The sequence below is a fragment of the Corynebacterium sp. 22-2729 genome, assembly GCF_053479475.1.
In genome coordinates this window covers 1-57,054 of the sequence record NZ_JBRBCA010000009.1, presented here as the reverse complement: position 1 = coordinate 57,054, position 57,054 = coordinate 1, and the positions used below count along the sequence as shown (strand labels likewise).

Here is a 57,054-nt window from a genome sequence, read left to right as displayed (position 1 = left end):
TGATTCGCTTTTGGCCGCTCACACCGCCACCGGTGTCAGCCAATAATCAAACCCACTAACCAAACCCAATAATCAAGCACAGTCACATCAACATGCTCCGGGAGGGCATTTCTAACTCCCGTTTCGGGCCGTCGTAAGGCAGAATAGGGAGAATGAACTCCCAGAACCCCCACGACAGGCCCTTTCTTGGCGAGGACGGCCGTGACTTCGCAGACTTTATCGCGGGTTCACAGCGGATGGATACCGAGAACATTCCGATCCCTGGCGACGATAAAGATGAAGCACGCTTAGGCTCCGGCTCTTTTGCAGACGAACCAGAAGCCGCAAAGCGCCCTACAATCAGTCCCGAATCTCCGGAGGCGGAAGTGATTGAGGCCAAGCGCGCGGAGACGGCTCCCACCGTTGAGGAAAAAGGCGAGGCATTCGTACAGGAACGCAGTTCCGCCCGCGCTACCACGGGCAATGAAAAGCCACTCGCGGAGGATAATGAGCCAGACGGAGAGACCGAGACCGACGAGCGCCCCGGCGTGCAGTCACATGCGGCCAAGGTGAAGAAGAAGTCCGAGAAGAAGAACAAGAAATCTTCCATCGACGAGGATCTCAACCCTGAGCTGCGCGACCGCGCCGAGGTAATCGGCACCACGGGTCGTTGGTTTGCGGGCTGGTGCCTGCGCTTCATCATTATTGCCGCAGCGCTTTACCTAGGTTTCCAAGTTTTCGGCAAGCTGTGGGCGGGCATTCTTCCGGTGTGCCTGTCGGTTATTGTCTGTACGGTTCTCTGGCCGGTCGTGCGTGTATTGCGCAAGGCCAAAGTTCCCAACAGCCTGGCTGTATTAATAGCCATTCTGGGCTTCTTCGCCCTAATCATCGGGACTTTTGCCGCCATCGCCCCGAGCGCGGTGGATCAGGGCAAAACGATCGTCAACCAAGCTAGCGACGGTATCGGCCGTATCCAGGACTGGCTCCAGGGACCGCCTGTGAACCTGCAGGAAAGCCAGTTCAACGACGGCGTTCAGCAGATTACCGACTGGCTGCAAAACAAGTCCGGCGACATCGCCACCAGCCTTGCGGCCTTCGGCACTGAAACCGCTTCCCTACTGGTGACCATGTTCGTCATGCTGGTTCTGACGTTCTTCTTCCTGAAGGATGGCGAGAACTTCCTGCCGATGTTGCGCCGCGTGACGGGTCGCCGTGTCGGCTGGCACCTCACCGAGGTTCTGACCCGTTGCTGGAACACTCTGGGTGGCTTCATCCGCACGCAGGCCATCGTGTCTGCCATCGACGCGATCTTTATTGGCCTGGGTCTGGTGCTCCTCAACGTGCCACTAGCCGGTCCGCTTGCGATCCTGACCTTCTTCGGTGGCTTCATCCCGATGGTGGGTGCATTCGTCGCCGGCGCCCTATCGGTCCTCATCGCACTGGTGGCCGTAGACTTCAATACCGCTGTGATGGCGCTGCTACTCGTTATCGCTGTGCAGCAGCTGGAAGGCAACATCCTGCAGCCAGTGCTGCAGTCCCGTGCGATGAACGTCCACCCTGTCATCATTCTGCTGTCCGTTACCCTGGGCTCCACTCTGTTTGGCATCATTGGTGCATTCCTGGCAGTACCCACTGCCGCCATGATTGCGGTCATTCTGCGCTACATGGGTGATCTAACAGACCTCGCCACAGGCGAAAAGACCTCTAGGGATATCGAGTTCGCCACCACCGCAGGTTCACTCACTGGAGAACAGTCGGAACGTGCAGCTCAGCGCTGGCAGGAGCTGCGTAAGGCAATGATGCTCACCAATTCCAAGAAGTCCGAAGCAAATCAGCTAAATGAGCCTCGTAACAGCGAAACTGCCCAAAACGGTCAGTCCGTTCAGGCTCCCCGTGCTACCCAAACCGCCACCCCGGACATGAGCTCCGCAGCGGCTGATGGTGGCGTTTCCACGGAAACGCCAGTCGCTGAACACGAAGGGGCGTCATCCTTTAACGACGCAAAGTCGCAGATCCGCGGGAAGGTGCAGTCAATCCTGAACTCCCTCCGTGGCAATAACAAGTAGAGCAAACCAAAGAAGTAGCATTACCCCGTGACCGAAAGCAGCCGAACTACAAGCAGTAACCGCACGAGCGCCACGCAGCGCAGCGAAAGTCGCTCTGCACAGCGCCTCGGCCGTAGTCGTGGCCACGCTGAAGTAGCGCACGAGGATTCTCCCTCGCATTGGTTCCCCGTTTGGGCTCCGGTGCTTGTGATGCTGGCGGTGATTTTCACTGGACTGGTACTAGCCAAGGGTGACACCACAATCCCCACCAGTTTCTTCGTTCTCTTCGTGATCGCAATGATCGTCTCCACGATCTTCGTCGAACCGCGCGGCCTATTCCTTACTGTGGCCTCATTCCCGCTGTATTACTTGTTTGGATCACTCGTCATCGGCTGGTTTAGCTCTGGGGCGGCGACCATAGCCAGCAGGAAAACAAAGGTCATCACCTCGATTTACCCCGCCATCGAGCACTTTCTGTGGTTGCTGATCCCATTCCTCATTGCGGTGGGAATCGCAGTGTTCCGCTGGTGGAGCTACCGCGAATCCCTCACTCGCAAGGCCGCAAGGCTAGAGATGCAGCGTCGCCGCCGCAGCGAATCTGACCGCAGCAACATCGAAGCCTACGGTCGCGCGAAGGAACGTAGCCGGGCGCGTAGGGAGTCTCTTTATGATGATGACGCCACCTCGCGTTCCGAACCTGTCAAGAGTTCAGACAGGGTCGCATATTCCCGCCGTGAGGCATCTCCCCGTCAAGCTACCCGCGTGACGCGCAGCTCAGCTGAACTGCGAGATAACGCACAGCGCCGCCGGGTTCCCCTCCCGGAGCGACGACTGTCCCCCAAGCGCTACCTAGACGACGAGCGCGACTAAGAACTACTTCTGCGTACGCGGCGGGCGCAGCTCGCGAGGCAGGGAGAAGATCAGATCCTCCGTCGCGGTGGTGACCTCCTCGACCTCACCGAAGCCCTTGTCCGCCAGAAGATCCAATACCCCTCGAACCAGAATCTCCGGCACCGAAGCGCCTGAGGTTACGCCGACGTTCGTAACGCCCTCGAGCCATGCCGGATCAACTTGCTCCGCGTAATCCACCAGGTGCGCATTCTCCGCGCCGTGCTGCAGAGCGACCTCCACCAGTCGCTTGGAGTTCGAAGAGTTCTGGGAGCCAACCACGATCATGAGCTCCACCTTCGGCGCAATCGCCTTCACTGCTACCTGGCGGTTCTGTGTGGCGTAGCAGATGTCATCGGACGGAGGATCCTGGATATCCGGAAATTTTTCGCGGAGCAGTTTCACTGTGGACATGGTCTCGTCCACGCTGAGCGTCGTTTGAGACAGCCAAACCAACTTGGTGCCCTCCGGGAACTCCAGCGCGTTGACATCATCCTCGCCGTCGACGAGGTGTACAACATCTGGGGCTTCACCCGCTGTACCTTCGACCTCCTCGTGCCCATGGTGGCCGATGAGGATGATCTGGTAACCCTGCTTTGCAAACCGCGTGACCTCGTGGTGGACCTTGGTGACAAGCGGACACGTGGCGTCAAAAGTCTTGAGCTCGAGCTGACGGGCTTCCTTGTGCACAGCAGGCGACACGCCGTGAGCAGAGAAAACCACGTTGGAGCCGCGAGGAATCTCCGTGGTCTCATCCACAAAAATCACACCGCGTTCCTCGAAAGTCTTCACGACATGCTTGTTGTGCACGATTTCTTTGCGCACGTACAGGGGCGCACCATGCTTTTCCAAAGCCTTTTCCACCGACTCGACTGCTCGGTCAACTCCTGCGCAATAGCCACGCGGAGCAGCGAGGAAAACCTTCTTAGTATCGGTACTTGGCTCTGTAGTTGGGGTAGTCATGTGCCCCATCGTAATGGAAGAGCAAAGCCGGTTAAACCACGTGACGGGGTCTGACCATTCACCATCAATGTGGCGTAGGCGCCCAGGGTGTCCGCACCGTCTTTTAGAATGCTTAACCATGAGCGTTCCAAATTCTGCGGAGTCCCCTTGGGCTGTCGGGCAGTTGAACGACCAAGTAAAGAACTGGATTCAGAAACTTGGGTTCATCTGGGTCGAAGGTCAAGTCACCCAGGTGAACATGAAGAGCACGTGGCGTTTTTCGTATATCACTCTGCGCGATGTGAACGTCGAAGCCTCCGTGTCTTTGACCGTCGAGACCAGCGCGCTGAAAAACTTGGCTACTCCGGTCAAGGACGGTGACCGGATCATTGTCCACGGCAAGCCCTCGTTTTATTCGAAACGTGGCAGTTTTTCCCTCTGGGTGACGGATATTCGTCAGGTGGGAATTGGCCAGCTATTGGCTCAAATAGAACAGTTGAAGAAGGCAATGTTCGCCGAGGGTCTCTTCGACCCCCGGCTGAAGGCTCCGCTCCCCTTCTTGCCCACAACTGTCGGGCTCATCACTGGGCGTGGTTCGGCAGCGGAACGGGACGTGATGGAGGTTGCTAAGCGACGATGGCCCGCCGTGCGCTTTCGGGTTATCAACACGGCAGTGCAAGGCCCCAAGACGGTTCCGCAAGTAGTTGATGCCCTCCAGGAGCTAGAACGCGATCAGGCTGTGGACGTGATCATCGTCGCCCGCGGTGGAGGTTCTGTAGAGGATCTTCTGCCTTTTTCCGAGGAGCCTTTGGTGCGTGCAGTGTCCCGAATGCGCACGCCGGTAGTCTCCGCAATCGGCCACGAACCGGACAACCCGTTGTTGGACTATGTTGCCGATGTCCGTGCGGCCACTCCCACTGACGCAGCGAAGACGGTAGTACCGGACGTCGTGCAGGAACTGCGGATTATCGGCGAAGCACGTGAACGTGGTGCGGGCGCGTTGCGTAACTGGGTGGCTCACGAGAGGCGTGGGTTAGCGCAGATCCGCACCAGACCAGTCATGGCGGATCCAAGTCTGCCGGTCACCCGGCAAAGAGAGATCATCGCAGAAGCACTGCAGCGAAAGGACCGCGCACTCGGGGTGCACGTCCGTTCCTTGCGGAGCTCCATCGAGTCGTTGAAGGCTCAGGTTAATGCACTGGGACCATCGCAGACTCTTGCCCGTGGCTATTCAATCGTGCAAGTTATTCCACGGGATAAGTCGGGCGCGCAGGTCGTGACCACGGTGGATCAGGTTGCTCCAGGCTCACAACTGCGGATCCGGGTTCCCGATGGATCCATCACGGCCGCAGCGATGGGCGTGCAAGCCGCACCGGGTGGCGTCATAAAAAAGACTCGCGACCGCAGCAACAGTAACAACAGCGACCACAACAACCGCGCAGATACCAACGCAGATACGAACGCAGAAGGGGCTTAAGACAATGGCAGACAACAACGGCATCGGAAACACCGAACAACAAAAGTTTCGCCCGCTCGATCAACTCAGCTACGAGGAAGCGCGGGACGAGCTGGTGGAAGTGGTGAAGATCCTCGAGCTAGGGCAGATGAGCCTGGACGAATCGCTGAACTACTGGGAGCGCGGCGAGGAGCTGGCAGCGTACTGCGAGGATTATCTCAACGGCGCATCACAGCGCATCGAAAAGGCACTGCAACAGCGCGAAGCTCGAAGCGCAGGAGCATCTGGCACCGAGCAGGTGGCGCCGAACGGCGAGGAATAGCGGAAGAGGACTACTTAGCCTTCGAAGGTTGCGCCGCTTCGCCGACATCGATCGGGTCGGTCGCGGCAATCTTTTCTGCGGCGGTGCGCGTCTGTTCAGCAGAAGCCATAGCCTCGATCACCAAACGCACATCCCCCAGGTCGGCAACCCACAATGGGCGCGCATCCTCACCGGTGAAGACATGCCACTCAACGTCTCCAGTGGTTTCGGTATTGGTCTCTTCCCTCACCGAATCATCAGGCTGGCTTGCCGCCTTGAAGTCGGCACCGGTCTGCGTCAGAGAGATGTAGTTCTCTCCGTTGACGACCCATCCAACCAAGCTCGACGGTTCGCCGTTGACCATCACACGACGAGCGGAATTGGGCACCCACCCTTCCGGCATTTCCGGGTTGCGGATGGGGAAGTCAAACGTACGAGCATCCATCTTCAGCACCGCATCTGCATCGACCTCCTGCACCGGACCCGACCGATCCGCCTCACCCGGATCAAAGGAGCACAGGCCCGTGAACCCGACCGTCAAGAACATGGCGACCAACAACACCACCAGGGACAGCACGATGTCCTTGGCGGATTGAAATGCGCGGGGTTTTTGAATCTGCACGTCCGCCATTATCGCACTGCTTCTGCTCGACTAGGCAAATTAACCCTGGGTAGGGCTGGCCGATACTGCTAAAGGCATCGCCCGAGGGAAATAGGGCACAATGGAAGTGGAATAGAACCTATTACCTATCAGCAATAGAAAAGAGCTGGAAGATCATGTCGACTGAAGCGCACACCCCTGCTGTCTCCCCCAATCCAGATGCTCCAGATCGCAATCTGGCAATGGAGCTTGTCCGCGTGACCGAGGCTGCTGCTCTGGCCTCCGGCAAGTGGGTCGGACGTGGGCAAAAGGAATCCGGTGACGGCGCCGCTGTGGACGCCATGCGTCAGATGATCAACTCCGTAGAGATGGACGGTGTGGTGGTCATTGGCGAGGGCGAGAAGGACGAAGCCCCGATGCTGTTCAACGGCGAGCATGTCGGCACCGGTAATGGCCCGGCGGTGGATATCGCCGTCGACCCGGTGGACGGAACCACCCTGATGGCAGAGGGACGCCCGAACGCCATCTCCGTCATCGCCGCAGCCGAGCGTGGCTCCATGTACGACCCTTCTGCGGTGTTCTACATGAAGAAGATCGCTGTCGGCCCGGAGGCCGTCGGCAAGGTCCACATTGACGCTCCAGTCGCCGACAACATCAAGGCCGTGGCAAAGGCCAAGGGAACCGTTCCGGGTGACATCACCGTTGTCGTCTTGGATCGCCCGCGCCACGAGGATCTCATTCGCGAAATCCGCGAGGCCGGCGCAAAGGTTCGACTCATCGGCGATGGCGATGTCGCAGGCGCCGTGGCTACCGCGCAGGATAATACGACGAATTCCGTGGACATCATGATGGGCATCGGCGGCACTCCGGAGGGCGTTATCGCCGCAGCAGCGATGAAGTGCATGGGTGGCGAGATCCAGGGCAAGCTGTGGCCGAAGGACGAAGCCGAGCGCCAGAAGGCTCTGGACGCTGGCCACGACCTGGATCGTGTGCTGACCACCAACGACTTGGTGAACTCCGAGCACTGCTACTTCGTGGCTACCGGTGTGACCAACGGCGACATGGTGCGTGGCGTTTCCTACCACCAGAACTCCGCTACCACCCGTTCCCTGGTTATGCGTTCTCGTTCCGGCACAATCCGCTTCATCGAGTCGCAGCACCAGCTGGCGAAACTGCAGTCCTACTCCGTGCTGGATTACACCCGTAACTAGCCCTTTTATTGACGCCCGCACGCCTCAACCGCCCGACATCCTTTTAGGTAAGTTGGGCTGTGTCCGTGCGGGACACGAAGACTAATCCGCTTCTTTACGTTCCTGCTGCTTGAACGTCGACGAGTTCACAGCGGGAAGCGTCATAAAGCAATCGAGATAAAGGTGATGAAAGAATGACCGAGCAAGAATTCCGCATTGAGCACGACACGATGGGCGAGGTTAAGGTTCCCGCCAAGGCTCTGTGGCGTGCACAGACGCAGCGTGCAGTGGAGAACTTCCCGATCTCCGACCGTCCGCTGGAATCCGCACAGATCCGCGCCATGGGTCTGCTGAAGGCTGCTTGTGCGCAGGTAAACAAGGATCGCGGTCTGCTGACCGATGAGCAGGCGGATGCCATCATCTCCGCTGCCAAGGAGATCGCTGAGGGCAAGCACGACGCTGAGTTCCCGATCGATGTTTTCCAGACCGGCTCTGGCACGTCTTCCAACATGAACACCAACGAGGTCATCGCCTCCATCGCCAAGAACAACGGCGTGGAGATCCACCCGAATGACCACGTGAACATGGGTCAGTCTTCCAACGACACCTTCCCAACCGCCACCCACGTTGCCGCTACCCAGGCTGCAGTAACTGACCTGATTCCGGGCCTTAAGGTTCTGCAGGAATCCCTGGCTAAGAAGGCCAAGGAGTGGGAAAAGGTTGTGAAGTCCGGCCGTACCCACCTGATGGATGCCGTTCCGGTTACCCTGGGCCAGGAGTTCTCCGGCTACGCACGCCAGATCGAGGCAGGCATCGAGCGCGTTGAGGCCACCCTGCCCCGCCTGGGTGAGCTGCCAATCGGCGGTACCGCAGTCGGCACCGGCCTGAACACCCCGGCTGACTTCGGCGCGAACGTTACTGCCGAGCTGGTGAAGCTGACCGGCGTAAAGGAGCTGCGTGAGGCAGAGAACCACTTTGAGGCACAGGCTAACCGCGATGGCCTCGTGGAGTTCTCCGGCGCTATGCGCACCATCGCCGTTTCCCTGAACAAGATCGCCAACGACATCCGCTGGATGGGCTCCGGCCCGCTGACTGGCCTGGGCGAAATCCACCTGCCCGATCTGCAGCCGGGCTCCTCCATCATGCCGGGCAAGGTCAACCCTGTTCTGTGTGAGACCGCTACCCAGGTTGCGGCACAGGTTATCGGTAACGACGCTGCTGTGGCCTTCGGCGGCTCCCAGGGTGCGTTCGAGCTGAATGTCTTCATTCCGATGATGGCTCGTAACGTGCTGGAGTCTGCGAAGCTGCTGGCCAACACCGCCCGCGTATTCGCGGAGAAGCTGGTCGACGGTATCGAGCCAAATGAGGAGCGCATGCGCACTCTGGCTGAGTCGTCCCCGTCCATCGTTACCCCGCTGAACTCCGCCATTGGCTACGAGGCTGCGGCTAAGGTTGCAAAGACCGCGCTGAAGGAAGGCAAGACCATCCGCCAGACAGTGATCGACTTGGGCTTCGTCGATGGCGAAAAGCTGACTGAAGAGGAGCTGGACAAGCGTCTCGATGTCCTGGCCATGGCCAACACCGACCGCGACAAGTAGGCCAATTTAGGCTGGCGCGACTGACTAACCCCGCCTGATGGGCGAGTCAGTTTAGTAGATCACCCGCTGATTTCCCTCCGGAGGCTAACTGCCGTCTACGGAGGGATGCCGGCGGGTTTTTCTCTGCCCTGGGCCCGGCCTCTCGGCGAGGATGAAATGTCGCTAGATCGGGAATCTGCGACAGCTTCACCGCAGGTACCCTCCACACAAAACGCTCTGAACTGGCCTTTTACACTAATGCACACGGACCCCTTTAACAGATTCCCGATTTAACGACATCCCCCATACCCCTTCCCCACACCCAACGTGAACCACCCCACACCACCGCAATATGGATGCACAATCACACACATTTTGCACTGGCTATAACTTTGCACTCGGTGTACTTTTGGGCAAGTGATGAATTCAAATAGCTCAGCCCCCGCAAACATGGGGTTGCGCGAGCGCAAGCGCCTGGAGACCAGGCTGCGGATTGAGGACAAAGCTACCCAGCTCTTCCTCGACCGCTCCTTTGATGGAGTCACCCTGGAGGAAATCTGCATCGCTGCTGACATCAGCCGCCGCACTTTCTTCAACTACTTTTCTTCAAAGGAGCACGTTGCGGTCGGCAAGCAACCTCCCCTCCTCACTGAAGAAGACTTCGCAGAAATAGTGAACTTCTCCCCCAACCAGGGCAGCCTCCCCCAGCACCTCTACGAGATGCTAACCCAGAAGCGCCTGGAAGAGGCTCGGAAGTCGGACAATGCCAACCTCGATCCGGAATTAGCGGAGTCGATAAGGTGGCGTCGATCCCAAATACTTGAGAGATTCCCCAACCTCGCACTCGCGAAGATCGCCTGCTACGAAAAGCTTCGCAGCGACCTCGCTGAAGCTGTATGCCGGAACCTCGACAAGCACCCGGGCAATCGCCTTTCAGACCTGGAAGCAATGGAGGAAGCACACCTCATCGTCACAGCTGCAACCACCGTTCAATGGGCCGCTGCCACTTCGGCAACGCGCAACGGAAGAACGCTAAGCAGCACAAAAGACTTCGACATTCCCCTGGCAGGACTGCAGAAAATCTTCTCCGCCATCGAACCCTCAACCGCCATCGCAGAAACAACTCAAAAGGAGAACCGCCTATGAGCGATACCCGAAGCCAAGCCGCAGCTGCCAAGGCACGGCTCGAAACCGCAGAAAAAGAGCGCCTCAAAAACAACAACAATGTGCCACTCGTATTCAGCTGCCTAATGCTCGGCATGCTGATGTCCTCGCTGGGGCAAATGATCTTCTCCACCGCTCTACCCACCCTCGTCGGTGAGCTTGGCGGCGCAAACAAAATGAGCTGGGTCATCACCATCTTCCTGCTCACCATGACCATCGGCATGCCGGTATACGGCAAGCTAGGCGACCAGATGGGCCGCAAACCGCTGTACCTAGTGGCTGTTTCCCTCTTCCTGGCCGGCTCCGTCATTGGAGCGCTAGCGCAGAGCATGGACATGATGATCGCCGCCCGCGGCGTACAGGGCCTCGGTGCGGGTGGCTTGATGATCGGGTCGCAGGCGATCATCGCCGACGTGGTTTCGGCCCGGGAGCGCGGCCGTTACATGGGAATCATGGGCGGCGTATTCGGCCTGAGCTCGGTGCTGGGACCACTCCTGGGTGGCTTCTTCACCGATGGCCCAGGCTGGCGTTGGGCTCTCTGGTTTAACGTTCCACTGGCGATCGCGACCCTGCTCATGGTGGGCTTCAATCTGAAGCTGCCAAAGCGCGGCAAGGGCGCAAATCTCGATGTGATCGGCACTGTTCTCATGGCCGGCGCTACGAGCTGCCTGATTCTGCTGCTCACGTGGGGCGGCCGCGATTATGCATGGTCCAGCCCAGTCATCATTGGCCTCGGCATCGCCTCCGTAGTGCTGGCCGCTCTCTTCGTGGTGACAGAACGCAAGGCAAGCGATCCGCTGATCCCCATGCAACTATTCACCGTCCGCAACTTCGTGGTCACCACCTTGGCGGGCACGATCACGGGCGTGGTCATGTTCGGCGTGCTGGCTTATATGCCGACGTACATTCAGATGGTTCACGGCATGACACCCACCAAGGCCGGTTTGATGATGATCCCCATGATGGCGGGCATGATCATCACTGCTACCGGTTCCGGTCAGTACGTGTCCCGGACTGGTCGCTACAAGTGGTTCCCCGTTGTAGGTTTGTGCGTTGCCGCCACTGCCGTGGGCCTTATGGGGCTTTTTGACGCCCACGATTCCCTCGTACACCTAGGCCTGGTGCTAGCGCTCATGGGCGTTGGCTTGGGTCTTACCATGCAGATCCTGGTGCTGATTGTCCAGAACTCGTTCCCAATCACGATGGTGGGTACGGCAACGGCCTCGAATAACTTCTTCCGCCAAATTGGCGGCACGGCTGGTTCTGCCATCATTGGTTCACTGTTTACCCACCGTGTAGCGGATTTGATGGGACAGCGCGTGCCTGGCGCGATAAAGGAGATGGGGCCGCAAGGGCTTCCGTTTGCGGAAAAGCTTCAGGGTGGCGGTAGCTCGCGGTTGACTCCGGAGATCGTCGATACACTGCCCGGACCACTGCACGAGGCGATCACTACGTCGTATAACGACGCCCTCGTTCCCGTGCTCGGAGCAATGGCTCCGGTGGCCGTGGTGGCTGCTTTGATTCTTGTATTGGTGCACCAGGACAATCTCAAGGAAACCATCGAGTAGCTCGGGATAAGTTAGTCCCGGCTACGGGGAAGGCCAAATCTCCTTCCCTGGTTAGGCGTCTTCGTTGTGCTCCAGGTTTTCCTGGTAGTACTCCCATGCCGGGCCGCCCTCCAGGATCTTCTCCATCACCATATTGTGGCGCCAGGTGCCTTGTTTAGGGCCGTAGTTCATGTGGGACATGCAGTGGAAGATTCCCACCTTTTCGAAGCCGCGGGAAAGGTGCAGGCGCACTGATCCTTCGTTCTCCGGAAAAATGCTGGAGTGCATTGCCCAGTGCCCCTGGTCAGCTGCGTCTTTGAGCAACCGATCCAATAGATTGCCGGCCACGCCCTTGCCCGCAGCGTCCTTGTGAACGTAGATGGAGTCTTCCAGCACTCCATCAAAGACGTCTCGGTGGCTGGCGGAAGTGGCGGTAATCCAGCCCAGAACCTTTTCCCCATCCTCGCCTAGGCCTGCGGCCGCGGCGGCTGCGGGATCCGTGTCAATGGCGACAAACGAAAGCTCCGGCAGACGGTGACGCATAAAGGTCTCCCAGTCTTCCGGCGCGTTTTCTTCAAACGTTGCCTCGCCTGTGTCCATCCCCGTCTGCAGAATGTTCTGAACCTGGGGGTAATCTTTCTCCTCCATGAGGCGGATAAAGACTGCTTGCTTGGCACTACCCTCAGCGCTCTTAGTGGCGCTGTTCTGTGAAGGGGTCCCTGCGGTATTCGCGGAAGTCATGGAAGAAATTCTGCCTCACGTTCCACTGGTTTCGCCACTCACAGCCAGCTAACAGCCGGCAGCTGTCAGCGAACTAGCCTTTCTCCAAGAGGTTTGTGACTAGTTCAGCAATCGCAGAGCGCTCGGAACGGGTGAGAGTAACGTGCGCAAACAGCGGATTATTCTTCAGCTTCTCGATAACCGCCTGGATGCCGTCGTGTCGGCCAACGCGCAGGTTATCGCGTTGTGCAACATCGTGAGTAAGCACCACTCGGGAATTGCGACCCAGACGCGAGAGGACAGTCAATAGCACGTTGCGTTCCAAGGACTGTGCTTCATCAACGATGACGAAGCTATCGTTCAAGCTTCGTCCGCGGATGTGCGTGAGCGGAAGAACCTCTAGCAGGCCGCGAGCGTCGATTTCCTCCAGCACGTTATCGCTTACTACGCCCTCCAGGGTGTCGTAGACCGCCTGCGCCCAGGGGTTCATCTTCTCGGTCTCACTGCCTGGCAGGTAACCGAGATCCTGGCCACCCACCGCGTACAGCGGCCGGAACACAACGATTCGCTTGTGCTCGCCGCGTTCCAAAACTGCTTCCAGGCCGGCACACAGCGCGAGAGCAGATTTGCCTGTACCCGCGGATCCGCCAAGGCTCACAATGCCAACCTCGTTATCGAGCAGTAGATCCAGAGCTACGCGCTGTTGAGCACTACGACCACGAATGCCAAAGGCTTCCAGGTCAGTGGGCACTTGGCGCACCATGCCATCGCCCAGCGAGCGTGCAAGCACCGATTGGCTACCAGCAGTAAGCTGCAGACCGCAGTGGATCGGCAGCTCGTCTACTTCGTCGCCCTCTACAGTGAGTGCACCGGAGATGTCGGCTTCTCCTACGTCATAAAGCTCGTCAATGATCCCGGATGGAACCTCAGCGCGAGCCATGCCGTTGTAACCAGTCAGCACAACGTCCTGAGCGTGATACTCGTCGGCGTCCAAGCCCACTGCGCCGGCTTTCACACGCAGCGGGACATCCTTCGTGACTAGCGTTACGTTGTGCCCTTCTGCCCGCAGGTTCAAAGCACACGCGAGAATGCGGTGATCGTTTTGCTCCCCGCGCAGACCGGTGGGGAGAACGGACTGATCAACGTGGTTCAGCTCTACTTGGATCGTGCCGCCTTCGTCGTTGATGATGCTGGGCATATCCAAGCGGCCATGTTCCTGGCGGAAATCTTCGAGCATGCGCAGGGCTTGGCGAGCAAACCATCCGAGCTCGGGGTGGTGGCGCTTACCCTCCAGCTCGCTGATGACGACGACGGGGAGGATGATGCGGTGCTCCGCAAACTTGATGAGTGCCCAAGGATCAGATAGCAGCACCGAGGTGTCGAGAACATAGGTGCGCAGGCCAAGCTCTGCGTCGGAGTGAGCGTTGAGAGCCTGATCGGCGTGAAAAGTCTGGTGAGCTTGATCGGTGGGCGTGGCGGAAGTCATGGAGATGGCGCTCCTTGCAGGGATCATGAGTTAATCAACCCGGACATTCCGCGTTGCAAAAGCTACGCTTTACATCCGGGAAACGGATGAGGTGGGTAGTTGTTACTTGCTTCGGACACCACCGACGCTATGCTCGCTGCATGGAAATTACATTGTTGTCAGATGAACTCTAGGTAAACACAAAAAAGCCCCAGGGTTTGAGGCATCTCGTGCCCCTCACCTGGGGTTATCAAGTTCTACTTGAAGGTTAGAACTTATGTGTTTAGCGCTTCTCGATGGTCTCCGCGAACTTGCCGGAAGCGTCCTTGGCCCACTTAATAGTGCCGTTCTGGAAGGACTGGGTCCAGCCGGAAGCCGCATCGCCCTGCTCCGGAGCGGTCGGCAGGCCGATTTCATTGTCCAGGCCACCACCGTTTGCCCAAGTCTCGCCGATCTTGCCGATCAGCGGGACTGCGCCGTTCTCCTCCGAGTTTGCGATCCATCCCTTCTCGAAGGTGGCCAGGGAGCCCTTCTCGCCATCCTTGAACTCAGTCAGCTTGCCGAAAGCGCCGGTCTCGCCGCCTTCGTTATCCCAAGCAGTCTTCACATCCTTGGGGAGTTCAACCTCTTCACCGTTAGCGGTCTTGACCTTCACGGTCTCCCCCTCAGCACCGGCACCCTCAGCATCCGAGCCCTCAGTGCCGGCTTCCTTGGAACCTTCAGCGTCTGCACCCTCGGATTCCTCAGAGCTGGACATCTTGTCCTTAGCTTCGTCAGCCTTGTCGCCAGCCTTTTCGGAAGCGGAGCCGGCAGCGTCGCCTGCCTTGTCGGTTGCGGAGTTAGCAGCGTCGGTAGCCTTGTCCTTATCCTCCTCGGAGCAGGCAGAGACACCGAAAACCAGGGATGCACCGGCGGCCAGCGCGACTGCGGATCGACGGAAACGCTTGTTAGAGTTCATTCTTTTACCTTTCTATTGGCTTAACTGACTTTTCATCTTTACTTTATGTAAAAGACCTACCGATCTATTTTTAATAGGAAGCTCCCCCTAACGCAGCTGTCGTTCAATAACTTAACCCAACTGCAACGAATTCTTTATTTTTGCGCTATGCTCCGGAGCGCCTCTTCTGCCCTTTATTCTTTCCTGTTTTACCACCTTTAGCAGCCTTTTTATTGACGCTGTCTCTCCCCCTAACAGCAGTCTGTCGAGAACTGCCCGCAGTGCGCCCTTTACATATCCCTACAAAGTCCTGAATGACGTCACTGTCGGATTCGGTCAGCCACATGAGAGCCACGCGAGTGCGGGGACACGTGGTGGCGTCAATTCCAAAAAGATCTCGGTGCACTACACCGCGCTGGTTGAGAGCACGCAACAGTGGGCGCGGCGCGACAGCAATGCCCACGTTGGCAGCCACCACTTGGAGAGCTTCACGAAGAGCAGCGACATCGTCCCAGCCTGTCGACGGAGTAATGTACATCAGCTTTTCATCAGTGAGCTCTTGGTAGTCGATAGCGTCCATGAGCTTGACGGGATGCTCCTTGGGCGCCGCAACACCTACCTGTTCCTCATACAAAGCCACCTCATGCATGTCCGCAGGGCGTTCATAGCCAGCGGCGGGCAAACGCACCAAAGCCACATCTGCCTGGTGAGAGCGTATATAAGCCAATGGATCATCGGTTCCCGCGCTAGCGATCTTCCACCCCGGTACGCGCTCGTCGAATCGGCCAAACCATTTATCGGGCTGCACTCCAGTACTGAAAACAACCTTTAGGTGACGCGCCTGACGCTTTGGTTGAGAGACGCGACGGGTGGACTGCTGCTTCTGTGAAGCGGGAACATCTGGCATGGGACTAATAATAGGGGCTTCATTAGAATGATGGTCATGACTGATGCGAACCCGAGTTACAGATCCGGCCCGCCCATGAAGCCCGCCACTGCCGCCAAGAAGTTGGGCATTTATCTTCCTGCAACCCCGCAGGAGTTCCAAGATTCCGCACTTACACATGAGCAGTTCGTTGAGCTGCAAGAGAATCCTCCCGCCTGGCTGCAGGCGTTGCGTCGCGAGGGACCGCACCCGCGTCCAGAGGTGGCACGCAAGCTGGGGATCAGCATCACGCCCTTGAAGAACAATGAGATGGACAAGCCTCTGACCACCGCCGATATCAAGGCACTGCTTGAGAATCAGCCGGATTGGCTGCGAGAAGCAAGACATAAGTTGGCTAGTGAGCGCGAGGACAACGAGGCTGAATGAGATAAAGAAAAAGGCGAGGATGAGCCCGATAGTTCGGACCCTTCCTCGCCCTTTCTTTTTGCCTTGCGGCAAAAAGTTGGTTCCGATGGTGACGAGCCACCGAAAAGCCAGTTCCGGTAAACGGTTGCCAGGTGACGAAGCTGACTGCCGTGAAGTAGCCGGATAAACAACCGCAGCACTTCATAAGAAGCCACGACTAGAGCACATGAGTATGCGGGGAGAAGAGAGAAACCCGCAACGCATGTTCAACGCTCCAGCGATGTGAACCTTCCTTAGTACTGCAACATATTCCACAACTGCAGTGCGCCTCAGGTGACTAGCCTGCGACACATCCATGAGGTTAGCCAACCCTCACTTCGGTTGTCAATATTTAAACAACAAAAATATTGATTAAATAGTTGACCTGCTCTTATGTGGCACGAAATCAACTCACCCTCCCCCTTGGGGGGGAAAGATTCCCACATGCGAGGATTTCGTCGGTGTACCTTCGCCCGACATCGAGGGGTTTTCTTGTACTTCTCGAACAAGAAGATGCTATTCTCATAAGCAACGCAGAGATGCACGTCACAATGCGGGCTTGCTATCGAGCTGCAACACAATAACTCTCTATAGCCGACGCTGATGTTTAAGAATCTGGCCGAACGCATGACGAGTGCACAAGAGACATACAGAGACGTACAGAGTCTCAACGTCTCAACCGGTTCAGTATTCAAGCAACCAACGTCTTGGTTTTGAAAGGAACCCATGAAGAACTTCCTGCCACGCAACATTTTCGAAGAAGAGCACAACATGTTCCGCGAGGCCTGCGCGGACTTCGTGGAGGCCGAGATCGCCCCGAACGTCGACCGCTGGCACGAGCAGGGCTACTGCGACCGTGAGATGTACCAGAAGGCCGGCCAGCAGGGCCTGCTGGGCATGATGGCTCCGGAGGAGTTCGGCGGCGGTGGAATGGAGAACGACTACCGCTTCAACGCTGTACTGACCGAGGAGCTGGCCAAGGCTGACTCCGGCTCCGTCATCGTGGGCATCCAGACCATCAACGACCTGGTCATCCCCTACCTGCAGCGCTTTGGTAACGACGAGCAGAAGGAGCGCTTCCTGAAGCCGCTCTGTGCTGGTGAGAAGATCGCTGCTCTGGCTATGACCGAGCCGGGCGCAGGTGCTGACCTGGCTGGCATCCGTACCTTCGCAAAGAAGGACGAGAACGGCGACTACATCGTCAACGGCGCCAAGACCTTCATCTCCAACGGTGTCCAGGCTGACTTCACCCTGCTGGTCGTTGTGACCAACCCGGAGAAGGGTCGCGCCGGCGTTTCCATGCTGATCGTCGAGGACGGCATGGAGGGCTACACCAAGACCGGTCCGCTGAAGAAGGTCGGCCTGAAGTCCCAGGACACCGCTGAGCTGTCCTTCGAGGACACCCGCGTTCCGAAGGAGAACCTGCTGGGCGAAGAGGGCGCTGCATTCGGCTACCTGCGCACCAACCTGGCTCAGGAGCGCCTGTCCATCGCCGTCGGCTCCATCGCTACCTCCCGCCGCGCATTCGATCTGGTGTACAAGCACTCTCAGGATCGCAAGACCTTCGGTCAGCGCCTGATCGACCACCAGGCATACCGCTGGGAGCTGGCCAAGATGGCTACCAACATTCAGACCTCCCAGTCCTTCGTTGATGCCTGCATCATGGAGAAGGTCAACGGCACCCTGGACGAGGTCACCGGTGCAATGGCCAAGTACCAGACCACTGAGCTGCAGATTGAGGTCGTCAACGAGGCACTGCAGCTGCACGGCGGTTACGGCTTCATGCTGGAGTACCCGATCTCCACGCACTACCTGGACTCCCGCGTACAGCCGATCTACGGCGGCCCGAACGAGATCATGATCGAGATCATCTCTCGCCGCCTGGCCAAGGGCGAGAAGTAGGGCTCTAAAAGTAGGGCTCTAGCCCTACTCCCCCTTAAACTGCGGTGGTCGCTTTCCTACGAAAGCAGCCACCGCTTCGCTATGGTCAGCGGTGTTAAACAGACGCAACTGCGCGTCGGCCTCAGCCGCCGCTGCCTCACTGATAGCCGCGGCATTCTTAACCAGCGCCTTCATCTCCTTATAGGCCGCCGTCGGCCCATTGGCGAAAGATACCGCCAACTTCTCTGCCGTGGCCTCTAGCTCTTCTGGCTTCACCAGGTTCTCGACCAGTCCTAGCCCATAAGCCTCGTCAGCGGGAACTTTTCGATCCAGAAGCAGCAACTGCAGGGCTTTCGCCCTCCCTACACAATCCACCAGTGTCTTCGACAGTCCGGAGTCCGCGGCTAGTCCCACACCAGTGAACGCACCTTTAAACGACGCAGCCGTTGACATCACGCGGAAGTCGCAGGCCATCGCAAGCCCCCAGCCGGCTCCTGCCGCTGGTCCCTGTAGCACGGCAATGGTCGGCACGGTGATGCCGGTGAGCTGCTCGACCATCGGGTTGTACTCCTCCACAACCTTCTCCATCCCCGTGCGGTTCTGCGTATCCTGCAGCTGCTCTTTCAGGTCCTGCCCGGAGCAAAAGGCCTTACCAGCAGCCCGCAGTACGACTGCACGCACGGCGGATCCAGGTTCCTGCGAATCCTTTTGCGCCTCGCGGAATGCATCAATCAGCGCAAGCCGCAGCGCCTTATCCAGCGAGTTGTATGCCTCCGGGCGGTTGATGGTGATGTAGCGTACGGCTCCAACTGTGGAGACCTGCACGATGTCGCCCGCCGTCGTCGACGCAGCGGCAGTGCTTGGAGAGTTAGCGGTGTTCGCAGTGTTAACAGAGTTAGCAGAGTTTGGAATGTCCTGAGTCATAGAACAAACTCTAGGCCATCTGCCCGTCAGCTTGGCTCGCAAGGAAGCTCAGGAAACGGAGGGCCGGCTCGGAGAGGCGGTTCTTCGAGCTCCACACCACTCGCAGCGGCCGGTCGAACTTGACTCCGGCCACCGGAACCTCCACGTACTGCCCAGTAGCTAGTTGCGACGCTACGGCTCTTCGCGCGATCACCCCTGGCGCCCCGATCGCACCGATTGCCGTACGTTGAGCCCCCAGGGAACCAAATTCCCCCGCCGGTGGAGCGAGCTCGCCCAACACTGCCTCCACCACTTCCCTGGTGCCGCTTCCCGGTTCGCGTAGCACCAAAGGCGTGGACTTCAACTCGTTTTTCGTCACTATTTTTTCTCTTGACGCCGTTTTCCCCGGCTTAGTGTCCGAATGACCATGATCGTTGGCCTGCGCCCAGGGGTGTTCTGCAGGTGCGACAACCACCAGTTCATCGTGCCCCAGCACCCGCTGGTGCAGTTCGTGTGTGACCCAGTTTCCCTCTACTACCGCCAGTTCCGCCTGGCCCTGGACAACCTGGCGCTGCGCCTCTTGGCTATTGAGTTGCCGCATATGCAGATGAGTCTGTGGGCTGGTGCGCAAATACTTCGCTGCCCAACGTGGGTAATCCAATTCCGCCACGGTGTTCGAGGCCACGAGTTTAACCTCTTCGACAACGCCTTCTCCCAGTGCTTCTTCAAGGCCACGAGCGCATTCGTCGAGCGCTTCTTCTAGGCTCTCCAGTGCGCGGACGACCTGGCGGCCTACCTCCGTGGTGGAACTCCCTGCGGCTCCGCGCCAGAAGATGCGCGCATCTAGGTGTTTTTCCAACTTGGCAATGCGCATACTGACAGTCTGTTGCGAGACGTTCAGATGCTCTGCGGCCCGGTTCATGCCTCCATACCGAGCGACAGCGAGGACGGAATCTACTGTGAGGGCGTCAGGAACAAAGCCACGTTGAGCAGGGAAAGAATCCCCTTCGTTATCAAGATTCCTTTGGGGGTACATGCATTCATTGTAACCCTGTCCAGCACATACACTCTCCCGCTACTGCCGAGCACTGCCTAGCCTCGAGAATATGAGTACGAAGCACAGCAAGCCCGACCTACCGCCCCTAGGCCCCGGTTGGGCCGGAGCGGTGATGGGGCTGGGCATCACGGCGTCACTCATTGACATTCACCTGAGCTCAACGCTGGGGCACCTCCCTGCCGAGCTAATGCTTGGCGTGGCGACACTCCTCGCTTTGGCTCTCACCGTGGGGTTCCTTAGACATCGCAACCCGGGTTTCCACTCGAGCGCCATGCCGGCATGGGGAATGGCTTCCATGGGCATCCTCGCCTTGGGAAGTGCCTACTCCCTCATCTTCAGCAGCTGGTCAGTTCACACCTTCTGCTGGACCGTAGGGACCGTCCTTGGCGCGATCACGTGCGTGAAGTTCTTCCGCTATCTCTTTGTTAGCCGCCCAGCTCCCGCCTTTACCTGCGGGCTGCCCCTAGTAGCGCCTATGGTTGCCGCTACCGCCTCGGCTCAGCTGGCACCCCATGTGGGTGAGTGGGGCTCAACTGTGCACGGAATCGGGGTCGCATGCTTTGCCCTGGCCTGGGTGACGGCAGTACCGACATTTGCCTTCATCTACGCGCGCACCTTCCCGATCATCCCCGCCCAGTTCGCCACCACCGCGTGGATTCCGCTGGGACTCGTCGGCCAGTCCACCGTGGCCGCACAGTTGCTTGCGGGTAACCAGTGGCACTTCCGTGCCACGGTCTACGGCTTAGTAATACTGAGCGTTGGTATTCCCCTCGCCGGCTACGCCATTGTCGAACACTGGGGAACAGCCCTGGGCAGTACCCCCATGCCTTATAACCCCACCTGGTGGGCCAGCACTTTCCCCGTGGGTACGTGCTGTCTTGGAACCCATACTCTGGCCGAAAAATCCACAAATTCCACGCTTCCGGTTTGGGATCTGGGATGGATGGACACCCTCAGCGCCGCCCTGCTGGCTTTACTTCTGCTGCACGTCATTTGGGCAGCATTCGGGGCTCGCAAGCTATCACGGCGACCGGACATCGCAATTGCCGACTAGCACGAAAGCAATGGGTGGGAGATGGCCTAGCCGCGGATGATCTCCGCGCCTGCGTCTTCCAGCTCCTGAATAGCGGACTTGCCGCCCTGCTCAGTCACCGCCGAGCACAGTTGCTCGATGACGCGCACGTGGAACCCAGCATTCAAAGCATCCAGCGCCGTGGCACGGACGCAGAAATCGGTGGCGATGCCCACAATCGTGACGTGTTCAACCTCCAAAGAGTTCAGCCACTGCTGTAGTGTCTGATCTTCGCCAGCCAGGTGGCCTTCGAAGCCCGAGTAGGCAGCGGTGTATTCCCCCTTGTGGAACCATACATCCACTAGCTCAGGGTTGAGCTCTGCACAGGGGTGTGCGCCATGAGTGTCGGCCACACAGTGAACGGGCCAGGTGTTCTTGTAGTCTGGCTCCTCACCCTCGGGCGCGAAATGGCCTTTGGGGTTGATATGCCAGTCGAGCGTGCCGACGATCGGAGGACGGGAAGCAACGGCTTCGCCATCTACACCTACTACCTTGCGCAACCAGGCATTGATACCGCGAGCGACATCCACGCCACGGGCGGTACCAAGGGATCCATCGACGAAGTCATTTTGAACGTCGACGACGATGATTGCCTTTTTCGAGCGGGTGTTGACCATTCCCGTTCCTTTGTCCTCCGGTCCTCAGTTTTTAGTCGCCAGCTAGTGGCAAGCGACTAGTGCAGCTGACCTAAACCAGCTTCCAGTCTTCCAGGCCGTCGTACAGAGGGAAGTCCTCTGCAATCTTGTCCACGCGGGCGCGGAGAGCGGACACGTCCGCATTACCGGCCAGAGCGGTACCGATGACATCGGCAACCTCGGTGAAGGCCTCCGTATCGAGCCCACGGGAAGCCAGGGCGGAGGTACCGATGCGCAGGCCGGAGGTGACCATCGGCGGACGTGGATCGAAAGGCACAGCGTTGCGGTTAACGGTGATGCCAACCTCGTGCAGCAGATCCTCACCCTGCTGGCCATCCAGCTGAGAGTTGCGCAGATCTACCAGCACCAGGTGCACGTCAGTGCCACCCGTGAGGACCTGAACGCCAGCGTCCTTCGTATCCTGTGCGTTCAGACGCTCAGCCAGGATCTTTGCGCCTTCCAAAGTGCGCTTCTGGCGGTCACGGAACTCATCGGTCTGCGCAACCTTCATGGCCACAGCCTTCGCAGCAACAGCGTGCATCAGCGGGCCACCCTGCTGGCCTGGGAAGACCGAAGAGTTCAGCTTCTTGGCGTACTCCTGCTTAGCCAAGATCATGCCGGAACGCGGCCCACCCAGCGTCTTGTGCACCGTGGTGGAGACAACGTCTGCATGCGGAACCGGGGACGGGTGCAGGTCGGCGGCTACCAGACCAGCGAAGTGCGCCATGTCCACCCACAGCTTCGCACCAACCTCTTCCGCGATGGACTTGAACGCTGCGAAGTCCTGGTGGCGTGGGTATGCGGACCAGCCGGCGATCAGTACCTGTGGCTTCTCAGCGAGAGCCTGCTCGCGGATCTTGTCCATATCCAGGCGGAAGGTCTCCGGGTCGACCTCGTAGGCGACAACCTCGTAAAGCTTGCCCGAGAAGTTCAGGTGCATGCCGTGCGTCAGGTGACCGCCATGCGCCAGGGACAGACCCATGATCTTGTCACCCGGATTAGCCAGCGACATCAGCACAGCGGCATTGGCCTGTGCACCGGCGTGCGGCTGAACATTGGCGAACTCCGCGCCGAAGACCTGCTTGGCGCGGTCGCGGGCCAGGTCCTCAACGACGTCCACGTGCTCGCAACCACCGTAGTAACGACGACCCGGGTAGCCCTCGGCGTACTTGTTAGTCAGAACCGAACCCTGTGCCTGCAATACGGCACGCGGAACAAAGTTCTCCGAGGCGATCATCTCCAGCGTGGTGCGCTGACGTCGCAGCTCACCCGCGATAGCCTCCGCAACCTGCGGATCCAGCTCCGCCAGAGGAGTGTTGTGCTGTAAGGAGTTCTGTGTGGACGAATTCTGCGGAGAAGTCACGTCGACGAGGGCCTTCCATTTGTGGATGAAAATGTGGACGAAATGAAATAAGGCGAAAGATAGAACTTTTGCTTATCTGCCCCACCATCATAGCGAGTGGTTAGGACACCACCCCAGGCAACCCAGCTCACCGGCTCGAACTCTCCGATACTTCCTTTCCCCCTTTCAATTTCACCTTGCCCCTTTTTCGGGGCACAATGGGGCTATGACTTCCCCCAGCCCTTACATTGAGCTGGACCGTACTCAGTGGCGCACCTTAAGAAAGTCGATGCCCCAGGTCCTCACCGAAGATGAACTGGAACAACTCCGCGGCATCGGCGACGAAATCGACCTGGAAGAGGTCTCCGAGGTCTACCTCCCGCTGTCCCGCCTGATTTTCCTACGCGTCGAGGCGCACCGCAGGCTCAACGCCGCCACCGAAACCTTCCTGGGCGAGCCTTTGCCACCAATCCCCTACATCATTGGTGTGTGTGGTTCCGTAGCCGTCGGCAAGTCCACAACCGCCCGTGTGCTGCAGGTTCTGTTGCAGCGTTGGGAGACAAACCCGCGGGTGGATCTCGTCACCACCGACGGCTTCCTGCTGCCCACCGCCGAGCTGGAACGTCGCAGACTCATGCACCGAAAGGGCTTCCCGGAATCCTATGACCAGGCCGAATTGCTGAGCTTTGTTACCAAGGTGAAATCCGGCACCCAGAAGGTTGAAGCGCCCGTGTACTCACACGAGGCCTACGACCGAATCCCCGGCGAAACGATCACGGTCGATCGCCCGGATATTCTTATCGTCGAGGGATTGAATGTCTTGCAGACTGGCCCCACCCTCATGGTGTCCGACCTCTTTGACTTCTCCGTCTACGTCGACGCCCGGCGTGAGGACATCGAAGACTGGTATATCGACCGCTTCCTACGCCTCAAGAACACCGCATTTAAGGATCCGGAGGCTCACTTCCACCACTTCGCCGACCTCAGCGATGAAGAGGCCACTCTTGTCGCCCGCGAGATCTGGCAGACCGTGAACCTTCCCAACCTGATGGAGAACATTCTGCCCACCCGTGTGCGTGCCTCCTTGGTTCTTCGCAAGGGACCCGATCACCTAGTGCAAAAGGTGCGCATGCGGAAAATCTAGGCTCCAGAAATCCTCTACAGCCCAAAGCGACGATGCCGCTGCGAGTAATCACGCAACGCACGTAGGAAATCTACGCGCCTAAAGGCTGGCCAATACGTATCCGTAAACCAAATCTCGGAGTAAGCCGACTGCCACAAGAGGAACCCCGACAATCGCTGCTCCCCTGACGTCCGAATCACCAGATCCGGATCCGGCTGACCAGAGGTATACATGTGGTTGCCCAACGCCTCCGCCGTAATGGCCTCTGCCATATCCTCCGGCGCGGTTCCCTGCTCAGCCAGTTCAGCCACCAGGGTCTGCACAGCGTCCACGATCTCCTGGCGGCCTCCATAACCCACCGCCACGTTCACACGCACACCTTTGTGATCCTTCGTCTTGGCCTGGTTTTCCTCTAAACGAACACGCAGCTGCTCCGGCAAAAGTTCTAGGTGGCCGACGGTCCTTAGCTGGAATCCGGCGTCGGAATCCGCCAGTTCTTCCGCAACATCGCCGATGATGCTGCACAACAGCGAGAGCTCCTCCGCAGAGCGCTTCAAATTCTCGGTGCTGAGCAAGTAGACGGTTACGGTCTCAATTCCCAGCTCATCGCACCAGCCGCACATCTCCGCGATCTTCTTCGCCCCCACGCGGTGACCATGCGAAACATCCGTGAACCCATTCTCACGTGCCCAGCGCCGATTGCCATCGGCCATGATGGCAACGTGCTTCGGCATAGGCTTTTCTCGCAGCGAACGCGCTAAGCTCGCCTCATATGCCGGGTAGAGCAGTTGGGGGATACGATTCACAATCTTGATCTTACTGCTTCGGCGGTTCTTCGCGGTCTGCCTTCTCGGCTTTCTCAGCGTTTTCGACGCCCTTAGCTCGCGCCCGTTCAGCGTCAATAGCAGCCGGCCCCGTGAGTGTGCCGGAGGAGGGCAAGAAACGATCGTCGGTCTGTGGCACCTCGGTGCGGGCGAACATGGATCGCTTGCTAGCAGTCTCGTCAAAGCCCTCAGCCTTCATCGCTGCTTCCAGCTTCTCCGTGTCGAAGAGGCTAATACCACGTGCCTCAGCAAAGGCCTGACGGCGCTCGAGGCGACGGATGCGCTTGTTCATAGCGAAGCCAATGAGCAACACGACCAGAAGCAGAATGAGGATTACGAACAGGCCGATGGGTGCAGCCTTGCCAAACTCTGCACCCTTTGGGCCAGTGCGCTCTGCCTGCGCCAAGATCCACGTGGCAGTGCTGGCGGTGTTCATCGCTGGAAACTCCTTAAGTCCTCTTTGGCCATCAACTGTAGTTTGTCGGCTGCGTGTGGGAAAACCTGAGCAGCTAGAACTAGTTCAGCGGGCGGCGCTGATACTAGTCCAAGCCTGCAAACAGATCCGTCTCCGGGATCTCGCTGTGCACGCGCGACTGCGCCAGCTCGAACTCCTCGGTGGGCCAGATCTTCTGCTGCAGCTCTGTGTCCGCCAAGAAGAACGCTCCCTTCGGATCGATCTGGGTACGGTGAGCTCGCAGAGCATCGTCGCGACGATCAAACCAATCGGCAACATTTACACGAGTCGTCACCCGGGACAGAATATCCGGCAGTTGCTTCCACAACTCCAAGTGCTGGACGACATTCTCGGGCAGCTGCACGCCCTGTTCATACAGTGCGGTTGCTAGATCCTCGAAGCGTTCGCGAATAAAGCCGTGGGTGTAGTAGAGCTTTTTAGGCTCCCAAGGTTCCCCCAGCTCCGGGTGGAAATCTGGATCACCGGCAGCCTCCCAAGCGCGCATGGATACCGCGTGTACCTTGATGTGATCCGGGTGCGGGTATCCCCCGTGCTCGTCATACGTGATGATCACGTGCGGGCGGAACTCGCGGATCACTCGCACGACATCCTTCGTGACTTCCTCCGTATCCTGCAGCGCAAAGCACCCCTCCGGCAGAGGTGGCTTCGGATCCCCCTCCGGCAGGCCGGAATCCTCATAGCCCAGCCATTCGTGTTCTACTCCCAGGATGTTTGCGGCTTTGGCCATCTCCTCACGGCGCACCTCGATCATCTCGCCGATGCCCTGCTCCGCCACGGACTGCATCTCCGGGTTCAAAATGTCCCCCCGCTCGCCGCCGGTACAGGTTAGCACCTTCACCCGGTGGCCTTCGTCGACATAACGTGCCATGGTCGCCGCACCCTTGCTGGACTCATCGTCCGGGTGCGCATGGATAGCCAGCAGACGGTATCGCGAATCGGCGGCGGAAGATGTCGTATTACTCACGCTTTCACAATCTACTATTCATCCCTCCCCTACCCAATAAAATCGCCGCCTGGAGTGGGCTGGGGATGAAGGCGTCATAAAGAAAGGGGTGGGCTAGACTAGAGACATCATGAACGCGGCGAAGAACAGCATCCAAGAAGAGCGTTACGGCGAAACACGCAACCAGAAATTCTCCGGGAAAATCGTTGTGGTGATCCTGGCGGTCATGCTGGCCGCGGCGCTGGCCTACGCGGTGAATCAATACTTGCGCACGTCGGATGCGGACGTAACGGCCCAGGAATCCGGTGGCGAGATCGTTTCGGATGAGCGCATGACAATGAGCATCGACGTGACTCGCAAGGATCCCCAGAAGGCTGCCTATTGCATCGTCACAGCTCTGGATTATGACAAAAACGAAGTCGGACGCCGCGAGTTCGTCATCCCCGCCGGTGGCGAGAGCGTGCAGCGATTCAAGGTTGACATTCCGACCCGCGAACGAGGCTACGCGGCCACTGCCTATGGTTGCTCCAGCACGCTTGCCCCTCACCTAAATCCGCAAAACTAGCGCCTGCCTTGGCAGTCTGTCTCCGGCTCCTACGCTAAATGCTAGACTTTCCACGCCTATTGATTAATCTATTGACGCCCACGTGGGAGACCGCGTGAACCTTCAACGAAGACGGGAGAACCCAATGGCCGAGAACCAGACTCGCTGGCTGACTCAGGAATCTTACGACCGACTGAACGCGGAGCTGACGGCTCTGAAGGAGAACCGTCCGGTGCTGGCCGCTGAGATTAACGAGCGCCGTGAAGAAGGTGACTTGAAGGAGAACGGTGGCTACCACGCGGCTCGCGAGCAGCAGGGTCAGGAGGAGGCACGCATCACCTACCTGGAGGAGCTGCTGGATAGCGCCACTATCGGTGAGGCTCCGCAGGAGTCCGGCGTGGCACTGGTTGGTTCCGTGATCCACGTCTACTACGACGGTGACGAGGACGATAAGGAGACCTTCCTGATCGGCACCCGTGGCCTGGAGTCCTCCAACCCTGATTTGGAGACTTACTCCACCGATGCACCGCTGGGCGCGGCCATTGTCGGTGCTAAGGTCGGCGAGACCCGCGAGTACCAGACTCCCGCCGGGGATACCGTCTCTGTGACGATCGTTTCTGCTGAGCCTTACGACCCCGACCTGGACGTTCCGCGCGCGGATCAGTAGTTTCCGACTGGCGGTGGTTGCTGGCTGTGGTGTGGCAATGGCATTTGCTGCAGCTGGCGATGGTTTTGTAAACCAGAAATGAAAAGGGCGCCTGCGGGCGCCCTTTTTCTTGTTCCAGGGGACGATTTGGGGTCTCCTAGCCTCAGGAAAGGGTCTGCCCCGCCCCTTCCAAGCCCGTCTTTTGCTGCGGAATGTCGCTAGATCGGGAATCTGTTATTGCAATCCATTCCCTTTTCATCAAAACAGCAGGTCAGAGAGTTGCTCAAAATTCGCACCGGACGAAAACGCTTCTACTTTCCCGATCTAGCGACATTCCCCGCCGACCACACCTCTGCAAGTGCCACAGCCACCGGCTGATGAGCAATTCCAGCGGAAGCAACAGCCCACAAGCAGGTCAGCGGAAGCAGCAGTCGGCACAGGACAGCAAAAGGGAGCCCCCGGGAAAATCCGGAGGCTCCCAGCGCTCGGCGCCCCATTATGCAAGGCGCCTGAACCTCAAGGCACTAGCTCTAACCTTTCCTGCTAGTCCCTGAAGTAAGAGAGCAGGCGCAGGATCTCGGTGTAAAGCCAGACCAGGGTCACAGCCAGCCCCATTGCCACGCCCCAAGCCATCTTGGATGGAACACCAGCACGTACCATGCGATCAGCCTGGTCAAAGTCCAGCAGGAAGCTCATCGCTGCAATACCAATGCAGACCAGGGAGAAGACAATGGCGATCGGGCCACCGTCGCGCAGAATACCTGCAGATCCCGTGACCAGCGCAAACACCAGGTTGCCCAGCGCCAATACCAGCACGCCGATCATTGCCCCCACCATGAAACGGGTGAACTTCGGCGTTACCCGAATGGCGCCCGTCTTGTAAACAAACAGCATGCCAATGAAGACGCCAATGGTGCCCAATACCGCCTGGGCGATCAACATGCCGGCGTCGGAATCACCGACCGCAGCACCGGAAAGCAAGAAGGTAAAGCCACCGACGAACAAGCCCTCAAAAGCCGCGTAGGTCAGAGTAACGGGAGCAGAATCGTACTTCTTGCCGAAAGCCGAAATCAGAACAGCAATCAGGCCACCGATCATGCCAACGAAAGTGAGCATCATTGCCAGGTCCGGGCTGCTGAGTCCAATGATGAAGTTCACCACTGCAAGTGCGACGATCACTGCCAGGGTGATGCCGGTTTTGGTGACAACATCGTCGACAGTCATCGGACGGTCGGCAGTCCCGGCCTGACCGTAGTTGGCAGCATCCTGCATGCCATAGCCCATAGCTGCGGTCTGTACGCCACTGTGGGCGGAGGTTGCGTAGGGGTTCATCCCCTGCTGCGGGCCGTAACCGCCCTGGTTTCCTTGCTGAGCAAAGGGGTGCCGGCCTTGGTTCTTGGCCAGCGACCCCATGAACGGGTTCGAGCTTTTCATTCCTTACTCTCCATTTTCTGCTGGTCATTGTGGAAGTTGGAAGCCACCAATCAACCGACCAGTGCACTTCCACCCTTTCGCGTACATCCTACCAACGTCTAAGCCTCCTCAAATGTTCCCAACACACATCAATTTACAACCTTTGTTTGCTTAAAAAACTTTTAGAACGAACACACTTCCCCAGCCTTTTAGGTAGTCTCCCAAACATGAAACGAACCAATTACAAGCGTCTTTCCGTAGCCGCTCTTCCTGCTGATCTAGAAGTAGAGCTGCGTAACCTCACCACCAATGCCCGCCTGCATAACCTCGATAATGATTACGACGGCAAGCGTCTCGACATCGAAGCCCCTTTCCTGGGTGAGACCATCGGCTGGGTCGCCAGCGGCTCTGCCGAAGATGTCACCGAAGCTTTCCGTTTCGCCCGCCGTGCCCAGCAGTCGTGGGTTCATGTCCCCTTTGCAGAGCGTAAGCGCATCTTCCGCCGCTTCCATGATCTTGTGCTGAAGAACTCAGACCTCCTCTGTGACATGGTGCAGCTGGAAACTGGCAAGAACCGCGCTAGCTCGTTCGACGAGGTCATGGACGTTGCCAACAACGCCCGCTACTACGCCAACAACGTCGAGAAGTTCATGAAGCCCCGCAAGCGTGCTTCCGCGATGTCGATCATGGCGAAGTCGATTGAGTACCGTCACCCCCTCGGCGTCGTCGGCCAAATTAGCCCGTGGAATTACCCGCTCTCCCTGGGCATCGGCGACGCGATTCCCGCACTTATCGCCGGCAACGCCGTAGTTGCCAAGCCCGACTCCGCTACACCGTTCACCGCGCTTTTGATCTTTAAGCTGCTTTTCGACGCCGGGCTGCCGCGCGACCTGGTGCAGTTGGTTACTGGCTCAGGCCGTGTGGTTGGTAGTGCTATCGCAGACCAGTGCGACTTTTTGATGTTCACCGGCTCCACCGCGACGGGCAAGATCCTGGGCGAGCAGGTGGGTCGACGTCTGGTCGGCTACTCTGCCGAGCTGGGTGGCAAGAACCCGCTGATCATCGCCAACGACGCGGACATCAGCTACGCAGCGCGCGGCGCGGTGGATGCTTGTTTCTCCAACTCCGGACAGCTCTGCGTTTCCATCGAACGCATTTATGTGGAGCGGGCGTCCTACGAAGATTTCGTCGGCGCCTTTACTTCGCGCGTGCAGGCGATGAGCATTGGATCCGGGTTTGAATGGGAGACCCAGATGGGATCCCTGGCTTCCGCTGACCAGCTGTCGACCGTCGAGAAGTATGTTGAGGATGCCCGGGCAAAGGGCGCCAACATTGTGTGCGGTGGCCGCAAGCGTCCGGACTTGGGGCCATACTTCTACGAGCCGACCGTCTTGACGGACGTACCGGAGGATGCGCTGCTGCGCACCGAAGAAGTGTTCGGGCCTGTGGTGTACATCGAGCCGGTGGAAGACCTGTACGACGCAATTGAACAAGCCAATGACACGGATTATGGCCTGAATGCTTCTGTTTTCGCTGCTGATGAGACCGCCTGGCAGATCGGCCCGAAGATTGAGTCCGGCTCTGTTGCACTCAATGATGGCTATACCTCCAGCTGGGCGGCCATTGATAACCCGATGGGTGGCATGAAGGAATCTGGCATGTCCCACCGCCACGGCGCGGAAGGGCTGCAGAAGTACACGGCAACGCAGAACGTCACCTCGCAGCGTTTCATGTACTTCCGCGGCCCAGAATCCATGAGCCGCAAGACCTTCTCCACGGTCATGCTGAACCTGCTGAAGACGGGCAAGACCTTCCGACTGCTGCCGTAGTCAGCCCCTATTGCCCACGGGTGGTCGCCACAACCCCGGCGGCTACCCGTTTTGCGTATACGCCCACGCCCGTGATGGTGGCGGAACCTGGTCCCACCCAATCGCCATAGCCCACGAGGAATAGTCCGGGAGGTTGGGGTGAGGGGGCGTCACCAGCAAAGGAAAGCAACCCGCGGAAAGGGCCGAGGGCCGGGCGGAAGCCGGTACACCAGATAAGGTGATCGGCGGAAACGTCGTCGAGGCTGTCGAACATCGGTGTGGCGCGTAGTAGGCCTGCGTCGCGGGTACGGCGGACGGCGGGGAGCATAACGATATCCCCCAAGGATGAATCCGCACCAGGGTCGGTGTGGCCAGCGGAAATGGCATGATAGCGCTCGCGGTTGCGACGAAAGAGCTCGGCACCGTCGATATCATCGGGCATCCAGCGGGGTGCATGGCGGACGTACCAGGTGACGTTACCCCGGCCTCCTTGTTCGCCGTCGAACTCAAGTAGATCGGCCGCAATCTGCGCACCGGAATTAGCCGCACCAACGACGGCTACGGAAGTGCCGGCGAAGCGCTCCGGACCAGGATAAGTGGCCGTGTGCCACTGTGTGCCCTTGAAAGTGCCCGGATAGTAGGGCACGAACGGAGCCGACCACGTGCCCGTTGCCGCCACCACTGTCCGTGCACGCCATGTCCGCGCTGTCCCGCCGTAGTGGCCGTGCAGGTGAAATAGGCCGGTTGGCTCATCGAAGTTCACGCGATCGATGTGGGCTGGGCGGATCACGGGCAAGTTGTAGCGCTGCTCGTATTCGCGCAGGTAGGAAACCACATGGTCGGGTGGCGGGAAACCTTCATATCCCGGCATTGGCATGCCAGGCAGGTTCGAGAAAGTTGTGGCGGAAAAAAGCCTCATCGCCGGCCACATGTGCTGCCAGGCACCGCCTGGCTGGGGTTGCTCGTCGAACACTGCGAAATCTACAGTTCGGCGGCCGCGGCGCTCCTCCCGGCGAAGATAAAACGCAGTAGCCAGAGCCGCTTGTCCACCGCCGACGATGGCGCAGTCTAGAACGTGAGTATCCATGCGTGGTTAGCGCCCGTTAGCAGGGCGAATCGTCAGCGACTCAACCATCGCATCTTCAGTCGCATCAACGGCCAGGCGCACGGCTTTGGCCACGGATTCGGGGCGCATGAACTGCGTTTCGTCGTAGTCTCCCTCGGCGACACCGCGGTGGGCTTGAATCTCACGCTGCATGTCGGAATCGACCTTGCCGGGGTGAATAGAGCTCACACGGATTTTGCCTCGCTGTTCCTCTCGCAGAGCATCGGTGTAGGCGCGCAGCGCGAATTTCGTCGTGGCATATGGGCCAAACCCGGCGCTGGATCGATAGCCCGCGCCAGAGTTGATCGTCACCACAATGCCGTGAGCAGTGTGCAGCGCGCCAAGCAGGCACCGGGTGAGTTCCGCAACAGCGAAAAGATTAATGTCGAAAGCATGTTTCCACTGCTGAGGCGTGGTTTCTGTTACTGGGTCATGGGCCACTACACCGGCGGAATGCACCAATACGTCAAGGCTATCTAGCCCCAGGTCGGCCACCGCGGCGCCGATGGCATCAGTATCGCCAAGATCCGCCACAAATCCCTGCGCGCTAGGAAATTGCTGTGCGACCTCATGTGCCTTGTCTGAGCTACCGCCGATAATCAGGTGGTGATCGTCCTGCAGCTGGTGTGCAATCGCGAGACCAATGCCTCGGGTTCCGCCGGTAATAAGTGCAATCTTGCGATCCATGTTTCGCTTCGTCCTTCCTTTGTCCACAGGCGATTTCCTATGCATTTGTTTTCTCCATGCATTTACTGTCTGTACTAGTCCTACCCTTGCCCGCCGACAACCGACCTCAACCATGCTGTCGCGTGAGGGATGTGCTGCGCGATCTTCAGCGCGGAGGTCGGCGCCAGACCATAGGGTGTAAGGGCAGATATATATGACGCCGCAGCGTGCACCGCGACACCGACCGCAGCTGTATCGACCACATAATCCGCCTCGTGCGTCTCAAACTCGGCTTGCCCTGCCTCGGCATATCCACCGTCGCGGGCGCGTCTGCCGGCATCGCGTGCAATCAGCGCACCGAGGATTCCGGCCAGCACATCGCCGGATCCAGGGGTGGCCGCCCATGACGACGCAGTATCCACAACCAAGGCTCGCTGTGGGTTGGCGATGATGGTGAAGCGTCCCTTCAGTAACACTGTGCAGTTCAGTTCTCGGGCCAGACGTTCAGTAGAGGTGATCCGGTCTGGCGATTCCAAAGGCAAACCAGCTGCCTTTGCTAACCGGTCGAATTCACCGTCATGCGGGGTGAGCAAGACAGGGGCGTTGCGGGCACGAAGAACGTCCAGCACATCCGGGTTCTTCGCCAAGACGGTGATCGCGTCGGCGTCAAGAACCAAAGGCTGCACCATATCGAGGACCGCGAGGAGCTCCTGGCGAGCGTCGCGGTCCGTGCCTCGACCCGAACCGACCATGCGTGCTTGCACCTGTCCAGCGTCGCGGACAGTAGGGTGCACGATCACTTCTGGGGTGGTGGCCAGGACGTATTCGGGGTGCTCGCCGATGTAGCGCACCATCGAACTGGTGGTGTTAACCGCCGCGAGGGTGGCCAACACACCCGCGCCCAAATAGTCTTTACTACCTGCGCAGATTCCGACGACTCCGCCTGAGTACTTGTCATCTGTGGCACCTGGTTCGCCAGGTAGAGTGCCGGGCAATGGCTGCGGGGTGCAGGCCATTTGCTGGAGAGGCTGATTGTGGTGAGCAAGTAGTTCGACCGGTGTGTGCCACAAAGCAGTAGTGCCTTCCAACTTGGCCAGCTCAGCAGAGAGCAGGGAGCCATCGTCCAGACCAATATCCTCGCAGAGCACCGTTCCGCATGCAGCGCTGAGACCATGGGCTCGGCGTAGCCCGCCAAAAGTGATGGTCACGTCGGCGCGGACGTGCTTGCCGGGTGCTTTACCCGTGTCAGCGACCACGCCACTTGGAATGTCGATGGCCAATACCTTGGCTGCACGGAGAACCTCGTCGACCTCATCAGGGATTTCGCCCCGCCCACCAAGGCCAAACATTCCGTCGACGATTACACCGTAGCGGCAGGATTCTGCCGACGGTTCATTCGTCGTCGTAGCCTTGTCCTCGCCCAGCGCCACGAAGCTTCCGCCTGCTGCTGTGAAGGTCTGGGAGGCGCGTTCGTGAACATTATCTGTTCCCGCTATGGCGTATGCCTCCACCCTTTTCCCCTGCATGGCAAGCACCGCACCGGCGTATAGTGCGTCGCCTCCGTTGCCTCCGGGACCAACCAGCAAAAGCACGGGATCCTCCTGCGTCGCCAGCATGTTCTGAGTCACGGTGGCTACGGCGTGCGCGGCGGACTGCATCAGCTCGTCTGCTCGCTGCTGGCGAGCGAATAGAGCAGTCTCGGCGGAACGGATGTCCTCGACGGAATAAAGAGTGCGCATGCTGCCCATGATAGGGACGTCCACGCCTCGCCACCCGGACTTATCCTGACCTACCCCTCTGCGCCCGCATCAACTCATAGGCTTCCAACGCTGCGGCGCGGGATTCCTTTAGGTCTCTTTTGACCCGAGCGCCATTCGCTACCTCCTGGAGTGGTGCCTTGATCTTCAGGAGTAATTCTAAGCTTCCAAAAGACCATTCCCCTCCAGGACTAATCCTGCTTAAACTCGCGGGCAATGAGCAGCTTCATGATTTCGTTGGTGCCGCCGTAGATCCGCTGCACGCGGGCGTCCGTGTACATCCGCGAGATTGGGTATTCCCGCATAAATCCATAGCCACCGAAAAGCTGCAGGCAACGGTCCGCCACAGAACTCTGCAGATCCGAGGCCAGGTATTTGGCTGCAGAGGCCTGGGCTGTCGTCAGCTTGCCCTCGATGTGCAGAGCCGTACAGTGATCAGTCAGGGTCTTCGCCGCCAGCGTCTCACTCGCGCACTCGGCCAGCACGAACTGAGTATTTTGGAATCCGAGAATTGGTCGGCCAAACGCTTCGCGCTCATTGACGTATTTGATGGTTTGGCGCACTGCCCCTTCACATGCCGACGCCCCTGCAATTGCGAGAATCAAGCGCTCCTGAGGCAGCTGCTGCATCAGTTGGATGAAGCCTTTGCCCTCGATGCCTCCGAGCAGATTGTCCTTCGGCACGCGCATATCAGTAAAGAAAAGTTCTCGGGTGTCCTGGCCTCGCTGGCCGATCTTGTCCAACACCCGTCCCCGCTCGAAGCCTTCAAGATCCTTTGTCTCTGCGACTATAAGAGACAACCCCTTGCCACCTGGCTGGTCGTTGGTTCGGGCAACAATCACCACAACATCGCAGTGAGTGCCATTAGTGATAAAGGTCTTGGAACCATTAATTACCCATTCATCACCATCGAGCTCCGCCTTGGTCTTAATGCTCTGCAGATCCGAGCCCGTGCCCGGCTCTGTCATGGCAATAGCGCCGACGAGCTCACCACTAGCCATCCCCGGTAGCCACCGCTTACGCTGCTCCTCAGTACCAAGCTGGTATATGTAATGAGCCACAATCACGGAGTGCACACCGTTGTGCCAGGCGGAATCCCCGGCAAGCCCCAGCTCCTGTTGGATGACGGCTTCGTGTGCGAAGGTGCCGCCTCCGCCACCATATTCTTCGGGAATGGACGCACACAGCAGTCCAGCGTCGCCTGCCTTATTCCAGAACTCACGCTCTACCTGATGGTTTTCTTCCCACTTCAGCTCGTTGGGGGTCACCTCACGAGCGATAAACTCGCGGGCATGCAGGCGTAGGGCGTCAGTTTCTTCAGTTTCCCAAGTGGCGCGGTAGTTATCCAGAATCATGGCCAAGGCTCCCTCGTTGGTAGAGAAGCGCCGACATGTTATTTTGCCGACAAATACTTTCGGGGAGTAACGCTACAGCAGACTGCCTACCAGCTTCCTCGGTTTTTGAAAATGGGCAGGAAAAGCGCAACAAAAAGTCCCCCCAGTCGGACTCGAACCGACACTGAACGGATTTTAAGTCCGCTGCCTCTGCCAATTGGGCTATAGGGGGCGTGCCATGACCTCAGCCAGCATCCCGTCTAATATATCCTTCTCGCTGATCGTGATCTCACTAAGCCCCCAATCTAGGAACCGGCTTGTGAAGGCATCCACCACAATTGAACCACCACCGATGACGTCCGCACGCCCCGGGTGCATAGGCCCGTACTCGCAACGCTGCTGGGGCGTCAATCCCAGCAACGTACGTGCTGTTGCGCGAAAGTCCTCTAGCGGCAAGGTGGCCATGTGAATGCGCTCGGGCTCATACTCCGAAAGCCCCAGAGTAAGAGCGGTGAGGGTCGTCATCGTACCCGCCACCCCGACAACCTGATCGACTGCGCGCAGATCCACATGCGAGCGAACCTGCTCCATCAACTCCTCGACGAAGGAACGGGCATCGTCGATCTGCTGCTGCGTTGGCGGTTGATCGTGCAGGAAGCGTTCCGTCAACCGCACACAGCCCATGTTCGCTGAGAAAGCCTGCGGCTCGCGGCCTGGGCCATGAACAACGAACTCCGTAGATCCGCCACCTAGATCAATTACGCACACGGTGCACTCTGCAGCACCCGGCAGGTCGGTGACGGCTCCCCGGAAACTGAGCTCAGCCTCTTGTTCGCCAGAAATAACCTTTGCCACCGCGCCTTCGCGCACGCGCCCCAGATGGCGGCGGGTGATGTCGAAGAATTCTTCACGGTTCGCCGCGTCGCGGGTAGCGGAGGTCGCGCCCATCATCACGTCGACCACCCCGTAGTCGACCATCCGGTCGGCATAGATTTGCAGTGCATCATCCACGCGCTGCAGCGCCTCGTCTGCAAAACGCCCGGTGGCATCTACCCCCTGCCCCAGGCGAACGATGATGTTATCCCTGTTCAGCTCGTTAATCTGACCATCTGGAGTCCGCTCGCTGATGAGCAAACGGATGGAGTTTGTGCCGCAGTCAATGGCGGCAAAGCGGGGATTGGAAACCTCATTGTGGGGAGCACTCATAGTTCCCCAGGCTACCCCAGTGCGCTAGATCCCCTTTTTGGGCTATTCCTCAACGCTCGCGGTCTGCATTGACGTACCCAGAGCGGCGGAGGTCGGCCAGTCCTTAGGCAGCGCCGTACCTTCAAGCTTTGGGTTGTTTTCGATTGCCAGCGCCACAGCTTCGGTTCCTAGGCGTACCCGATCCGGCCCTTCTGCCAGCGCATAGGCGATAAGGACGTGCAGGCACTTCACGCGATCTGGCATTCCCCCGCCAGAGAAGTCGGTACCCAGGTCTTCCATTTTGTTGCGTTCAGCCAGGTAGTGCTCGTGTGCTGCTCGGTAGTCCGCAGCTAGATCCTCGTCCTCGCTCAATCGGGCTTGCATTGACTTCATGACGCCCGCCACCTCTAGGCGCGAGGCTTCCGCGGTCAGGCGCGGGTCAGTCAGGTAGTAGAGAGTGGGGAAAGGCGTACCATCAGGCAACTTGGGCTGCGTTTTCACCACTGCGGGCACACCGTCAGGCGTGTAGTAGCTGACCTCCACCACACCACGTAGCGGACGGCCAAGCTGCTGGCGCATTACCTCAAGGTCTTCGTCGGTCGGTGGGCCGGGCTGGCGGGCATTGGTCATCTTTAGACTTTCTGGGTTCTTTTGGTGGGCGTTTTACTTGTGGACGTTTTGTTTGACGTTTTGTTTAAAGGAAACCTGCGAGTACTAGTTAGCTGGCGCGGGTGCTTGTTCCTGCGCCGGAGCCGGGGCGCCTTCAGAGGCTTGCTCGGGCGCCGGCGCGTCCGTCTTTTCCTCCGGCACTGTCGGCAGCTTGTGATCCTCATTCTCCGGGTTGTTCTGTTCCTCCAAGACTTCCTCCGGAGTAGAGATGGAGTCCCACAACTGCTGGTACCAATCGCGGTTCCCCTCGTCACCGTTCTTCTCGTCTTCCACTTCGGTGCCCAGCTTGTCAGCCTGGATCTTCGGGGAAATGATGCGGAATGCCGACTCTCCCGGTTCAATCAGTCCCAGGCGGGTGCGAGCCTGCTCCTTGATGTAATCCTCATCGCGGTAGCGATTGAGCTCGCTGGTCAATTCGGCCTTTTCCTTCTCCTGCCCCGCAATCTTCGTGTTGAGCTGCGCCAGCTCAGCGCGTTGTTCAAAATAGTTACGCAGCGGATTCGTAATCGAAACCGCCAGGAAGATCAGCAAAAGCAGCGACACGAGCCACGTCGCGGGGCTCATGTTCTTCGGCACCTCCACAAAGGATCGGGCCATGCGCTTCGGCGCGGTCTGTGCGCGCTGCCGTCGCTTTTCTCGTCTCTCGATCGACCGTGCGCGAGGCAGGCGGGCGGACGCGGGGCGGTCTTTTTCCTGCCCGTTGTTTTCGGACGCCACGTCTGCGCGCGGCTTCTCCTCCGGCTCCTTTGCCGGTTCGCCCTTGGTCGATTTGCTCATGGTCTACAGAGTCTAGCGAAGCGAAGCTGAAATGCGAGTAGCCCACGGCCACCTACGCGGGTGGCCGTGGGCTACTGATCTGTTATGCGTTTACTTCTTGAAGCGCGGGAAGGCAGAGCGGCCTGCGTATACGGCAGCGTCGCCCAGGATCTCCTCGATGCGCAGCAGTCGGTTGTACTTTGCAACGCGCTCGGAACGAGCCGGAGCACCGGTCTTGATCTGGCCGCAGTTCAGAGCGACAGCCAAGTCGGCAATGGTGGTGTCCTCGGTCTCACCGGAGCGGTGGGACATCATGGTGCGGTAGCCGTTGCGGTGAGCCAGCTCGACGGCCTCGAAGGTTTCGGTCAGAGTGCCGATCTGGTTAACCTTCACCAACAGGGCGTTGGCGGCCTTCTCCTCGATGCCCTTGGCCAGGCGCTGCGGGTTGGTGACGAAGAAGTCATCGCCAACGATCTGCACCTTGTCACCGATCTTGGCGGTCAGGGCAGTGTAGCCCTCCCAGTCGTCCTCCTGCAGTGGATCCTCGATGGAGACGATCGGGTAGGACTCGATGAGCTCCTCGTAAACCTTAGCCATCTCCTCGGCGGTGTGCTCGCCGCCCTCGAAGTGGTACTTGCCGTCCTTGTAGAACTCGGAGGAAGCGACGTCCAGAGCCAGTGCCACGTCCTCGCCGACCTTAAAGCCAGCCTTTTCGATTGCCTCGACAATCAGGTCCAGGGCAGCCTTAGTGGAATCGACGGAAGGGGCGAAGCCGCCCTCGTCACCCAGGCCGGTGGACAGCCCCTTTTCCTTAATAACCTTCTTCAGGGTGTGGTAAACCTCTGCGCCGGCACGCAGTGCCTCGGAGAAGCTCTCGGCACCGATCGGGGCGATCATGAACTCCTGGACATCAACGCCGGAGTCTGCGTGTGCACCGCCGTTGAGGATGTTCATCATCGGCACCGGCAGAACGTGAGCGTTCGGGCCACCGACGTAGCGGAACAGTGGCAGATCGGCGGTCTCTGCAGCTGCGTGAGCCACAGCCATGGATACACCCAGGATCGCATTGGCGCCCAGCTTGGACTTGTTCTCGGTGCCGTCCAGATCCTTCATCAGCTGGTCAACGACGCGCTGGTCGTCAGCCTCAACGCCCATCAGCTCTTCGTCGATCTCGTCGATAACGTTCTTGACGGCGTTCAAAACACCCTTGCCCTGGTAGCGGTCGCCACCATCGCGCAGCTCGTGTGCCTCGTGCACACCGGTGGAGGCGCCGGAAGGTACGGCCGCACGGCCGAAGGAACCGTCGTCCAGTACTACGTCAACCTCTACGGTCGGGTTACCGCGGGAATCCATGATTTCACGGGCATCAATGTTGAGGATCAGGGCCATGTGTCTGCCTCCTTGGCATGTGGCATCGAGTGCCAACTGTTGATTATCTGTTCTCGGTTAACAGCTAAAAAGGTCTCCACCGTGGCCTAGGCATTCATCTGATCGGCACCTAGTGCAACGGTCTACTCCCATTGTGACACCGCCATAAAATTTTCGCCGTCGCCCGGAAGAACCGAGGGAAAACTCCCCCTCCCTAAAGGGGGATGGTTTTACATAGGCGACTGTCCGAGCGCGTAGTTTGCCGCTGCATCGCGCACCTGCATCACGTACTCGTCGGAAAGGTTGTAGCCCTTGATTGCGTTAGTCCAGCCGGACTTAGTACCAAGGTCGCGCTGTTCACGGCACAACAAGGCGCTTGCGGCAGCAGCTGCGTCAAACACACTCTGGGGGCTTTTCTTTCCATCCTTGTCAGCATCCACCCCATAGGTCTTCCAGGATTCAGGGATGAACTGCATCGGCCCCAGCGCGCGGTCGTACTCGCGATCTCCATCTAGTCGTCCACCATCGGTATCTTCCACCTTGGCGAACTGTCGCCCATCGAGCTTCGGCCCAATGATGTCCGGCTCGGCAATGCCATCATCGTTTAGCTTTGACGCCCCGAAGCGGTCACCGTCGTACGTTCCATGGCGGGTTTCTACGTATCCGAGTCCGGCCAGAGTGTTCCAGGAAAGATTGCAGGTGGGGTGCTCTGCGCGAGCGATTGCCTCTGCATTTCCGTAGGCAATAAGCGCGGGCAGAGGAATGTTTAGTTCCTCGGACTTGGGCTTGGCCCAATCCAGTAGCCGCTGATAAGCGCTGTCGAAATCGTCTCCGTCTATATCCGGGGCCGGACTCGCTGCCTTTGGCGGCACATCCGTGGGCACCGGTTGGCGGTCGGATTCCGCGTTATTGTTGTTCGTCACGAATCCCGCGACGAGGTAGCCAACCAGTCCAATGATCGCCAATAGTGCGATAACCACGACGAAGAATCCGCAGCCTCCCAGCAACCCTCGATTGGGGCGGCTTGAGGTTGCTGCCTCGTCGTCCCATGTCAGATCCCTGGGTTCGATCCTTTGGGGACGGCGATAGCGGTTCGACGCCATGAAGGTCCTTCCTATTTCTTGGTGCGTCCGCTCGACTTAGTTTGTTTCTTCTTAGCCGGAGCCGCACTTACTAACACTGCGCTTAGGCTACTAGCTGGCAATTGAACCCGTGTTTCCGACTCGGCTATTTGAAGCTCAGCCATGTCAGCAAAGACGCGCTCCCCCACGGTGACGTGTACTCCGGGGAGAACTCCATGCTGGGTGAGATAGCGCACCAGCGCGGCGTCCCTGTCGCTGATTCGGTCGACTACGAGGTATTGACCCGTGTGGGCGTCAGAAAGCAGGAAGGCCGAACTCGCGGGAATACGGCCACCCTCGTCCGGAATGGGGTCACCGTGTGGGTCTCGGGTGGGGTTATTGAGCAGGTTGGCGATGCGTTCAACAAAGGTCTCGGACACTGCATGTTCCAGGACCTCAGCTTCGTCATGCACTTCATCCAGCCCATATCCCAGATGGGTGCAGAGGAAAGTTTCGATCAATCGGTGGCGACGCACCATGGCCAGTGCGATGGTGCGCCCGGCGTCGCTGAGTTCAATGTCGCCATAGGGGGCGTGCTCAACGAGCCCCTGCGCGACGAGGCGCTTAATGGCCTCCGACGCCGTGGAGGGGCGTTGTTCCATGTGAGAGGCCAAAACGGAGAGGGAAACCCCGCTGCCGGACCATTCCTGTAGATCGAAGATCTTCTTCAGGTAGTCCTGGGACCTCTCGGGAAGGTCTGTGACATGCATACAGTTCAGTTTACGGGGGTAAGGGGGTTTTATGAACTCCTGGGGATGGATTAGACTACACTGTATTGTTCAACGCGTTGAACTTTACACCCCTCACTAACAGAAAGAGTTATACAGTGAAAATGAATACCACTAAGCGGATGGTCGCAGCCCTCTGTATCAGTGCGCTTTCAATAGCTGGCACGACAGCCTGCAATAGCAACGGCACCGGCGGCGCCGAAAAGGCCGAGGTTCTCACTACTTTCACCATTTTGCAGGACATCACCGCCAACATCGCCGGCGATACCCTCACAGTGCGGTCGCTAACCCAGCCCGGCGCGGAAGTCCACGGTTACGACCCCTCCCCCACAGATATCGCCGCCGCCTCTAACGCAGAACTCATCATCAACAACGGCCTGGGCCTCGAACATTGGCTGGATAAGCTGACCGCCGACAGCAAAGCCAAGCGCGTTACAGCAAGCGATGGCATCACCCCTATCAACATCAAGGGCACTGACCAGCCCAACCCCCACGCGTGGATGAGCCCATCAATTGCCAAAACCTATGTCGACAACATCGTCAAGGCCCTCAGCGATCTGCGCCCGGATAACGCGCAAACATACGAGGACAACGGCGATAAATACAAGGATAAGCTCGACGACGTGCAGACCGAATTGCACACCGGCCTAAAGAAACTCCCTCGTAGCCAACGCGCGCTCATGACTTGCGAGGGCGCCTTTAGCTACCTCACCCACGACGCAGGCATGAAGGAGGGCTACATCTGGCCAGTCAACACTGAAGGCGAGATCACCCCACAGCAGATCACCCAGGCCACCAAGTTCGTCAAGGACAACCATGTCCCCGCCGTGTTCTGCGAATCCACCGTTGAAGCCGGCCCGAAAGAGCAGGTGATGCGTGACTCTGGCGCACGCGACGGCGGTACGCTCTACGTTGACTCCCTCTCCGAAACCGACGGCCCTGTACCGACCTATCTCGATCTTCTTTCTTATGACGCCCGCACCATCGTCAGCGGGCTCACCGGTAAGGACACCAAGAAGTAAATGACACCACCGCAGTCTTCAGACATACCCTCTACAAGCCCGGCTCTTGTCGTCGATGATGTGCACGTTAACTACGGTTCTGTCGATGCGCTAACCGGCGTGAACCTCCGCCTCGAGTTCGGGCAGATCACGGCGCTCATCGGCATGAATGGCGCTGGCAAGTCCACGCTTTTCAAGGCCATCATGGGGTTGGTGCAGCCATCGTCAGGACGCATCACAGTTGGCGCCAGCGGCGCACGTGGGGCTGTGGCCTATGTTCCTCAGCACGATCACGTGGACTGGAATTTCCCCATCAGTGTCCGCGAAATCGTCGCCAGCGGAAGGCGCCAGGCACGGTCGAAGGTGGGGCTCCTGCCGCAGGGCTCGCCACTATGGGGACTGAAGAGTTGGCGTCAAGAAAAGAAGAACAACGAACGCATCGTTGATGAAGCACTGCGACAGACCGGGCTAACGGAGCTGCAGGACCGTCCCGTCGGGGCGCTTTCAGGCGGGCAACGCAAACGCGTCTTCGTGGCGCGCGGCATTGCCCAAGAGGCAAAGATTATGCTGCTCGACGAACCTTTTGCAGGGGTCGATACACAGTCACAGTCGCAGATCACCGCACTATTGCACGAGCTCGCCGGAGACGGCACCGCGCTTTTGATCTCCACACATGACCTCGACCGACTCCCGGAACTATGCGACAACGTGGCGATGCTCAACCGACGCATCGTGGCCGAGGGTGCGCTGCATGATGTGCTGACGGCGGAAAACCTCACTCGCACTTTTAGCACCGATACGCCGCTGATCGCGGACAAGGAGGCACACTCATGAGCGCTCTCTCCGGCACTTTCCTCGATCCCATCCTTGTGCCTTTTAGCTATAGCTTCGTCCATCGTGCGCTGCTTGCCGCCAGTGTGATGGCTATCGTCGCAGGCTTACTCAGCTGCTGGCTGATCCTCGTCGGCTGGTCTCTTTTGGGAGATGCAGTTTCACACGCCGTCCTACCCGGCGTGGTGCTGGCCTATATCGCCGGCGTGCCCTTCGCCGTTGGGGCTATGGTGGCGGCACTGATCGCGGTAGGACTGGTGGGCTCGGTAAAAGAGCGAACCACACTGCGGGAGGACACCTCCATCGGCATTATCTTCACCACCTTCTTCGCGCTCGGCTTGGTGCTGCTCTCTGTCACCCCGAGCGGTACGCACCTTCAGGAAATCCTGTTCGGCAACCTGCTGGGCATCACGCAGTCCTCGTTGTGGCAGATTCTGACTATCGGCGGTATCGCCTGTGTCGTGCTTCTCGCCAATGCGCGCACCTTCACCCTGTGGGCTTTTGACGCCGAGCACTCCAGAACCATGGGCTTCAACACGAAGGCCATTCGCTGGGCGCTGCTGGCTTGCCTCGCGTGTGTGGTGGTCGCCAGCGCTCAAGCCGTCGGCGTGATTTTGGTGGTCGCGATGCTAATTACCCCAGGTGCGACGGCTTACCTGTGGACGCGCCGTTTTCGCCGTATGCTGCTGATTGCCCCGCTGGTCGCCTGGGTCAGCTGTGTCGCGGGCATTGTGCTGAGCTTCAATTTGAATGTCTCCGCCGGCGGCACCATCGTGTTAGTGCAATCGGCGATTTTCGCTCTGACGTACTTGTTCGCCCCGCGTGAGGGGCTGGTGCGGGCAATGCTGGCGCGCCACTAAATGCCTTTTGCCCCCCACTGCTTAGGAATCCCGTTCCTAGGCTTCTGGCCGCTGGGTGCGCAACTTCTCGCGGAAGGCAGCAACTGCGTCATTCAAGCGACGCTCTGCCTCGCCGGGACTATCGAGCTCCAGGCCGACCATCGGGTAGCGAATATCAGTCGGGATGTCCTTATCCGGAATTCCCAGTTTCCGAGCCTCGGCAATGACGGCCTCCGCAGCCGATAGCGCACTCGTACCGGTGGCACCGTGCACGGCGGGGAATTGCTGCGCATGCGGCTCCTGGCGCGTGGCAGGGCGGGGTGCTGCATGCGGTGAATTGTGGGGTGTCCGGTGGGGTTCCGGGTGTGATTCAGGACGGGCGGGCTGCTTCTTCGCCTCCGTGTAACGCAGGTAGTCCTCGCCGAAGTCCCTAACTCGTTGAGCTTCCTCTTCCTTTTTGCCCGCCTCCCACAGGCGATCCTGCTCCTGGCGTGGCACTTGACGCTCTACCTCTTCAAAAAGGTAAGGCGCGCGAGAGCGCAATTTCGCAGAGAAAGCGCCCGCCACATGCCCAATGTCGAAGGAGCCTCGGCGGTTAGCAATTTCAGCGTGGAAGAGCACCTGCAGCAACACATCGGAAAGCTCAGAACACAGATCCTGCTCAAGCCACTCGGGACGTGCGCCCTTTTCTGCGTTCTTTTCTGTGCCGTCCTGGGCGTTGTTATTTGCGCCGTCCTTAGCGTGGTCCTTTGCGCCCGCCCGTGGATTGGTTGCGGCCTCCCACTGCTCCATCAACGCGATGGTGCGGGCCAATTCCTCGGTCTCCTCCCGCAGGTATTTCACCAAGCTAGTGTGGGTCATCGACTGCTCCCACTCCCCCTGGCGCAGCGCCCGCGCCATCAGTGCAACCGCATCCTCAATCTCATCCATCACAGAGGCCGGAACCTCTGTACGGGTCGTGCGACGCAAACCAGCGACGGCAGCGGTGTGCTCATCGGTTCCGACGATTTCACCGTCCACTACTCCATCGCCTGAGTGGGTAATCTCGTGCTCGTTTTCCCCCGCGGTGGCGTCATCAGAAACAGCGGTAGAAGAACCAGCCTCCAACTCACGTGCAGGCTCCAAATGCACCTTCAGACTCGGCGCGGTGACGAGCTCTTCGCCAGCCTCAATGCGGCTAATAACAGTCTCATTGTCCAGATCCGTCGTGACGAGAATCTCGGAGTCGTCGACCGTGTGGCCACCCAAATCCGCGATGACCCAGCGGACGCGGATAGGTACCTCCTCCGTGTAACACACATCGCCGCGGAGCAGATCGACGGCGTCCACGGGAATCATCGCGGGGAAACGGGGATCGAGCAATACGACTGACATGGCGGTTATTCTAGCGTGTCACCGCTCAAGACGTGCTTTAGTCCTTGCTAGTGGTCGTGCCCGCCGCTCCGGACATACTGCGGATCGGAATACCAGCCAATTGTGTCAGCGCATCGGCACACCACTGCACCAGCTCGGTATCGCGCAACGGAACCGCACGCATCCCCTGACCGCGCTTCGGCGCCGGGATCAGCACAATCTTGGTCGTCGCCCGATAGTTTGCCGCCGGGAACAGGCGCTTCAGGCGCACCTGGGTGGAATCCTGCAACTCAATCGGGCTGAAGCTGATCTTCGAGCCGGTCGCTACAACTTCCGTGACCTGCAGGTCTCGGCACAGCAACCGCAGACGGGAAAGCACCGCAAGCATTTGAATCTGTTGTGGGGGCTCGCCATAGCGGTCGTTGAGTTCCTCCAGGACCTTCTCGATCTGTTCCTCGTCCTGCACTTCCGCGAACTTGCGGTAGGCCTCCAGGCGAAGGCGCTCCGAAGCGACGTATTCGGCCGGGATATGCGCATCAATAGGCAGATCGATGCGGATCTCCTTCTTCTCCTCCTCACGACCGTCAACAGGCTTGCCATCGGCCATGGCTCGGAACGCTTCCACTGCTTCGCCCACCAGGCGAACGTAAAGGTCGAAGCCCACCCCTGCGATGTGACCGGATTGCTCGGCGCCCAGCACATTACCTGCGCCGCGCATTTCCAGATCCTTCATGGCAACCGCCATGCCCGCTCCGAGGTCGTTGTTCTGGGCGATGGTGGCTAGCCGGTCGTAAGAGGTCTCAGTGAGTACCTCACCGCGTGGGTATAGGAAGTAGGCGTATCCGCGCTCGTGGGAACGACCCACACGACCACGCAGCTGGTGCAGCTGCGAAAGACCCATGTGATGCGCATTCTCGACGATCAGGGTGTTTGCGTTGGCAATGTCCAGACCCGTTTCCACGATGGTGGTACACACCAGCACGTCGAATTCGCGGTCCCAGAAGCCCTTGACCGTGGTCTCAAGCTGTTCCTCGCTCATCTGACCGTGCGCAACCACCACGCGAGCTTCCGGCACCAGGCGGCGAATATCGGCAGCGGTCTGCTCGATAGTGCGCACCTTGTTATGCACGTAGAACACCTGGCCATCGCGCAGAAGCTCGCGGCGGATGGCAGCTGCCACATGCTTGTCTTCCTGTGCACCGACATACGTCAGCACCGGATGGCGATCCTCCGGTGGAGTAAGGATTGTCGACATTTCGCGGATACCCGCCATCGACATCTCCAGGGTGCGAGGAATCGGGGTGGCGGACATAGTAAGTACGTCCACGTGAGTGCGCAGAGACTTGATGTGCTCCTTGTGCTCCACACCGAAGCGCTGCTCCTCATCCACGATGATCAGCCCAAGGTTCTTCCAGTGGACCCCCGTCTGCAGCAGGCGATGGGTACCGATCACAATATCCACCGTGCCATCGGCCATGCCGGCAATGACCTTCTTGGATTCCGCCGGAGTGGTAAAGCGCGACAGTTCCCTAATGGTCGTGGGGAAGTCCTGCATGCGTTCGCTAAAAGTATTGAAGTGCTGTTGCGCAAGCAAAGTCGTCGGCACGAGAACCGCCACCTGTTTGCCGGATTGCACGGCTTTGAATGCTGCGCGCACTGCAACTTCCGTTTTTCCATAGCCCACATCGCCGACAATCACGCGATCCATCGGCACTGGCTTTTCCATGTCCGCTTTCACGGCCTCAATGGCGTTGTACTGATCCTCGGTTTCCGTGTAGGGGAAGGCATCCTCCATCTCGCGCTGCCACGGAGTATCCGCTGCGAACGCATAGCCCGGCGCGGCCTGGCGGCTGGCATACAACTGCACCAGCTCGCCGGCAATCTCCCGCACCGCGCCGCGTGCCTTGCGCTTGGTGTTTTTCCAATCAGCTCCGCCCATTTTGGACAGCGCCGGCTTCTCACCACCGACATAGCGCGAGAGCATATCCAGCTGATCCATCGGCACATACAGCTGATCCCCAGGGCCACCACGCTTGCTGGGCGCATACTCCAAAACCAGGTATTCACGGCGGGAGGCATCCGCCCCCTTGCCCACCGTGCGTTCCGTCATCTTCACAAACTTGCCGATGCCATGGGAGTCATGCACCACCAAGTCGCCTGGCTCCAAGGCCAGCGGATCCACCCTGTTGCGCTTCTTCGCCGGCTTGCGTTTGCCCGTGGCTTTCGCGTCCACACGGTTACCGGTTAGATCCGTTTCGGTAAAGAACAGCAAGCTGGAGCGCTTATCATCCCCAGCGAAAGGGAACACCAAACCCTCAAAAGCAACCGCATGATAGATACTCACCTGGTGCGGAGCGGGTTCATCGGCAGTCGTGTGCTTCGACTTCTTGATCCTCCCCAGTCCCCGACTGCCGCTCAGATCCACGCCGATGGCCTCCGCTGCAATACCGGCCTCTTGGAACCGTCGCAGCATACGGGCCGCAACGGCCGGGGTCGGTGCGGCAAAGGCCACACGACCGCCAGATTCCACCCGCTTCCGGATATCGCTCATTAACGCACCGATCGCTTCCATTTCTCCGTGCGGTCGGGGCGCCGGGGCGTAGTCGAGTTCGAGGATGTCGGAGGTGTTGGCGTCGGCGTCGGTATCTGCTTCAAAATCAGCCATTCCGGGCGTAGAAAGGGTCCACCACGGCCGTCGCAGTTTCTGCTGCACCTTCTGCACCGCAGCCACCGACAGGTAGGCCACGCCCTCCATCGGAGCGGAACCACCCATCGCGGCGACATCCCAGCTGGCTTCGAGGAACTGCTGGCCGGTTTCGCGCAGATCGTGAGCGCGCCGTTCGACAGCAGCGGGAGCCAGCACCAGCGTGTGCGTCTCCTCTGGCATGAGTTCCGGCAGCGCCACCAGATCTGCTGTGTGTAGCACCGGAATCAGCGATTCCATGCCCTGCACCTGCATTTTCTGGCTGATCTTATCGAGGATCTCGGCCAGCTCTGCGTTGCCGGCATGTTCTTGAGCCAGGTTCTTTGCCTTCGACGCCACCTCGTCCGTCACGATCAACTCCCGGCAGGCGTAGACCATCACCTCGTCTGGCTCTACCCCGGGGATGGTGCGCTGGTCGCCGACGCTAAAAGCGCGCACCTCAGTGATCTCATCGCCCCAGAAATCCACGCGTACAGGCATTTCCTCGGTCGCGGGGAAAATATCCACGATGCCGCCGCGGATAGCGAAGTGACCCCGCTTGCCCACGACATCAACGTGCGTATATCCAAGCTCCTGCAGGCGGTGAGTCAATGCCTCGAAGTCGATTTCCTCTCCCACCTTCAGCCGCACCGGGATGACGTCGCCCAGATTGGACTGCACAGGCTGCACTGCCGCTCGTGTCGGCGTGACCACCACCTTGAGGTTTGCATCCCCTTGCTGAAGGCGCCGTAGCACCCGCATGCGGGTTGCCACGGTCTCTACCGCCGGGGAGAGTTTCTCGTGTGGCAAGGTCTCCCAGGATGGGAAGTGCTCGACGCCATCGCCCAGCATGTACCGCAATACCGTGGTGAGATCCTGAGCCTGGCGGCCCGTCGCCGTCACCACCAGCAGTGGAGCACGTTGCGCCATAGTTCCAACGATGAACGGCCAGGCTCCTTCGGGAGCCTGCATATGCAGAGACTGCTCCCCCAGATGCGTCATCATCCCGCGCAACTTTCCATCCTGAGCGGTGGCTTTGAGTAGCCCCGCCAGGCTGGGCGCCATTTTCGACGGCTGATTGGACTCGGCTTGCGACGTGGATGTCTGACTCATGGCCATCAGTTTATCTTCCAGCCCACCCTGCGGTTTATGCGCCCGGTTCGCCATACTGTAATGTGTCTGCTGCACATTATTATGTGCCACTCTCCCATGGTGTAATTGGCAACACTACGGTTTTTGGTACCGTCATTCTAGGTTCGAGTCCTGGTGGGAGAGCTTTTTTAATGCGAAGGGTAGGGCAACCCATGTTCGGCAACGCCACTACAGCGCGCGGCGCTGAATCCAACTCTTTTTGGCACACATTCACCACAAAATTCATCGGCACCCCGCCAGAGAGCGATCTCAAGCATGTCGAGGAAAACGCAGGTCGTTATTCCCTGGGCTTTGGCACCCAAAACATTGGCGATCAGATCGTGTCGGCCAAAACAATCCTGCCGTGGTTCCTATCCATCGTCGCAGCTCCCGCGTGGATCATTCCACTGTTGGTGCCGATCCGTGAGTCGGGCTCCATGCTGCCTCAAGCCCTGTTCCGCCCGTGGCTGCAAACTAAGACCTCGCGCCTGGGCTTCATGCAGATCGGTACGCTCGGCCAAGCTTTAGCGTGCGCGATCATGGTCGCAGCGGCTCTACTTACCGATGGGCTGCTGGCCGGACTGATTATTCTCGGAGCCCTGGCGCTGCTTTCAACCTGTCGTTCCCTGGTATCGCTAACCAGTAAGGACATTGCTGGACGCACCGTTCCGAAGGGGTTCCGTGGCCGACTCACGGGTTTTGCCACTACGTTGTCCGGCGCCGTGGCGATCCTTGTAGGTGTGGCCATCCAGGCCGCCCGTGGGGAGCTCACCCCTACCCTTTTCGCCGTTCTTTTTGCCATCGCCGCTGTGGCCTGGTTGGCCAGTGCATGGCTTTTCAAGGGGATTCGTGAGGGCGTCACCAAACAAGAACAAAAAGACCTTCCACAGGGCACCAGTTACCTGCGCGACGTTTTCGGCGACATCGTAGATCTTGTGCGCAGCGATGGGGACTTCCGCCGCTTCGTGTTGCTTCGTTCGCTGCTGCTCGCCTCGGCACTGTCGCCCACGTTCCTGGTAACGATGGCCAACCAGCAGTCCGTAGCGGAGGAATCTTCAGTGGCCAGCGCTATATTTACTGGCTTGGGTACCTTCGTCATCGCCGCTGGCGTGGCCTCGCTGCTCGCGGGCAGGGTTTCAGGATGGCTTTCCGATGTCAGCTCACGTAACACCCTCACTGGCGCCGCACTGCTGGCAACGGTTGTTCTGATCATCACCGTTGCTCTGGGCTATGCCTCCTCTATTAGTGACACCCACACGTGGACCACCGCCCTGGTGTGGTGGCTCCCCATCGCGTTTTTCATTATTTCGCTTGCCCACGCTGCGATTAGGGTCGCTCGCTCCACTTACATTGTGGATATGGCGGAGGGAACGCAGCGTACTCGGTATGTGTCGGTGGCGAACACGTTGATGGGTGTGCTGTTGCTGATCGTGGGTGCGTTGACCAGTGCGTTAGCAATGGTTTCCCCCGAGGTCGCTCTCGGCGCATTGGCGTTGTTCGGTTTGCTGGGAGCGGGACTGTCCCACACCCTGCCGGAAGTCTCGGTGGGCAAAGAAAACGTTTCTTAACTTGCCCGAGAGGGAGACCTGCCCAACGCAGCGAGTACACGGCGCTATGCTGGATATCGCTTTTGACCAAAAGTCAGGGAAAGTAAGTCAGGGAAAGTAAGGAATGCCAACAACGTGACTGATGCTGCACAAAACCCCGAAGCTCACCCGAAGGCTCAAAGCCAGCCCGTGGCAGTGATCGTGCTTGCTGCCGGAGCCGGTACGCGGATGAAGTCCGCGACGCAGAAGACCCTGCACTCCATTGGCGGGCGCACCCTGCTTTCACATAGCCTGCACGCCGCAGCGGGTATTAACCCGGAACGCATCGTGGCAGTGATCGGCCACGGTCGCGAGCAGGTCGGTCCCGCCGTGGCGGAGATATCCGAGCAGCTCGGCCGTACCATTGACACCGCCGTGCAGGAAGAGCAAAAGGGTACTGGGCACGCCGTCCAGTGCGCAATGGAGGCATTGCAGGGATTCGAAGGCACTGTCGTAGTGACCAATGCTGACGTCCCGCTCCTTTCCCCAGAAACTCTGCAGGAGCTTTCCGCAACCCACAATGGCGCAAGCGTGACCGTGCTTTCTGTCCACCAGGACAACCCCACGGGCTATGGACGCATCCTGCGCACCAATGACGGCATGGTGACCGCCATTGTTGAGGAAAAGGACGCGACGGAAGAGCAAAAGGCGATCAATGAGGTTAACTCCGGTGTCTTCGCTTTTGACGCGGCGATCTTGCGTGATGGCTTGGCACAGTTGAACACGGATAACGCGCAGGGCGAGTTGTACCTGACGGATGTACTGAGCATCGCTCGCAGCGCGGGTCACCCCGTGCGCGCCCACATCGCCGCCGACGCAGCGGAACTGGCGGGCGTCAACGACCGTGTACAGCTAGCGGCTGCAGGAGCGGAGCTCAACCGCCGCACCGTCACCGCAGCCATGCGTGGCGGAGCGACGATCGTCGACCCGGCTTCTACCTGGATCGACGTGGATGTCCAGATTGGCAGCGACGTAACGATCCTGCCGGGCACTCAGCTGCTCGGTACCACGACCATCGCGGATAATGCGCAGATCGGCCCCGACACCACCCTGGAGAACGTCGAGGTTGGCGAAGGTGCACGGGTGATACGCACTCACGGCTCTGATTCCACCATTGGCCCGCGCGCTGAGGTCGGGCCATTCACCTACATTCGACCAGGCACGGTGCTGGGTGAGGAAGGCAAGCTTGGAGGCTTCGTCGAGGCGAAGAAGGCCAACATCGGCCGAGGTTCCAAGGTGCCACACCTTACCTACATCGGCGATGCGACGGTCGGCGAGTACTCCAACATCGGCGCGTCCAGCGTCTTCGTCAACTACGACGGTGTAAACAAGCACCACACCACCGTCGGCTCTCATGTGCGCACGGGCTCCGATTCCATGTTTATCGCACCGGTAGTCGTGGGCGACGGCGCTTACTCTGGTGCCGGTACCGTCATCAGGGAAGACGTTCCGCCGGGAGCGTTGGCTGTCTCCGGCGGCAAGCAGCGTAACGTCGAAGGCTGGGTCGCTAAGAAGCGCCCCGGAACTGCCGCCGCTGCAGCCGGTGAAGCTGCCGCCAAGCGAGTAGCCGAGGGCGGCTCACCGACCTCTACCCCACAGGCAGACCAGCAGTAGCGCGCTCCTCTGCGCCAGTTTTGTTGTTACCTTTGGGCGCGCCCTAAAATGGGGAACGCCCTATTAAAAAGATGAATAGTCCAGCTCTTCGACCGGAAGGTTAAAGCACAAGTGTCCACCACCCACTGGATCGACAATCAAAAGAACCTGATGCTGTTTAGCGGCAGGGCTCATCCGGAATTGGGGGAGGCTGTTGCCCGTGAACTGGGCATCGAGGTCACTCCGACCACCGCCCGCGACTTCGCCAATGGCGAGATCTTCGTCCGCTTCGAAGAGTCCGTCCGCGGTTCCGATGCCTTCGTACTGCAGTCGCATCCGCAGCCGCTGAACAACTGGCTGATGGAACAGCTGATCATGATCGACGCACTGAAGCGCGGCTCCGCTAAGCGCATCACCGCGATCCTGCCTTTCTACCCCTACGCCCGTCAGGACAAGAAGCACCGCGGACGCGAGCCGATCTCCGCCCGCCTGGTCGCCGACCTGCTGAAGGCCGCCGGCGCGGATCGCATCGTCTCCGTCGACCTGCACACCGACCAGATTCAGGGCTTCTTCGACGGCCCGGTCGATCACATGCACGCCATGCCGATCCTTACCGATCACGTGAAGAAGAACTACAACCTAGACAACATCTGCGTGGTTTCCCCCGACGCTGGTCGCGTTAAGGTTGCCGAGAAATGGGCCAACGTTCTGGGCGACGCACCGCTGGCTTTCATCCACAAGACTCGCGACATAGATGTGGCCAACAAGGTCACCGCCAACCGCGTAGTCGGTGACGTGAAGGGCCGCACCTGTGTGCTGCTGGATGACATGATTGATACCGGCGGAACTATCGCGGGCGCCGTCGGTGTGCTGCGTGAGGCGGGCGCTGGCGACGTAATCATCGCCACCACCCACGGTGTGTTTAGCGACCCAGCTCGAGAGCGCCTCAGCAACTGTGGCGCCCGCGAGATCATCACCACCGATACTCTGCCGCAGTCCACCGAGGGCTGGGACAACCTGACGGTGCTGTCGATCGCTCCGCTGGTAGCTAAGACCATTCACGAGATCTTCGAGAATGGATCTGTGACCACCTTGTTTGAGTAACTCTGCAAACAGTTTTAAACCCCCGTCGGGGGTGTGCTAAAATTTTCCCGAATCTCGGCGAGGGCTGGATTCTTATATAGAATCTGGCCGTTATCGGCGCGAAAAGCACACTCCCCTTCTTTTGTTTGACGCCCCCCTCTCCCGGTGGGTACGCAACCAATCAATTGTGGGATGCATACACGCCGCGAGATATCGCGGCATTTTTTGTGTCCGCGGTTGAAACGCATTAAGCACGACAGTGTACAAACGAGTACATCTGGAGCGCATTACTAGAAGGAGAACATCATGGCTGATATCACCCGTCTGAAGGGCGAGCTGCGTACCGAGTTTGGTAAGGGCGCTAGCCGTCGTCTGCGTCGCGACTTCCGCGTCCCCGCTGTTGTTTACGGCAACGGCCTGGACCCGATGCACGTCCACGTCGACATCCTGGAGTTCCAGGCCATCCTGCGTAACGAGGGTGTCAACGCTGTTCTGGAGCTTGAGATTGAAGGCCAGGATCACCTGGTCATGATCAAGGCTGTGGATCAGAACGTGCTGACCCTGGACGTTGACCACGCTGACCTGCTGAACGTTAAGCGCGGCGAGAAGGTTGAGGTCGACGTGCCGGTTGTCTTCACCGGCGAAGCTGCTCCGGGCGCCCTGGTTACCCAGGAGGCTGACGTTATTACCATCCTGGCTGACGTTCTGAACATTCCGGAAGAAATCTCCGTGGATGTTGAGGGCAAGCAGATCGGCGACCAGATCGTGGCAGGCGACCTGCAGATGCCGGGTAACGCTTCCCTGGTTTCCGAAGAGGACACCTTGATCATCAACGTTGTTGAGCCGGAGGAAGAGGAACTGCCGGAGGACACTGACGAAGAGGGCGCCGAGGGTGCCGAGGGCGAGGCTGCGGAGGCTTCCGAGGAGAAGGCCGAAGAGGGCGAGTCCGAGGAGTAAACCACTCCCCTGCATCAGAATCGAGCCACACCATGTGCACGCGCTGCACGGTGTGGCTCGTTTTCTATTGACGCCACCTTTAGGCTCAGTTTCTTGCCAGGACTGGACAGTACAATGACCGTCAGTGAGTTTAAGAGAGGTCGGGAAACAGGTGGCGTCACCAAAAACAAAGCAACACACCAACAGCGACATGTGGCTAATCGTCGGGCTGGGCAACCCCGGTAGCAAGTACTCAACAACCCGCCACAATGTAGGGCGAATGGTCATCGATGAGCTGCTGGATCGGCAAATGCCAGCGGCGCGCCTGAGCACCCATAAGAAAACGAACACGGATATCGCCGAAGTGACGATCTCTGGGCGCAAGGTAGTGCTGGCACAACCACGGACTTATATGAATGTGTCGGGCGGGCCGGTGCAACAACTAGCGGCATTCTTTAAGATCCCCGCGGAGAACATCATCGTTGCCTACGACGATCTGGAAGGCGATCCAGGGGAAGTAAAGCTGCGCCAATCCGGTGGCGATAAGGGACATAACGGCTTGAAGTCGATTACGAAGTCACTGGGTACGAAGGACTACTGGCGCTTGTCGTGTGGCATCGGTCGACCGCCGGGCAGGATGGATCCGGCTGCGTATGTACTGAAGCCCTTCCCGAAGTCAGAGGCTGCGGATGTGGCGATCATGTGCGCTGACGCAGCTGACGCAATTGAACGCAACCTAGAGGTGTAAAACTAGTAGCTGTGTCTTTCCTTCAATCTTTGTTTTCTCTCTTCCGTAAGGGCGCGACTAACGATGCCCCTAGCTCCTCGCGGGACAAGAAGATTTCTTTAGCTGATCTGCAGGAATTCTCCCCAGAGTGGATCGTTATCGGCCTCGGAAATCCCGGTGCGAAGTATGCCGAGACTCGGCACAACATCGGGTACTGGCCTATTGATCGACTGGTTGAAAAGTACGGTGCGGAGTGGCTGCCGGTAGTGGGCGAAAAAGCTAAGGTTGCCACAATCCGGGTTGAAGAAACTCCCGTGCTGCTGGTCCGATCCACGACGTTTATGAACAATTCCGGTGAAGCAGTCGGCCCCCTGGCTTCTGCGCTAAACGTTCCTGCGGAGCGGGTGATCGTTTGTCACGACGAGCTTGACATCGCCAAGGGCCAAGTACGCATCAAGGATAAGGGTGGCGAGGGCGGTCACAACGGCTTGCGTTCAATGACCGCTGAATTGGGTACTCAAGCGTACGTGCGGGTGCGTATGGGCATCGGTCGGCCGCCAAAGGGCACTTCCGTAATCGATTTCGTTCTCGCCCCTTTCGAGGACTCTGATTTCGACTCCGATTCAGGATGGATCGAGAACACGCTTGGCGATTCGGTAGACGCAGTGACACTCATCGTGAACAATGGCACAGACATTGCGCGAAACGATATCCACACTCGGAAGCGCACATAGCTGTAACGACATAGTCAGCTCGCCGACACGAGAACTCTTGTCCGTTTCGGAGAGACATGGCGTTAGTATTAGTGAATTCATGCACTCGACTTTTGCTTTTGGGAGATGCTAGTGAAGCAGGTTTTTGGACTACTGCGCGCTATACGAAACAAGCGGGCAGAATCGACGAACTCTGCTCCCGACCAGCAGAAACAACCAACCTCTAGTTCCTCTGCGCCCAACCGCTCCCAGACGGCAAAGCCAGCGCCTGCTCCGGCTGCACCCAAGCAGTCTGCACCCAAGCCGGAGGTGCCCGCTGCGTCTAAGCAAGCTGCGCCCGACAAAACAAAGCAGTCTGCACCCAAGCAAGCTGCGCCCGCCGCGCCTAAGCAAGCTGCACCCAAGGCGCCGCCTACGCGGAAGAAGCCCCAGGATCCAAAGTCCGGGCAAACTCCTAAGCCCGGAGACTTAGCCAGCGACGTAAAGACTCCAGCGAAGAAGACTGTCGCTGCGGAAAATAGTACGGCGATCAAGATCAGCTCGAGCGCTGGTGCGCCTCCAGCTCCCGGATCTGCACCGTCCACGACACAGAAGAAAACGGCGCCTAAACAGGCCCCAAAATCCACGTCTAAGACCGCCCCAAAGGCTGTGGCAAAACCAAGTCAAGAGGCTGCTAAAAAGCCTGCCCCGAAACCGGAAACCAAGCCTGCAACAAAACCAGTAGCAAACGCTGCACCAAAGCCAGCAGCTAAGCCTGCTACAAAGGCAGTAGCACCAAAGGCTGAGCCAAAGCCAACGCAAAAGGCTGCTCAACAGCCCGCGCCGAAGCCAACCCCACCCAAGGCAGCACAAAAGCCCGCAGCGCCTTCGCCAAAGCCGGAGCACAAGACGCTACCCAAGACGGGACAAAAGCCAGCAGCAAAGCCTGCGCCAAAGGCTGTTGAAAAGCCAGCACCGAAACCGGAAACCAAGCCTGCAACAAAACCAGTAGCAAACGCTGCACCAAAGCCAGCAGCTAAGCCTGCTACAAAGGCAGTAGCACCAAAGGCTGAGCCAAAGCCAACGCAAAAGGCTGCTCAAC

At 58.9% G+C, this 57,054-nt stretch carries 51 protein-coding genes, 2 tRNA genes and 1 pseudogene (1 of these 54 only partly in view); 27 read left to right on the top strand and 27 right to left on the bottom strand.

Annotated elements, in window-relative coordinates:
• The 3 genes from metS to ACUY2T_RS07770 all read left to right on the top strand — a co-directional run.
• A protein-coding gene (gene metS, locus ACUY2T_RS07780) for a methionine/alanine import NSS transporter subunit MetS (RefSeq protein ID WP_448308168.1) crosses the window boundary here: on the top strand, positions 1-46 show its end. The gene continues 137 nt to the left of window position 1, outside the view; 46 of the gene's 183 nt are visible here — the last part of the coding sequence; its start codon lies beyond the left edge, outside the window; its stop codon occupies positions 44-46.
• Positions 47-152: 106 nt separating this feature from the next.
• Positions 153-2,045 carry an AI-2E family transporter gene (locus ACUY2T_RS07775; RefSeq protein WP_448308167.1) on the top strand — a complete coding sequence of 631 codons (1,893 nt, stop codon included), beginning with the start codon at positions 153-155 and terminating at the stop codon, positions 2,043-2,045.
• A gap of 27 nt (positions 2,046-2,072) precedes the next feature.
• Positions 2,073-2,894, top strand: coding sequence for a DUF6542 domain-containing protein (locus ACUY2T_RS07770; RefSeq protein ID WP_448308166.1), 822 nt, complete (start codon positions 2,073-2,075; stop codon positions 2,892-2,894).
• A gap of 3 nt (positions 2,895-2,897) precedes the next feature.
• Here ACUY2T_RS07770 and ACUY2T_RS07765 read toward each other — a convergent pair whose 3' ends face one another.
• Positions 2,898-3,884, bottom strand: a complete 987-nt coding sequence (locus ACUY2T_RS07765) for a 4-hydroxy-3-methylbut-2-enyl diphosphate reductase (RefSeq protein WP_293792328.1) — start codon at positions 3,882-3,884, stop codon at positions 2,898-2,900.
• Between the two features lie 109 nt (positions 3,885-3,993).
• Between ACUY2T_RS07765 and xseA the strand changes: the two genes are divergently transcribed.
• Together xseA and ACUY2T_RS07755 are read left to right on the top strand one after the other, a co-directional pair.
• Complete coding sequence (xseA, locus tag ACUY2T_RS07760; protein ID WP_448308165.1) at positions 3,994-5,331, top strand: exodeoxyribonuclease VII large subunit; 1,338 nt, start codon at positions 3,994-3,996, stop codon at positions 5,329-5,331.
• A gap of 4 nt (positions 5,332-5,335) precedes the next feature.
• Positions 5,336-5,632, top strand: coding sequence for an exodeoxyribonuclease VII small subunit (locus ACUY2T_RS07755; protein ID WP_448308164.1), 297 nt, complete (start codon positions 5,336-5,338; stop codon positions 5,630-5,632).
• A gap of 10 nt (positions 5,633-5,642) precedes the next feature.
• Here the strand turns inward: ACUY2T_RS07755 and ACUY2T_RS07750 are convergent, their stop codons facing one another.
• Entirely contained in the window at positions 5,643-6,242 is a 600-nt protein-coding gene (locus ACUY2T_RS07750; RefSeq protein ID WP_448308163.1) for a DUF4245 domain-containing protein, read from the bottom strand.
• 146 nt (positions 6,243-6,388) lie between these two features.
• On the opposite strand from ACUY2T_RS07750, the gene glpX reads away from it, so the two are divergent.
• From glpX to ACUY2T_RS07730, 4 genes are all read left to right on the top strand, one after another.
• Positions 6,389-7,423: a class II fructose-bisphosphatase gene (glpX, locus tag ACUY2T_RS07745; RefSeq protein ID WP_448308162.1), complete on the top strand. Its 1,035-nt coding sequence runs from the start codon at positions 6,389-6,391 to the stop codon at positions 7,421-7,423.
• A gap of 173 nt (positions 7,424-7,596) precedes the next feature.
• Positions 7,597-9,000, top strand: a complete 1,404-nt coding sequence (locus ACUY2T_RS07740; protein WP_448308161.1) for a class II fumarate hydratase — start codon at positions 7,597-7,599, stop codon at positions 8,998-9,000.
• Positions 9,001-9,399: 399 nt separating this feature from the next.
• Complete coding sequence (locus ACUY2T_RS07735; RefSeq protein WP_448308209.1) at positions 9,400-10,125, top strand: TetR/AcrR family transcriptional regulator; 726 nt, start codon at positions 9,400-9,402, stop codon at positions 10,123-10,125.
• A complete protein-coding gene (locus ACUY2T_RS07730) occupies positions 10,122-11,711 on the top strand; it encodes an MDR family MFS transporter (protein ID WP_448308160.1) in 1,590 nt (529 codons plus the stop codon). Before ACUY2T_RS07735 ends, ACUY2T_RS07730 begins: the two co-directional genes overlap by 4 nt.
• A gap of 51 nt (positions 11,712-11,762) precedes the next feature.
• Here the strand turns inward: ACUY2T_RS07730 and ACUY2T_RS07725 are convergent, their stop codons facing one another.
• From ACUY2T_RS07725 to ACUY2T_RS07710, 4 genes are all read right to left on the bottom strand, one after another.
• Complete coding sequence (locus ACUY2T_RS07725) at positions 11,763-12,431, bottom strand: N-acetyltransferase family protein (protein ID WP_448308159.1); 669 nt, start codon at positions 12,429-12,431, stop codon at positions 11,763-11,765.
• Positions 12,432-12,504: 73 nt separating this feature from the next.
• Positions 12,505-13,896, bottom strand: coding sequence for a PhoH family protein (locus ACUY2T_RS07720; protein ID WP_448308158.1), 1,392 nt, complete (start codon positions 13,894-13,896; stop codon positions 12,505-12,507).
• Between the two features lie 262 nt (positions 13,897-14,158).
• On the bottom strand, positions 14,159-14,833 hold the full coding sequence (locus tag ACUY2T_RS07715) for an LGFP repeat-containing protein (RefSeq protein WP_448308157.1): 675 nt from the start codon (positions 14,831-14,833) through the stop codon (positions 14,159-14,161).
• 145 nt (positions 14,834-14,978) lie between these two features.
• Positions 14,979-15,719 (bottom strand): LysR family transcriptional regulator substrate-binding protein, encoded by a 741-nt coding sequence (locus tag ACUY2T_RS07710; RefSeq protein ID WP_293791032.1) that lies wholly within the window; start codon positions 15,717-15,719, stop codon positions 14,979-14,981.
• Between the two features lie 36 nt (positions 15,720-15,755).
• Between ACUY2T_RS07710 and ACUY2T_RS07705 the strand changes: the two genes are divergently transcribed.
• Both ACUY2T_RS07705 and ACUY2T_RS07700 read left to right on the top strand, forming a co-directional pair.
• Positions 15,756-16,124 (top strand): DUF5997 family protein, encoded by a 369-nt coding sequence (locus ACUY2T_RS07705; protein ID WP_448308156.1) that lies wholly within the window; start codon positions 15,756-15,758, stop codon positions 16,122-16,124.
• A 744-nt stretch (positions 16,125-16,868) separates the two neighbouring features.
• Positions 16,869-18,044 carry an acyl-CoA dehydrogenase family protein gene (locus ACUY2T_RS07700; RefSeq protein WP_448308155.1) on the top strand — a complete coding sequence of 392 codons (1,176 nt, stop codon included), beginning with the start codon at positions 16,869-16,871 and terminating at the stop codon, positions 18,042-18,044.
• A gap of 24 nt (positions 18,045-18,068) precedes the next feature.
• On the opposite strand, the gene ACUY2T_RS07695 is transcribed toward ACUY2T_RS07700, so the two are convergent.
• Positions 18,069-18,947, bottom strand: a complete 879-nt coding sequence (locus ACUY2T_RS07695; RefSeq protein WP_448308154.1) for an enoyl-CoA hydratase/isomerase family protein — start codon at positions 18,945-18,947, stop codon at positions 18,069-18,071.
• A gap of 10 nt (positions 18,948-18,957) precedes the next feature.
• Positions 18,958-19,962 carry a LysR family transcriptional regulator gene (locus tag ACUY2T_RS07690; RefSeq protein WP_448308153.1) on the bottom strand — a complete coding sequence of 335 codons (1,005 nt, stop codon included), beginning with the start codon at positions 19,960-19,962 and terminating at the stop codon, positions 18,958-18,960.
• 70 nt (positions 19,963-20,032) lie between these two features.
• Here ACUY2T_RS07690 and ACUY2T_RS07685 point away from each other — a divergent pair, with 70 nt between their 5' ends.
• On the top strand, positions 20,033-21,037 hold the full coding sequence (locus ACUY2T_RS07685; RefSeq protein ID WP_448308152.1) for an SLAC1 family transporter: 1,005 nt from the start codon (positions 20,033-20,035) through the stop codon (positions 21,035-21,037).
• A gap of 26 nt (positions 21,038-21,063) precedes the next feature.
• On the opposite strand, the gene ACUY2T_RS07680 is transcribed toward ACUY2T_RS07685, so the two are convergent.
• A complete protein-coding gene (locus ACUY2T_RS07680; protein ID WP_448308151.1) occupies positions 21,064-21,672 on the bottom strand; it encodes an isochorismatase family protein in 609 nt (202 codons plus the stop codon).
• A gap of 70 nt (positions 21,673-21,742) precedes the next feature.
• Complete coding sequence (glyA, locus tag ACUY2T_RS07675) at positions 21,743-23,053, bottom strand: serine hydroxymethyltransferase (RefSeq protein WP_448308150.1); 1,311 nt, start codon at positions 23,051-23,053, stop codon at positions 21,743-21,745.
• 205 nt (positions 23,054-23,258) lie between these two features.
• Here glyA and coaA point away from each other — a divergent pair, with 205 nt between their 5' ends.
• Positions 23,259-24,176 (top strand): type I pantothenate kinase, encoded by a 918-nt coding sequence (gene coaA, locus ACUY2T_RS07670; protein WP_448308149.1) that lies wholly within the window; start codon positions 23,259-23,261, stop codon positions 24,174-24,176.
• A 14-nt stretch (positions 24,177-24,190) separates the two neighbouring features.
• Here the strand turns inward: coaA and ACUY2T_RS07665 are convergent, their stop codons facing one another.
• From ACUY2T_RS07665 to mca, 3 genes are all read right to left on the bottom strand, one after another.
• Positions 24,191-24,961, bottom strand: coding sequence for an isoprenyl transferase (locus ACUY2T_RS07665; protein ID WP_448308148.1), 771 nt, complete (start codon positions 24,959-24,961; stop codon positions 24,191-24,193).
• 10 nt (positions 24,962-24,971) lie between these two features.
• A complete protein-coding gene (locus ACUY2T_RS07660) occupies positions 24,972-25,415 on the bottom strand; it encodes a hypothetical protein (protein ID WP_293791022.1) in 444 nt (147 codons plus the stop codon).
• 103 nt (positions 25,416-25,518) lie between these two features.
• Positions 25,519-26,418, bottom strand: a complete 900-nt coding sequence (mca, locus tag ACUY2T_RS07655; RefSeq protein ID WP_448308147.1) for a mycothiol conjugate amidase Mca — start codon at positions 26,416-26,418, stop codon at positions 25,519-25,521.
• 109 nt (positions 26,419-26,527) lie between these two features.
• Between mca and ACUY2T_RS07650 the strand changes: the two genes are divergently transcribed.
• Complete coding sequence (locus ACUY2T_RS07650) at positions 26,528-26,962, top strand: DUF4307 domain-containing protein (RefSeq protein ID WP_448308146.1); 435 nt, start codon at positions 26,528-26,530, stop codon at positions 26,960-26,962.
• A 124-nt stretch (positions 26,963-27,086) separates the two neighbouring features.
• On the top strand, positions 27,087-27,608 hold the full coding sequence (gene greA / locus ACUY2T_RS07645; RefSeq protein ID WP_011273903.1) for a transcription elongation factor GreA: 522 nt from the start codon (positions 27,087-27,089) through the stop codon (positions 27,606-27,608).
• A gap of 522 nt (positions 27,609-28,130) precedes the next feature.
• Here the strand turns inward: greA and ACUY2T_RS07640 are convergent.
• Entirely contained in the window at positions 28,131-29,021 is an 891-nt protein-coding gene (locus tag ACUY2T_RS07640; RefSeq protein WP_448308145.1) for a Bax inhibitor-1/YccA family protein, read from the bottom strand.
• A gap of 206 nt (positions 29,022-29,227) precedes the next feature.
• Between ACUY2T_RS07640 and ACUY2T_RS07635 the strand changes: the two genes are divergently transcribed.
• Positions 29,228-30,829 carry a succinic semialdehyde dehydrogenase gene (locus ACUY2T_RS07635; RefSeq protein ID WP_448308144.1) on the top strand — a complete coding sequence of 534 codons (1,602 nt, stop codon included), beginning with the start codon at positions 29,228-29,230 and terminating at the stop codon, positions 30,827-30,829.
• 7 nt (positions 30,830-30,836) lie between these two features.
• Here ACUY2T_RS07635 and ACUY2T_RS07630 read toward each other — a convergent pair whose 3' ends face one another.
• From ACUY2T_RS07630 to ACUY2T_RS07580, 11 genes are all read right to left on the bottom strand, one after another.
• Positions 30,837-31,895, bottom strand: coding sequence for an NAD(P)-binding domain-containing protein (locus ACUY2T_RS07630; protein WP_448308143.1), 1,059 nt, complete (start codon positions 31,893-31,895; stop codon positions 30,837-30,839).
• 6 nt (positions 31,896-31,901) lie between these two features.
• The gene (locus ACUY2T_RS07625; protein WP_293791016.1) at positions 31,902-32,600 is read right to left on the bottom strand and encodes an SDR family oxidoreductase; all 699 of its coding nucleotides are present in this window, start codon (positions 32,598-32,600) and stop codon (positions 31,902-31,904) included.
• A gap of 80 nt (positions 32,601-32,680) precedes the next feature.
• A complete protein-coding gene (locus tag ACUY2T_RS07620; RefSeq protein WP_448308142.1) occupies positions 32,681-34,318 on the bottom strand; it encodes a bifunctional ADP-dependent NAD(P)H-hydrate dehydratase/NAD(P)H-hydrate epimerase in 1,638 nt (545 codons plus the stop codon).
• Between the two features lie 209 nt (positions 34,319-34,527).
• Positions 34,528-35,691 carry an acyl-CoA dehydrogenase family protein gene (locus tag ACUY2T_RS07615; RefSeq protein WP_448308141.1) on the bottom strand — a complete coding sequence of 388 codons (1,164 nt, stop codon included), beginning with the start codon at positions 35,689-35,691 and terminating at the stop codon, positions 34,528-34,530.
• Between the two features lie 137 nt (positions 35,692-35,828).
• Positions 35,829-35,902 (bottom strand) — tRNA-Leu (locus ACUY2T_RS07610).
• Positions 35,893-36,876 (bottom strand): Ppx/GppA phosphatase family protein, encoded by a 984-nt coding sequence (locus ACUY2T_RS07605; RefSeq protein ID WP_448308140.1) that lies wholly within the window; start codon positions 36,874-36,876, stop codon positions 35,893-35,895. The genes ACUY2T_RS07610 and ACUY2T_RS07605 overlap by 10 nt, the downstream gene beginning before the upstream one ends.
• A gap of 42 nt (positions 36,877-36,918) precedes the next feature.
• Positions 36,919-37,485: a DUF501 domain-containing protein gene (locus ACUY2T_RS07600; protein WP_448308139.1), complete on the bottom strand. Its 567-nt coding sequence runs from the start codon at positions 37,483-37,485 to the stop codon at positions 36,919-36,921.
• An 84-nt stretch (positions 37,486-37,569) separates the two neighbouring features.
• On the bottom strand, positions 37,570-38,301 hold the full coding sequence (locus ACUY2T_RS07595; RefSeq protein WP_448308138.1) for an FtsB family cell division protein: 732 nt from the start codon (positions 38,299-38,301) through the stop codon (positions 37,570-37,572).
• 90 nt (positions 38,302-38,391) lie between these two features.
• Positions 38,392-39,669: a phosphopyruvate hydratase gene (gene eno, locus ACUY2T_RS07590; protein WP_448308137.1), complete on the bottom strand. Its 1,278-nt coding sequence runs from the start codon at positions 39,667-39,669 to the stop codon at positions 38,392-38,394.
• A gap of 209 nt (positions 39,670-39,878) precedes the next feature.
• Positions 39,879-40,751: a lytic transglycosylase domain-containing protein gene (locus ACUY2T_RS07585; RefSeq protein ID WP_448308136.1), complete on the bottom strand. Its 873-nt coding sequence runs from the start codon at positions 40,749-40,751 to the stop codon at positions 39,879-39,881.
• A gap of 11 nt (positions 40,752-40,762) precedes the next feature.
• Positions 40,763-41,479 (bottom strand): metal-dependent transcriptional regulator, encoded by a 717-nt coding sequence (locus ACUY2T_RS07580; RefSeq protein ID WP_448308135.1) that lies wholly within the window; start codon positions 41,477-41,479, stop codon positions 40,763-40,765.
• 122 nt (positions 41,480-41,601) lie between these two features.
• On the opposite strand from ACUY2T_RS07580, the gene ACUY2T_RS07575 reads away from it, so the two are divergent.
• From ACUY2T_RS07575 to ACUY2T_RS07565, 3 genes are read left to right on the top strand one after another with little or no spacing between them, the layout of a single operon-like run.
• Positions 41,602-42,519 carry a metal ABC transporter substrate-binding protein gene (locus ACUY2T_RS07575; protein ID WP_293791007.1) on the top strand — a complete coding sequence of 306 codons (918 nt, stop codon included), beginning with the start codon at positions 41,602-41,604 and terminating at the stop codon, positions 42,517-42,519.
• Positions 42,520-43,332 carry a metal ABC transporter ATP-binding protein gene (locus tag ACUY2T_RS07570; RefSeq protein WP_293791006.1) on the top strand — a complete coding sequence of 271 codons (813 nt, stop codon included), beginning with the start codon at positions 42,520-42,522 and terminating at the stop codon, positions 43,330-43,332.
• Entirely contained in the window at positions 43,329-44,189 is an 861-nt protein-coding gene (locus ACUY2T_RS07565) for a metal ABC transporter permease (RefSeq protein WP_293791005.1), read from the top strand. Before ACUY2T_RS07570 ends, ACUY2T_RS07565 begins: the two co-directional genes overlap by 4 nt.
• A gap of 36 nt (positions 44,190-44,225) precedes the next feature.
• Here the strand turns inward: ACUY2T_RS07565 and ACUY2T_RS07560 are convergent, their stop codons facing one another.
• The gene (locus ACUY2T_RS07560) at positions 44,226-45,542 is read right to left on the bottom strand and encodes a MazG nucleotide pyrophosphohydrolase domain-containing protein (protein WP_293791004.1); all 1,317 of its coding nucleotides are present in this window, start codon (positions 45,540-45,542) and stop codon (positions 44,226-44,228) included.
• A 37-nt stretch (positions 45,543-45,579) separates the two neighbouring features.
• Positions 45,580-49,317, bottom strand: a complete 3,738-nt coding sequence (mfd, locus tag ACUY2T_RS07555; protein WP_448308134.1) for a transcription-repair coupling factor — start codon at positions 49,315-49,317, stop codon at positions 45,580-45,582.
• 90 nt (positions 49,318-49,407) lie between these two features.
• Between mfd and ACUY2T_RS07550 the strand changes: the two genes are divergently transcribed.
• The 8 genes and pseudogenes from ACUY2T_RS07550 to ACUY2T_RS07515 form a co-directional block, all read left to right on the top strand.
• Positions 49,408-49,479: transfer RNA gene (locus ACUY2T_RS07550), tRNA-Gln, on the top strand.
• A gap of 29 nt (positions 49,480-49,508) precedes the next feature.
• Positions 49,509-50,903: an MFS transporter gene (locus ACUY2T_RS07545; protein ID WP_448308133.1), complete on the top strand. Its 1,395-nt coding sequence runs from the start codon at positions 49,509-49,511 to the stop codon at positions 50,901-50,903.
• 168 nt (positions 50,904-51,071) lie between these two features.
• The gene (gene glmU, locus ACUY2T_RS07540) at positions 51,072-52,535 is read left to right on the top strand and encodes a bifunctional UDP-N-acetylglucosamine diphosphorylase/glucosamine-1-phosphate N-acetyltransferase GlmU (protein WP_448308208.1); all 1,464 of its coding nucleotides are present in this window, start codon (positions 51,072-51,074) and stop codon (positions 52,533-52,535) included.
• 111 nt (positions 52,536-52,646) lie between these two features.
• A complete protein-coding gene (locus ACUY2T_RS07535; protein WP_293791001.1) occupies positions 52,647-53,618 on the top strand; it encodes a ribose-phosphate diphosphokinase in 972 nt (323 codons plus the stop codon).
• A gap of 285 nt (positions 53,619-53,903) precedes the next feature.
• Positions 53,904-54,554: a 50S ribosomal protein L25/general stress protein Ctc gene (locus ACUY2T_RS07530; RefSeq protein ID WP_448308132.1), complete on the top strand. Its 651-nt coding sequence runs from the start codon at positions 53,904-53,906 to the stop codon at positions 54,552-54,554.
• Positions 54,555-54,744: 190 nt separating this feature from the next.
• Complete coding sequence (gene pth, locus ACUY2T_RS07525) at positions 54,745-55,281, top strand: aminoacyl-tRNA hydrolase (protein WP_293790999.1); 537 nt, start codon at positions 54,745-54,747, stop codon at positions 55,279-55,281.
• 92 nt (positions 55,282-55,373) lie between these two features.
• Positions 55,374-55,994, top strand: a complete 621-nt coding sequence (gene pth, locus ACUY2T_RS07520) for an aminoacyl-tRNA hydrolase (RefSeq protein WP_448308207.1) — start codon at positions 55,374-55,376, stop codon at positions 55,992-55,994.
• A 111-nt stretch (positions 55,995-56,105) separates the two neighbouring features.
• Positions 56,106-57,054 (top strand): annotated as a pseudogene (locus tag ACUY2T_RS07515) (hypothetical protein); the annotation flags it as partial.

Bases quoted from the DNA above. Each gene is read 5' to 3' on its own strand.
- ACUY2T_RS07685 (WP_448308152.1), top strand. From the start codon at position 20,033: ATGAGTACGAAGCACAGCAAGCCCGACCTACCGCCCCTAGGCCCCGGT.
- ACUY2T_RS07625 (WP_293791016.1), bottom strand. From the start codon at position 32,600: ATGGATCGCAAGATTGCACTTATTACCGGCGGAACCCGAGGCATTGGT.
- ACUY2T_RS07615 (WP_448308141.1), bottom strand. From the start codon at position 35,691: ATGATTCTGGATAACTACCGCGCCACTTGGGAAACTGAAGAAACTGAC.
- ACUY2T_RS07775 (WP_448308167.1), top strand. From the start codon at position 153: ATGAACTCCCAGAACCCCCACGACAGGCCCTTTCTTGGCGAGGACGGC.
- mfd (WP_448308134.1), bottom strand. From the start codon at position 49,317: ATGAGTCAGACATCCACGTCGCAAGCCGAGTCCAATCAGCCGTCGAAA.
- ACUY2T_RS07765 (WP_293792328.1), bottom strand. From the start codon at position 3,884: ATGGGGCACATGACTACCCCAACTACAGAGCCAAGTACCGATACTAAG.
- ACUY2T_RS07605 (WP_448308140.1), bottom strand. From the start codon at position 36,876: ATGAGTGCTCCCCACAATGAGGTTTCCAATCCCCGCTTTGCCGCCATT.
- ACUY2T_RS07720 (WP_448308158.1), bottom strand. From the start codon at position 13,896: ATGACTTCCGCCACGCCCACCGATCAAGCTCACCAGACTTTTCACGCC.
- xseA (WP_448308165.1), top strand. From the start codon at position 3,994: ATGAGCGTTCCAAATTCTGCGGAGTCCCCTTGGGCTGTCGGGCAGTTG.
- ACUY2T_RS07690 (WP_448308153.1), bottom strand. From the start codon at position 19,962: ATGTACCCCCAAAGGAATCTTGATAACGAAGGGGATTCTTTCCCTGCT.
- ACUY2T_RS07635 (WP_448308144.1), top strand. From the start codon at position 29,228: ATGAAACGAACCAATTACAAGCGTCTTTCCGTAGCCGCTCTTCCTGCT.
- ACUY2T_RS07735 (WP_448308209.1), top strand. From the start codon at position 9,400: ATGAATTCAAATAGCTCAGCCCCCGCAAACATGGGGTTGCGCGAGCGC.
- ACUY2T_RS07560 (WP_293791004.1), bottom strand. From the start codon at position 45,542: ATGTCAGTCGTATTGCTCGATCCCCGTTTCCCCGCGATGATTCCCGTG.
- ACUY2T_RS07580 (WP_448308135.1), bottom strand. From the start codon at position 41,479: ATGCATGTCACAGACCTTCCCGAGAGGTCCCAGGACTACCTGAAGAAG.
- ACUY2T_RS07650 (WP_448308146.1), top strand. From the start codon at position 26,528: ATGAACGCGGCGAAGAACAGCATCCAAGAAGAGCGTTACGGCGAAACA.
- ACUY2T_RS07575 (WP_293791007.1), top strand. From the start codon at position 41,602: ATGAATACCACTAAGCGGATGGTCGCAGCCCTCTGTATCAGTGCGCTT.
- ACUY2T_RS07705 (WP_448308156.1), top strand. From the start codon at position 15,756: ATGACTGATGCGAACCCGAGTTACAGATCCGGCCCGCCCATGAAGCCC.
- ACUY2T_RS07700 (WP_448308155.1), top strand. From the start codon at position 16,869: ATGAAGAACTTCCTGCCACGCAACATTTTCGAAGAAGAGCACAACATG.
- ACUY2T_RS07545 (WP_448308133.1), top strand. From the start codon at position 49,509: ATGTTCGGCAACGCCACTACAGCGCGCGGCGCTGAATCCAACTCTTTT.
- ACUY2T_RS07695 (WP_448308154.1), bottom strand. From the start codon at position 18,947: ATGACTCAGGACATTCCAAACTCTGCTAACTCTGTTAACACTGCGAAC.
- ACUY2T_RS07595 (WP_448308138.1), bottom strand. From the start codon at position 38,301: ATGAGCAAATCGACCAAGGGCGAACCGGCAAAGGAGCCGGAGGAGAAG.
- ACUY2T_RS07730 (WP_448308160.1), top strand. From the start codon at position 10,122: ATGAGCGATACCCGAAGCCAAGCCGCAGCTGCCAAGGCACGGCTCGAA.
- pth (WP_293790999.1), top strand. From the start codon at position 54,745: ATGTGGCTAATCGTCGGGCTGGGCAACCCCGGTAGCAAGTACTCAACA.
- ACUY2T_RS07565 (WP_293791005.1), top strand. From the start codon at position 43,329: ATGAGCGCTCTCTCCGGCACTTTCCTCGATCCCATCCTTGTGCCTTTT.
- ACUY2T_RS07740 (WP_448308161.1), top strand. From the start codon at position 7,597: ATGACCGAGCAAGAATTCCGCATTGAGCACGACACGATGGGCGAGGTT.
- ACUY2T_RS07750 (WP_448308163.1), bottom strand. From the start codon at position 6,242: ATGGCGGACGTGCAGATTCAAAAACCCCGCGCATTTCAATCCGCCAAG.
- greA (WP_011273903.1), top strand. From the start codon at position 27,087: ATGGCCGAGAACCAGACTCGCTGGCTGACTCAGGAATCTTACGACCGA.
- ACUY2T_RS07600 (WP_448308139.1), bottom strand. From the start codon at position 37,485: ATGACCAATGCCCGCCAGCCCGGCCCACCGACCGACGAAGACCTTGAG.
- ACUY2T_RS07640 (WP_448308145.1), bottom strand. From the start codon at position 29,021: ATGAAAAGCTCGAACCCGTTCATGGGGTCGCTGGCCAAGAACCAAGGC.
- ACUY2T_RS07530 (WP_448308132.1), top strand. From the start codon at position 53,904: ATGGCTGATATCACCCGTCTGAAGGGCGAGCTGCGTACCGAGTTTGGT.
- ACUY2T_RS07630 (WP_448308143.1), bottom strand. From the start codon at position 31,895: ATGGATACTCACGTTCTAGACTGCGCCATCGTCGGCGGTGGACAAGCG.
- ACUY2T_RS07710 (WP_293791032.1), bottom strand. From the start codon at position 15,719: ATGCCAGATGTTCCCGCTTCACAGAAGCAGCAGTCCACCCGTCGCGTC.
- ACUY2T_RS07620 (WP_448308142.1), bottom strand. From the start codon at position 34,318: ATGCGCACTCTTTATTCCGTCGAGGACATCCGTTCCGCCGAGACTGCT.
- ACUY2T_RS07680 (WP_448308151.1), bottom strand. From the start codon at position 21,672: ATGGTCAACACCCGCTCGAAAAAGGCAATCATCGTCGTCGACGTTCAA.
- glpX (WP_448308162.1), top strand. From the start codon at position 6,389: ATGTCGACTGAAGCGCACACCCCTGCTGTCTCCCCCAATCCAGATGCT.
- coaA (WP_448308149.1), top strand. From the start codon at position 23,259: ATGACTTCCCCCAGCCCTTACATTGAGCTGGACCGTACTCAGTGGCGC.
- ACUY2T_RS07755 (WP_448308164.1), top strand. From the start codon at position 5,336: ATGGCAGACAACAACGGCATCGGAAACACCGAACAACAAAAGTTTCGC.
- ACUY2T_RS07570 (WP_293791006.1), top strand. From the start codon at position 42,520: ATGACACCACCGCAGTCTTCAGACATACCCTCTACAAGCCCGGCTCTT.
- ACUY2T_RS07585 (WP_448308136.1), bottom strand. From the start codon at position 40,751: ATGGCGTCGAACCGCTATCGCCGTCCCCAAAGGATCGAACCCAGGGAT.
- ACUY2T_RS07725 (WP_448308159.1), bottom strand. From the start codon at position 12,431: ATGACTTCCGCGAATACCGCAGGGACCCCTTCACAGAACAGCGCCACT.
- eno (WP_448308137.1), bottom strand. From the start codon at position 39,669: ATGGCCCTGATCCTCAACATTGATGCCCGTGAAATCATGGATTCCCGC.
- ACUY2T_RS07660 (WP_293791022.1), bottom strand. From the start codon at position 25,415: ATGAACACCGCCAGCACTGCCACGTGGATCTTGGCGCAGGCAGAGCGC.
- ACUY2T_RS07715 (WP_448308157.1), bottom strand. From the start codon at position 14,833: ATGAACTCTAACAAGCGTTTCCGTCGATCCGCAGTCGCGCTGGCCGCC.